Source organism: Pantoea sp. Cr_R13 (genome assembly GCF_029222565.1).
In the GTDB taxonomy this organism is placed as follows: Bacteria; Pseudomonadota; Gammaproteobacteria; order Enterobacterales; family Enterobacteriaceae; genus Pantoea; species Pantoea eucalypti.
Window position 1 is genome coordinate 400,812 of record NZ_JARHXL010000009.1, and the last position, 57,671, is coordinate 458,482.

Sequence of the window (57,671 nt, forward strand, 5' to 3'; positions counted from 1 at the left end):
TCGGCACTGCCTTTAACGCTCGGCATCATGTTTGTGGCGATGATTGTCGGGTTTTTTCTGGCGCTGATCGCGACCTTTTTTCGCGTACGCCGTATTCCCGTGCTCAGCCAGCTGGCCGATCTCTACGTTTCTTATGCCCGCAGCGTGCCCGTTGTATTGCAGCTGTTTGTTGCTTTCTATGGTATGCCACTGATCACCGATAACTTTGGCTTTAACGACTTCTTCACGGCCAACGTGGCGGCAATGATTGGTCTGAGCCTGTATCACGGCGGTTATTTATCGGAAGTGATGCGTCCGGCGTACCTCGCGGTTGAGCGTGGTCAGCATGATGCCACCGACAGCCTTGGTTACAGCTTCCGACAGAAAATGCTGCGTGTCGTTGGCCCGCAGGCGGTGCACTTTGCGCTGCCGGGTTACGGTAATGCAATCATCTATCTGATTCACAACGTGGCACTGGTGATGTACATCGGTGCAGCAGATGTGATGGCGACCGCGCACCTGATTATGGAACGCGATTACAACCAGTATCAGTTCGGCACCTATCTCGTGCTGGCCGTACTTTATTCGCTGCTGTGCGGCGTCGCATGGCTGGTTATCCGCTTCTTTGAACAACGTCATGCGAAATACAGCTCGAAGTCTGCTGCGCGCGTGAAGTTCACCACCAGCGTTTGAGTGAGGAAGAAAAACCATGTTTGATGCTGAGGTTTTGCTGCCGGACTTCTGGAGCATTCTCGATGCGGTGCCAGTAACGCTGTTGATGGCCGTTACGGTTTTTATCTGTTCGACACTGCTGGGCGGGTTGTTTGCCTTTATTGAACATCGCCGCATGCCGGTGCTGCGCCAGCTGGTGATTATCTACAAAATCGCCTTCAAAGGTGTGCCGATGGTGGTGGTCATTTTCCTCGCCTATTACGGTTTGCCTCCGGCGCTGCACTTTGTTGCCACGTTACTGGGCGTGGAGGTCAATGCCCACTCGCTGCCGAACTGGGTGATCATTATCGTGGCTTTAAGCGCCTGCGTCGCGGCATTCCAGGCTGAAGTGTGGAAAGGAGCACTGAACTCGTTTGACAACGGCCAGTCGGATGCCGCCCTGTCACTCGGTTACAGCGGCGGACAGCTGTTTCGCCGGGTGATGTTCCCGCAGATTATCGTGGCGGCAATTCCCGATCTGGCAAATGCTTTTATGGTGATCATGAAAGCGCTGTCGCTGGCATTTGCCATCGAAGTAGTCGATATTTTTGCTCAGGCACAATTGACGGCAGCACTGAACTTCTATTATCTCGAAGCTTTCCTGATTGCGGTGGTGTTCTATATGGTAATTGCCTACTTAGTCACCCGAATTGCTGACAGGATTGAGGCAGCGCTGCGCGTGCGGACTTAATCAGTATCGTGCTTTACCAAACCGGCAAGTCACTGAACGGGTTGATGCCGGTTTGATAATGGGCGATTAAACAATCCAGCAACTGTATAAAAATCCGGAAGCGTTTCGTTTCCGGATTTTTTATGTCGTTAAGTCAGACCATGAACCGAAAACAGATACCTGGCCTTTACAGGCATGCCCTAAAACCTTTGAGCAGGGCAGGCCCCATTGTTGATGACTGAATAACCGATACAGGATGAACTGCACTCACCCTGAATGTGTATCAGCCAGCTATTACGCTATGCATAAGTGAATTACTAACTGCATTTTTAGCGTTGTGATGAAGAGTCATGATAAAACGTTGATGTTGTGATTATTCCCGTTGCGAACTGATTGCCCGCAACGGAAACGTTCTGTTTCAGCGCCTTTAAATCCATCAATATTATAAAAATAGCGGCATTGCCAGATTGATTTTAATAAATATCCGGATCAAAGATGACTGTTACAGCACCACGATACGTATCCGGGCGGGTTTTTAGCATGGTATCAACGTCTTTTTGCCCTACCAGAAATTCGATGCTTCCGGCTCTGTTCTCACCAAAACTTTTTGTTGTAAATACGTTTTTTGTTAAATCTTTTCCTGCGGTCAGTCGCCGTTTTGACACGGTTGAGCCTGTTGAATTATCAATAATATTCTCCGGCAGGGTCAAAAGCGTCCGGACGGGCACAGTCTGCGAAGGCGTGTTGTCGCTTTTAAGGGCGCAGTCTGAACCGCTCTGCTGTTCGCATTGGAGATAAACCGTAAATCCGCCAGAACTTGAAAGATTAAAGTTACTTTTTCCGGTCAGTTCAGGAGTGATACGGTTCACCATCCAGCGCTCCCAGTTTGCAGAACCTTCCTCTTCACTACAGAAGCGGCCGGTGGCACAGGGCTGCAGGGACACTGCCCGATTTTCGGGCGTCGTTGTCAGTTTGAGTTCATGATTCACGGTCAGTGTAAAATTGATATCGAGTTCGCTGTCTGATGCCTGAAAGTTGTCACCGAAATCGATATCGCCTCCAGGTCCGACACGTAGGGCTAGCCTTCCCGTATAAACTCCGGATTCCATTTTCAATGGATCTGGTGTTTTAAGTTCATAGCCAAGACTGGTGTTATTGATTAAATAGGGCTCCCCGGTAAGGTCTTTCGTCGCCGTTTTGTAACATGCTGCATCGCTTAAAGGCCATTTCCACATAAACATGTAAAATCTATTACCATACTTACCCACGCCTGAGTAACTGCAGGGTGAAGGCGCATTAACAAAAGAATCGCCATTCCACTCTTTATGCTTTGTAATTGTCCAGTCACTTTTCGTGTTGTACTGGGCAGAAAAGGCGCTGGTTCTAAAGCTAATCGTCACTTGTTCTCCCGTGTCCTTATTTGTTGCTGTGACATTTCGCCACGCCCCCGGCATTTTGTAATACATCCCCATTCTGGGCGTTGAGTTAGCAGTAATTCCTGACGTTGCCAGAGAAGCGGTTATTTCCCCCATGCTAATACTAAAAACATTATTTTCTTTGCATTCGCTGGGGGCGGTGCTGCAATACCCACTTTGTTTTGTTGTATTTGTGAAAGTGTTATTTTCCGGGTTTTCCATCGAAGGTGAAAACGATGCTGTGATATCCATTGTTGCGGCGTTGGCCGATGCACAGCCGGCAAGCAGCAGGGTGCTCATCATAAACCGTAATATTACGCTCTTCATTTTTTGTCTCCCGTGTCGATAGCCCGGCATTTTATTGCGCTGATGAATTGCACTTTTTTATTTCTGTCGATTCCGGTCGGGAGGTCACATTGCATTGCGGGTAAACCTTCTTCGGCCCTGATCTTAAGTTTTCTGTTATCTGTTCCGGAGTCCAGTGTCAGTACTCCCTCAGCGTTTATCATGCCACTGGCTACATCAGTGTTCACATAGCGGTTTCTCAGGACATTGCCATTTTCGTCCTGCAGCATCCCTACGAGAGTGAAGGTTTTCACTGCCTTTACTTTTATGTATTTCACGCTGCCACGTTGCATCTGCACACTGTCAAAGGCTGGAGAGAGCTGTACAGCATCACCGCCACTGGCGGTAAACTGGACGTTATCTTTTTTCCACAACTCTGCCGGTACAATATTACGTCCCACTTTCAACCGCGTCTCAGCCATCCGGCCTGAAGCCAGGATATTCGTCGTGTCATCATCTGAATCCACGTCGACAATCAGGGCGGACTCCATGCTGCGACTTTTACTTCCGTTGACAGACGCCATTTTGCCTCCGCCAATAACCAGAACCTGGCTCAGATTACCGCCCGCTACGTTGGTATTACCCTGAGTATTATGTTGAACGTAACCATCTCCGCTAACGTACGGCGTATCAACTGAGGCATTGCCGCTGATGACGGTATTTAGCTGACTGTATGAGACGCCGCCTCCGAGAGTGCGGATGCTGCTGTCCTCTCCGGGCTGCCACTGATAGTTCAGACTGGAATACCCATGGTTCTGGTTCATGCCTGTTTCAGTTGACAGGATGTGCCGTGCCGCCGGTGCCAGTGAGAGGCTGACACCAAATGAAATACCATGGTCGCGGCGGTTGTCATTAAAGCCGGGGCGGTCAAATGCACTGACCCGATAATTCATGTCATGTCCGGACAGAGAGCCCAGCGTGGTCAGTGATATATCGGCACCCAATCCGCGGCGCCAGACAGTATCCATATATTGCCCGTTAACGATGACGGATGTTGACCAGGGAAGCCGGAGCGAAAGGGTGCTTCCCCATGTATCGCCCTGCTGGCGTGATGACGTTCTGTGCCCATAGATATCTGACGTTGTTGAGCGCCAGAATATGCTGGCAGAACTGCCACCGGAGATATTGCGATAATAGCGAATGTCGGTATTTTGGTTCGTTTGATATTCTGTGTTTCCCAGTGTGTATTGGGCAAAAAGACTGTCATCAGGGGATAGCGTTATATTCGCCCGTGTTCTGACCTGATTTTCCTTATCTGTTGCCGCTCCGCTGATGCCCAGAACAGCACGGGGGTGTGCCAGCACATCAATCCCACCCCCAACGGCATAAGGGTTATCGTCTCGTACGCGACCCTTTCCAGAAGCCAGGGTTCTGTGCTGGCCACTCCAGAGATTCATACGCCAGCGTCGGTTTGGGTCGCTCCATCCCTGAGGTTTGTAGATCTGCGCCTGCTGAGTATCAACGGTTTGCCCATTTTCAATGATTTTAATGGTTATATCGTAAATGCCACCAGGCAACTGACGGGTGTCCAGCGCCTGCACACCAGCCTGTAATTCCTGGGTATGAATCAGGCGATTATCACGCCAGACTTCTGCGATGGATCGATTACGTCCAGTCACATAAACAGGCCAGGCGCTGACACTGTCCGTACTGACAAGGAGCGCATCTGAAGTTCCCCACATTGCACCGACTACGGTGTCGTAACCGAATCCGGATGTCTGCACATTACCGGTATCACTATCTGGAGTAAAAAAGCCCAGGCGAATAAAACTGCCCTGAAGTTCTTTTTGCGTGTAGAGTTCATAAAGACTAGAACTACTATAATTATATTTACCGTCCGTTCCGGATGACTGAAAGGATGCTTTCTGGCTCCAGTTAGCAAGAGATGAAGTGAGCGATGAATTTATGCCCCAGCTTCGTGATGCCTCCGAGGTTGTAACCGATGCATCGTTATACATAATAATTCCACCGGGTGTTTCTTCCGGCATGGAAATGTATGTGCTTTTGGCTCGGGCTGTCTCATAATTCTGGGTATAAAGTTTCAGCACAGAATTATCAAGTTTGTACTGCACCGCCATCAGGCCGGATGGACAGTTTTTCTCGCATTTACCAATCGATACGCCTTTTGCAAGTAAATCACGCCATAGCGTCTGAATTTCCGGATCAGTATCCTGAGCGTCATCGATTATACGAAGCAGACGAACATTTCCATTTTCTTTTAAGGCAACCGCCGCATCAAATAACCGGCTGTCATTCAGATAGACCTGAACAATAATCTCAGAGTTGTAGAAGTACCGGCGGAAATCTTCAGGTAATTTCCGCATATTTGCGGCCAGCATCATATCATCAGCATGGGATATTAGCGGAAGTAAAATAAGTGCAAAAAGAGTCTTCTTCATAAAAAACCGCCACAATACTGTGGCGGCCCTCATCTGGTGTGCTCAATGAAATATTTAACTCACATTTATCAGGACTCTGGAGTAACGACAGCGGGTTCAAAGACCATTGCAACTGAACCAGTGAACGAACCACTCACATCAAGAGCCTTCTCATCAGCCTGAGAAATTTTTAACATTGTTCGACCACCGGTTTTGGCATTTTCTTTGGTAACAACAGTTGTAGCTGTTTTGCTAAGGGCTACACCATTAAATGTCACAGCCAGAGGAATAACATCTGTTCCATTAGATAGCTGTGGTTTACCATCAGAGTTGAGGTTTCCGGTCAGTGTTGCCTGAATACCACCATTGGTATTTTTATACTGAAACTCTTTCTCAAAGACTTTAAGTTTGCTGGTCGGAATGTCGTAACCCATATCCTGTGTCTGGTTAATCCAGCCAGAATCAACAGGGATCACCTGAAAAGCATCAGAAGGAACAGTTGCAGATAAATTGATAGTATAGCTTTGGCTGTCAGCTGCATGCGCAACTGCGCCGCCTAAAATTGCACATGAAATTAGTGCGGTAGACAAATATTTTTTAAGAATAGAAAGGTTGTGTTTCATGTTTAATAAAATCCTAATGTTTTAAGTGGTCTTTAATTACAGGCAAAATTCCGCCTGGAGATATTTACGGAATTAATAACTCAAATCCCGTTTGTTGCTTCCCTCAATCAGAGTGAAATTCGTTTTATATCCTGCCTTCCGTTTCACATCGTGTGTTCGGCCGGGAAGAATGAATTCTCGTGTTACGGAGCCACAATCCGTATTCGCAAATTTACATTGGCGTATTGCATCCAGTGACACCGTAGCGTTGCCGTTATTTCGCACTGATAAAGAGTCTGGCGCCGCATCGTGTATCACGGTATTAAATAAAGGCTTTTCAGGTTGGACGATTAGAATAGTTCCGTACCCGGTGAGGACATTAAGTCCTGCCTGTAGGTTTTCTTTACGGTATTCACTCACTGCTTTCTTATCAAGCCCAAAGCCATCGTCACTCTCTGGCATAACAGGGATGAATCTGATGCGAAAATATCGCTCACTGTTACGCTCACCAGGCCAGAGCATACGGACACTCTGAAATCCTGACGGGGGAATAATAAGGCGCTGTGGTGTCACAATAAGTCTCTCACGTTCCAGTGTTTTTCCGGACACCTCTTTTTGTGGTAACTCTTTATTTTTATCATCTCGCTCAGGATGTATTTCAAGAATCTCAACCCGAACAAATGCGGTGGAGTCACCTGTGTTATATATTCTTTTAGTCATACTTTGCATTCCTGGCGTCAGGACATCATACATACTGCCGATGCCAATAACGGGTGTAGCGAAAGTTGATGGCGCAAATAACAAAAAAACAAGGGCTGCACTCACGCAGGAAATTATCCGATTAGTATATTTTACTATCATAAAAAACCAACTTTATAGAATTACTCAGCCCTGATCGAAGGCCATGAGTAAATGTCACAATACTGTTTCACCCGTTTTGCCTGTACTGGCTGATAGAATGAAGAAGCCAGCATTCCTGAATGTATTTCATGATTAATGGGTTACTATCCAGCATTGCAATTATGAATGTCAAGCCAGAATTAAGGTTCATTACTTATAGAGTTGTACGATCAACAACTACAGCTGGCCGTATTCATTTTTTAAATTACTTCTCAATAACTTTATCTTTTCTTTTTTGTTCCACGACCTTCTCCCATAATAAATAAAGCTTAGCGTGAATCCTAAAAACAACCTCAGGCAAGCAACGCTATAAAACGTGATGTCATTATCTGAGATGAAAATCACTGTGCTGATGGTGTGAACATTGTACATCGATGAAGGTCTGCGAAAAATTATATGTACAAAGAAGAAATATATAGGTATTTATTCTAATATTTTAATATAATTTAGATGATAGTTCTGATATTTTTTTAATAACTGGAAGGTTACAAAGTATATAAAATTAATGGTCAGTGTCATATAAGGATAATTTTTCATAATTATCATGACCAAAACCTGTAAGGCTACAGTAACTGACATATCTAACTATCAATCAGGAAGCGTTTGTTAAAGCATTCAGGAATAATCATGTGGCCGATGATAACTGTTATCTCGTACAAACATCTTCAAGAGGTCGGAACGCTATGATTAGCTTTTGATTTGCTCTGAACTGTTGCTTAGACATGGTTTTTAATGCGTAATCTTAGTTTGATATCTCATTGGGTAAGAATCTTCGCCTTCGCCTCTGACACCGAACATTTCCAGGATTAGGCATACAATAGTCTGTTGTTCGCAGGATTGAGATGAATTGGACTGCGTTAAGTTATCCTCCTCACTTCTGGAGGAAATCGTGAATAACAACAGAATCGTTTTTTGTCTGGTTATCGTCCTGACAATTTTTTGGGTTGGTGCGTCTCAAGCGAAGACATCAAAGCAAAACGATGATCTCATTCGCCAGCGCATTATCGAGGATTCAATCGCCTCATATCCTGGTGTATGTGCATGCCCATTTAGTGCTGCGCGAAATGGCAGTAGCTGTGGCGGACGAAGCGCATGGAGCAAGCAGGGTGGTTATGCACCGATCTGTTATAAAAAAGAGGTCTCTAAGCAGATGGTCGATGAATGGCGTCAAAATCATGATGCTTAAATAACGGCGGAAGGGGTAGGTGATAATTTATGAGCCAGCGTAAATCATAAGCTGCGAATCCCTGCTGTTCATGCACAGCTACACCTGTAATTACTCAGGGTAGTTAAAAATAAAAATCAACAATAGCCGGATAAAGTGTTATCCGGCTATTGGCGGGTTTAGGTCAACACCAAAGTTCAGCTTATTTCTGAGCCTGCTGTGCCTGCTGATTTTTCTCAGCTTCTTTCTGTTTTTTCTTTGCCATATGGTGACCGACTGCGCAGCCTGCTGCAGCTCCGGCGACACCATGATGAGCAACATGACCTGCCACGCCTCCGACTGCGGCTCCTTTAAGACATCCCTCAGCATTAGCCTGTAAATTTACTGACAAAAACAAGCCGGTAGCAATAACGATAACTGATAATTTTTTCATTACTCAATATCCTGGTTGTCATAGTTGCACGTTGAACTCATCAGAGCTTAGCTCCTCTTTGGCTCTTTTCTCTCGTCAGGATACAGATATCACGAAGATAGTTACCTGTGGTTACGCTTTTTAGCCAGTGAGGCGAACAAATGGCGAGTTTTTATTCAGAATAGTAATCTGCATCTTTTTACAGATAACATTTAGTGCAGGAACTCTTTTCCTTTATAAAGTGAGAGGGCGTGTAGTCACTGTCAACCAGAAGAATAACCGGTTGTCGCAGAGATTGCTCTTTTGGCCAGTTACTTTTAAACCGTGCAATGACGCGCGCTTTCCCATCGGTCTGTTTCGACCCTTTTCACGCCATTCAGGCGCGTAAGAGAGCCTTTGGCTGCCAGGGTTGTCAGGAATTGATCGTATTCATACAGAATACCCATGGCATCCTGTTGAGAACTGATCATGATTTGAGCGGGTGTCGTTCTTGCGTTAAATTTCCTCGCCGGGAAACCGTTTCTGTCTGACGCGGCACTGAAACGTCTCAGAGCGCCTGCGTTTTTTTAAAAAGACTATTATGATTGGCAGTGACAAAACGATGATAATTAAACGCTGTTTAAACGGCTTGCTCAATAAATGATTTAAATTGTTTTTGTTTAACTTGCAGACAATCTTTGAAAAATAATTCAGTCCTAATGAATTCTTAATAAACTTAATTTGTAACTAACCTGTAAAGTTCACAAAATATAAATTTAATATAGCTTGATCCCGGCTGAGGAAAATGGTTCAAATTAAAGCGGCAGCTTAGCCGCAGAGTGGGGCGGTCAGCAGTTATTACTCCTGTGTAGAATATAAATAAATCTTCAATGAACGTGTTTCTTAAAATATCTGCAGTGTTGTTGAGCCTGGCGATAGAAACTGGCTTTATACTGGTCGGGTTTACGAAGTGACAAGTTTGGAAAGCATTGATGTCGGACTCAGCAGTAAACCTGAGCTGACCAGCGCATACATCAGAAATGATTTACCTGAACAATTTATTTTTTTTGAATTGTTTCCTGTTTGGGAAGCGGTTTAGTAATGCTTCCTTTGATCAATCAGATTAAATGGCACTATCATGAAAAAAATCCTTATTACTGGTTCTACAGGTTTTTTAGGCGGGGCTGTTGTAGCAAATTTATTACAGAACAGTGTCAAGGATAGCCTGCTGCTGCTGGTCAGAGGCGAGACGGTTGAAGAAGGGCTAAAAAGGATTAAAGCTAACCTGAAAAACTTTGGCTTAAGTGAGTCAGTTATTCACACGATAACATCTGAAAATATCATTTTAGGTGATCTGGCATTAACGGAAAACTTTATCAATGACTCACGGATTAATGACGTCACCCACGTGATTAACTGTGCTGCTGTTGCCTCTTTTGGTAACAATCCCACTATCTGGAAAGTGAATGTTGAAGGCACATTCCAGTTTGCGGAACGCATGAGCCGTGTCGCGGGACTTGAGAAATTTATCCACGTGGGTACGGCAATGTCTTGTGCACCGGAGCGTGGCTCGCTGGTGACTGAAGGCGGACTCGATTCCAGCCGCGATCAACATGTTGTCGAGTACACCTGGAGTAAGGCCTCTATTGAAAAACTGATGACCGAAAAGCTGCCAAAACTGCCTCTGGTCATTGCCCGGCCATCAATCGTAGTGGGCCATTCCGATCAGGGTTGTCTGCCGTCAGCCAGTATTTTCTGGGTATTCCGTATGGCGCTGGCATTAGGGAAATTCACCTGCGACCTGGACGATCGTATTGATGTCGTTCCGGTTGATTACTGCGCGGATGCCCTGGTGATGCTGCTTGATGCAGAAGACGTCATTAATGAGGTGATTCATATTTCTGCTGGCACACAGAGCAGTGTGACCTTCGCTGAAATTGACGAAGCGATGGCTAAAGCATCAGGGAGCAGGGCACTCGGCGTTGATTACCAGAAGGTGTCCTATAAACAGCTCTCTGACAGCAGAAGAACCTTTAAGGATCTGTTCGGGCCCTGCAACGAACGCATCATGCTGCGCGCCATGAATTTGTATGGTCATTTCTCAAACCTGAATGTGGTATTCGATAATTCCAAACTGCTGCAACTGGGTATGAACAAACCCTCAAGATTTACCGATTACCTGGATCGCTGCGTAGTAACAACCCGCGACTCCACCATCGCCGAGCTGATGCAGGTTGATTTCAAATAGTTGATACGTTGAGTCTGCCAGTAAAGCAATTGCTGTCTTGGTGAAGAGCGGTCTGTGCAAATCATTATCCTGTCAGGCTGGCAGCTGATGACGCACAGCGTTCATTCCGGGCTGGTATCACTTGCTGCCCGAATGACATCGGAGTTTATACGCCATGGATGGCATTGAGGAACCTAAGTGAGTCACAAGATCATTACGTTGATGTTTGACCCCTGAAACGCTTCTGTATCGCATTTTTATCCAGTCAAAAATCCCTTATCTGGTTCAGCAATAACACCCCATCAACGTCTTCAATTTTACTCAAAACGCGTCTTTATGACTCCAGACTTATTAGGTCTGGAGTCATAAGATAATTGTGACTAGAATGGCCCGCTTTGAAGTTAGCTACAGGTAGCGATGTGACAACAAATCTGACTCAGACCATGGACCGTTCAGCGTATGTTGGCCGCCATGTACTGGTCTGGCTGGAGCAGGTAAAAACTGCCACACTCAGTGAGCTGGATAATTTTGGCGATGAAGGCACGGTTGAGCAGGTGATGAAAGTCTGGGTCAAACTGTCATTGCTTAGCAGCCGGCGGCGTCCCGAGATCGCGATCTCATCGCTGCTAAAACATGTTCTGCCCAACATCGGGTTGCTGCCCCTCAAAGCACTGAACCGTTTACGGCTCAACCGGCTCTACAACATTCTGATTGCCGACGGTAAAAAAGAGGAGGCGCGAAGGGTCTTTGCGCTGACTAAACAATTCCTTGCCTGGGCTGAGATGCAGGGTTATCTCGATCATTCACCCATTGCCTCAATGAAGAAACGGGATGTCGCAGGTCGCTCAACGCCGCCGCGCAGTCGCCAACTCACCGATGCGGAAATCTGGGTTTTCTGGCATGGGCTGGACAACTGGGCATTATCAGAACAAGTCCGCTGGGCGCTGCGTTTGTGTCTTGTCAGTGCCCGACGGCCTGATGAAATCGTACAGGCGCAAAAAACGGAGTTCGATCTGCAGTTAGGATTGTGGATGCAGGGCACACGCAATAAATCACAGCGGGAACATGTGTTACCCATTTCACCCCTGATGAAGCAATGCATCGAAGCATTGCTGCACGATGCTGATCCCGATTCACCCTGGCTGGTGCCTGCGCCACGGGATCCGCAACAGCCACTGTCAAAAGGCGCACTGAACCAGGCATTGCGTCGGATGATTCGCGCTCCACGCGGACTCGGGCTGGAGGCCTTTACACCGCGCGATCTGCGCCGAACTGCACGATCTAAACTTTCCGCGCTCGACACGCCTAACGATGTGGCCCGCAAAATTATGAACCATGCGCTGGAGGGTATCGACCGGGTGTATGACACTCATGATTATCTGAGCCAGATGCGCAGCGCGATGAACACCTTCTCGGATGCAGTTGAGCAGATTATTCACTGCGAAAGTTATTATCTGCTGCGACATCGCTATGATGGCGAGACGCTTTCCCTGAACGATCTCTCTATCATGGCGATGTCACGCTGACGCTTTCATTCAGGGTAATCAGAAGTGGTAGCGCAGCCAGGCAAAATAGACGTTCCCGTTGTTATGCGTACCGGGAATATAGGTCATCTGGAAATCGAGATCGCCATAGCCGATTGAGGCCAGTGGCAGGACTGCTGGCACCGGAATATAGTCCCAGTTGTGTCGTGCGGTGACGCCAACAGTGTAACCTGCGCCCCAGTGAAAATTCTGATCAGCAAGCGGGCGCCAGGTTGCCACCCAGCCATAGCCACCGAAGGGTTCCCATTTATTAAAGGAGTCCTTAAACGCCATTAAATAGATGCCGTTCCAGTTGCCTTTTTCGTCGTAACGGGAAATCCCTCCACCTGCGCCCCAGGGTCTTTCATTATATTTATTAATATGTTCCCGATCGTAGGTTGCACGGTTGTGCCAGGTAATAGCGGGAAGGTAAAAGTCGATACCCTCAGGTTGCTGCCAGGTGGTGGCGACGTTATTGCTGAAATTTTCCCAGCCTGAACTTACATTCTGCATAAGTGTGGCGGAGGAGGCTGAAAATACACTGAAAACGGACGTAATGATCAGCGCTTTAAGAGGTAAAATTTTGCGCATAGACGAATTCCTGCAATATCTGGTGTTAAATAAGGAAAAAAATGAATCAAGACGGGGATTGTTGCATGAGAAAGGGAAACTTCAGGTCAATGAACGGGCATTACAGGATTTTATAATTATTTAAAGTGAAGCAGCATTTGCTTACCGAGGTTAAATTCGCTTTTACGCTGATGTAAAAACCCCTTCTTTACTGGCGATCCACTCCCGCAGCCCGAACCCGACAAATACTTTTCTGAAAGAATCAGCATTGTTTGTTAACCAAATCTTGCATTGATAATAGCAATGCGTATATTTCTCATTTGCTTTAAAGTTTTTTCACACTCGCGCGTAAATGCTTACGAGAGGGTTCCTGATTCCTCTGAGCATAAGCAGTCTGGCGATGCCCGCAGGATGCAGGGCCGTGATAATGCCAGCATAAAAACATAAAGATAATTGAGGAATTAATGAACGCCTTCGATCTTCAGCATCCCAGGATTAAGAACGTGATTGCTCTGCAACGTCCATTTCGCCTCTCGTTGCTGGCCGTGATTGTCGCCTCATCACTGACATATAACATGGCGCATGCCGCAGAGACTCAGGCACCTGCTGCCAGCACTGACCAGACTCTGACCGTTACCGCTGCTGCTAATGCTGCTGCGGTCTCTTCGCCCGAAACCGATTACAGCGTTCCGGTTACCCGTGCAGGTACAAAAATGCTGGGCACTGCGCGTGATGTGCCGCAGTCAGTCAGCATTGTCAGCAAGCAGCGAATGGCTGATCAGCAACTTCAGTCGCTGAATGATGTGCTGGCAAATACCACCGGAATCCGCGGCATCAGTGGGGATATGGACCGCACTAACTACTATGCGCGTGGCTTTATGATCGACAACTATATGGTCGATGGCATTCCCACTGCTTTTGCCGAACGCTGGAACCTGGGTGATGCACAGACCGATATGGCCCTGTATGAGCGCGTTGAAGTGGTTCGCGGCGCAACGGGGCTGATGACCGGGCCAGGTAATCCTTCAGCAGCCATCAATATGGTACGCAAACATGCGGACAGCAAAGAGTTCGGCGGCACCGTCTCTGCCAGCTACGGCAGCTGGAACAAACAGCGTTATGTTGCCGATCTTTCGGCGCCGCTCAGTGAGTCAGGTAATGTGCGTGGCCGACTGGTTGCAGGCTGGCAGGATAACAACAGCTTCATCGAACGCTACGGCGCTAAAAAACAGTTCATCTATGGCGTAGTTGACGCAGATCTGACGGATTCTGCCACGCTCTCTGTCGGTTATGAGTTCAGTCAGGTCAATACCGACTCCACCATGTGGGGCGGCGCACCACGCTGGTACACGGACGGCACACAGATTCATACCCGTCGCGGCTACAACACCGCGCCTGACTGGGCCTATAACGACAAAGAGAATCGCAAACTTTTTGTAAACCTGAAGCAGGATTTCGACAACGGCTGGAACATCACCCTGAACGGTGCGCACAACGAGATGCGTCTGGACAGTAAGCAGATCTATCTTGATGGCTATTTTGATCGCAATACCGGCGCGGGAGTCTCTTCCTATGCTGACTATCCGGTGGTGGGCGGAACCGGTTATAACACCGGCAAACGGAAAGTGGATGCAGTGGATGCTTTTGCCAGCGGCCCGTATGAACTGCTGGGGCGTCAGCATGAGCTGATGGTGGGCGTCAACTACACCCGCCAGGATAACAAGTACTTCAGCACCTTTGAGAATATCTCGTCGGCGTCGTTGGGTAACTACAACGACTTCAACGGCCAGTATCCGGAATCCAACTGGACACTGCGTCTGCCTGCCAGCGATACCCAACTGGTTCGCCAGAAATCAACTTACATGGCAACCCGCCTGTCACTTGCTGATCCGCTGCACCTGATTCTCGGCGCCCGTTACACCAACTGGAATCGCGAAACCTTAAGTGTCGAAGCGGAAGAAAACAACATCACGCCGTATGGCGGGCTGATTTATGACTTCGCCGAAAACTGGTCGGCTTACGCCAGCTATACCTCGGTGTTCCAGCCCCAGGATTACCGCGATGCCAGCGGTGCTTACCTGTCGCCGGTTATCGGTAAAAATTACGAGGCTGGCGTGAAATCTGACTGGCTGGATAGTCGCCTGAGCACCTCCGTTTCAGTTTTCCGCACGGAGCTGGATAACGCAGGTGAAGCGACGACGCAGACCGTTCAGGGCTCTGGAGATGTTGCCTACGTTGGCCGCAAAGGTGTTGTGAGTCGTGGTGTGGAGTTCGAAGTCAACGGTGCATTAACCGACAACTGGCAGATGACTTTTGGCGGGTCGCGTTACATCGCGGAAAACCGCGATGGCAGCACGTTTAACCCGCAACTGCCGCAGACCAGTTTTAACCTGTTCAGTAGCTATCGCCTGCCGACACTGCAGCAGCTGACGCTGGGTGGCGGCGTGAACTGGCAGACGCACGTCTGGAACGATGTCGGCGGCCCGGAAGGTAATGGCACTTGGCGCGCGCGGCAGGGCAGCTATGCACTGGTTGATCTATTCGCCCGCTATCAGGTGAACAAAAACCTGTCACTGCAGGGCAATCTCAATAATCTGTTCGACAAAGAGTATGACACCAACGTGGCCAGCTCTGTGGTCTACGGCGAACCGCGTAATTTTTCAGTGACCGCCAGCTACACCTTCTGATTTGTGTCGCTATAAAGCCTGTGAAAAACGCCTCCGTTGAGGCGTTTTTTTATTTAAGTATCCGTCAAAATATTTATATCACCGCTATCAACAGACATCGTCCTGAAGAAGGCTTCACTGGCCTGGCTGGATTATTTTCTGACAACAGAGTGCACCGTTGCCTGTTCATTTCGGTGACAACCATCGCAAGCCTTCTGTAAACGATTGTACTGCTTACGCTTTAGACGGATTTTTTTGCATCAGAAAATGGTGCACCTGGCATTTATAAATAAAAAGATTTAGTGAGTTTCCAACTTGTCAACGCGCAGGCATTTTGAGAGGATGGTTTCCATAATGGAAACAGTCAGGAGCCAATGGAATGCATGTTATTTCCCGAGTGCCGTTTGACGAGGCGGCCAGAAAATATCCTAATGCAGCGGCAGCACTGGATCTACTTTATCGCCATCTCAGGCAAGGTGATTTCAAGGGTCCTGACGATCTTAAAGCACTTTATGCAAGCCTTGACCGTATGAAGTATCGCGATAAATGGTGGGTCGTTGACGTAAGTGGCAACCAGTTACGCGTGATGTTCTTTGCGGATTTTGAGCGGAAAAAAATCTTCATCAAACATATTTGCACTCACGCTGAATATGACAAGCTTGTGAAGGAATATCGGGAGGTTACCGAATGAATACTGAAGCAATCAGGCTGTCAAATGCGCTGGCTAAAGCGGTGCCGCTGCTTGCTGGCAGCAGTCAACGCCAGGATTATGAAGAAGCAATGGAACTGGTCGAATACCTTATTGAACACGAGCCGGATAATCCGCTGGTTGATCTGCTTTGCGCACGCATTGCTCACTATGAAGATAAAGATCCGGAGCTGGCAGAATTTAATGCCCGTCAGAGTGAAATCAAAACAGGCCCCGGCATTCTGCGCGTGCTTATTGAACAACACAATCTTAGCCTGAGCGACTTTGAAAATGAAATTGGCAAAAAATCGCTGGTCAGCCGAATCCTTAGCGGCGAACGCCAGTTAACTGTGTCGCACATCAGGGCATTATGTGCGCGGTTTGGCCTGTCGCAATCGTTGTTCTTTTGATTAAAGAGGGCTTCTATAGACTGGTTAGATTCGACTGGTGTTATATGTTTTATCCGTCCGATCTATAAAAACAACGCCTCAACCGAGGCGTTTTTCACAACATACCAGGTCTGCACTCAGGTAAAACGTAGTGCCAGGTTAAAACCTTCAGTGGACTCCAGCACAATCGCCTCAGGCTGCTCCTGAAATGCGATGTCACCCGTCACCGGCATTCCTTTTTTCGTCATTGCGCCGCCACAATCTGCAACGCGCGCGGTACCAGCTGGGTGAAGTACGCCACCGCCGGGCCAATCAGCGCTTCATCCGGATCGAAGGCGGGATGATGCAGCCCAAACTGGCTGGCACTGCCGATGCTGACAAACGCGCCCGGCACCTGTTGCAGATAGAAAGCAAAATCTTCTCCGCCCATCTGCGGCAACTCCGCATGCTCCGCGAGATAGCCACTCTGTTCTGCAACGTCCAGAGCAACATCCACCCAGCCTGGCGTGTTAATCAGGGCCGGTGGTCCCTCGGTCCACTCCAGTTCTGCGGTCGCACCAAACCCGGCGGCGATACCCTGAATCAGTGACCGCATGCGGTGCGGGATCTGCGCCCGAATCTCGCCATTGTGAGTGCGAACGGTTCCCTCCAGCTCAACGCTTTGCGGCAGCACGTTCCAGGTATTACCGGCGGTAAAACGCGTTACGCTCAGCACCACCGTTTCCAGCGAGCTGAATACCCGGCTCGGCAGGGTCTGCAGTGCCGTCACGATATGACTGGCAATCACAATCGAATCGATCCCCTCCTGCGGTCGTGCGGCATGCGCGCCTTTGCCCTTAATGCGGATCACAAAGCGGTCGACGTTGGCATAAAACGCACCCGCCCGGCTCTGAAGCGTGCCCAGCGGCAGGTCAGGCGCATTGTGCAGGCCGAATATCGCCTGAACGCCTTCCAGCGCACCGGCTTCAATCAGCTGACGCGCGCCATTAAAAGTCTCTTCGGCGGGCTGAAACAGAATCCGCACCCGGCCAGGCAGCGTGTCTTCCTGCTGTTTCAGTTGCAACGCCACACCGAGCATCACAGCGCTGTGAACGTCGTGACCACAGGCGTGCATCACGCCCGGTTGCTGTGATCGCCACGGGCGCTCGGTGGTTTCTTCAATCGGTAGCGCATCAATATCCGCGCGCAGGGCGATCAGCGGTTCGCCATGACCGATTTCTGCCACAACGCCGGTTTTCAGCCCCAGCGGCAGCAGCCGGATTCCGGCCTGTTCAAGCCAGCGGGTAATCCGTTCCGTAGTGGCATATTCATGATTCGAAAGTTCAGGATGCTGGTGCAGTTCGCGACGCCACTGCACCAGTTGTTCAGTTAAAGGCAAAGTCATGGTATCCCTGTGTTTCCGGCATAAAAGATTTATCCATTGCCTCAGCAGGCGCAATCATCATCGAATGACGCAACACGCAGATAAAGTAACGATTTGGTCGAAGCTTATCTGAATAAAATCAATGCGGAAGTGAAGGGGATTTAATCAGTGTTCTGAGCGTGCGGAATGACAAACACTGTTTTGCCATCCCGCAATTTTTTTACAGCAGGGTAATGACTACTCCGCGCATAATTTTCGCTGTCCTGCACGCAGGAATGCGCTGGCCAGACCCAGCCATAGCAGACCGCAGATCAGATTCACTATGCTAAAACCACCGTTGCCGAAGCTGAAATACGCGGTTTTTGCGGCTTCAATGCCGAGTGCAATGATCAGAATGCTCACCATCCCAAGCATCGCTGCCACGCTGCCTTTGCCTGCGCGGCTGGAAAAAAGCGTCATACGATAGAGTCCGGCGTTGACCAGTCCGGTGCCGAAACCGTAGAGACTCATTCCGGCAGTCAGCCACAGATAGCTGTCTGGGTTAATCATGGTGGCGATCGCTGCAATGGCCAGTCCGCAGACCACAGGCCATGCACCGAGTCTTACCGGCTGTTCAATGGGCAGACGGCTGGATAATTGACCCAGAGTCAGATTACCTGCAATCATGGCGGCAAAAACCGGCAGCTGCAAAAGGGCATAGTCGATGCGGCTCAGTTGCGCACCGTGGATCAAAATCACGGGCGACAATGCTACCCAGGCAATGCAGGGCACAGTGACCAGCCCGATCGCCAGCGAGCCGCGCATCACCTGAGGTTCTTTTAACAACAAGGCATAACCGCCAATAATTGAACGCAGCGACAGCGGTTTCTGACGATCGCCCGCCGTTTCAGGCATGGCATACCACAGCCCGGCCAGCGCCAGCGCCGCGACAGCCCCAATCAACCAGAACAGGGTGCGCCATTCTCCCACGGTAAGAAAAGCTGCGCCCGCCAGCGGCCCGGCCAGTGGGGCCAGCAGGGCGACGTTGGCCATCAGCGCCATCATTTTAATGCTGAGCGACTCTGTGAACGCCTCCTGTATCGCCGCGTAACCTACCGCCCCGATAAAGCAGAGGCTCATGCCCTGAAGAAACCGCAGCAGGATGAACTGTTCAATACTCTGTACCCAGTGGGTCGCGATGCAGGAGAGCATAAAAAACGCCACGCCGCTGAGCAGCACCGGACGCCGCCCGATGCGATCCGAGAGCGGTCCAAGCAGCCACTGCAGCAGAATGCCACCCGCCAGATAGGCGGTCAGCGAAGTAGAGACCCATTCAGGCCCGACCTTAAATTCCTGTGTCACCAGCAGCATGCCGGGCTGGATCATGTCATGGGCGATATAGGTAGCAAACTCGAATAAGACCAGCGACAGCGGAAAGATGAGATGTCGGCGGGTCAGTTGCGCCACCGGGAGAAAAGAAGCCATGATGAATACCTGCAATATAACCATTAAAAAGCGGCCACCGAAGTGACCGCATTAAACCAGAGTGACAGTGTAACGCTTAGCGCCAGCAGGCAATCGGGTTGACCAGCGTGCCCGCGAACTTCAGATTCTCGGCGGGATCGGCAAGGTTGATCATCTGCTGATTATTCGCCAGCTGCAGGCGGTTCAGACAGGAGCGGGTAAACTCCGGCGCAAACATGTCAAAACGGGCGAACTTAGTGGCATGCTCGGGGTGCGCCTGCTGATAATCCTTCACGCATTGCGCCACCGCCTGCCAGAATTCTTCCTCGGGTAGCGTTCCTGACTTATGCAGAATCGCGCTGATAAAGCGGAAAATGCAGTCAAATACATCGGTAAAGATCGACAGTAATTTGAGGTTCTCCGGCACATCCACCGCCAGACGCTGCACGCCCTCCGGCAGCACTGCTTCCGGGTTCATCACGGCGATCTCTTCGCCGATATCCTTCATGTAAGCACTGACCGGCACGTTGTTTTCCAGCAGCATGATCAGGTTTTCACCGTGCGGCATAAACACCAGGTCATGCTGATAGAAGCAATGCAGCAGCGGGCTGAGGTAGCAGGTGAGATAGCGATCAATCCACTGCTTCGCCGGCAAACCGGAGTTCGCAATCAGTGCAGGCAGCAGAGCCTGCTGATGGTGGTCGACGTGCAGGAATGAGGCCATGGTCATCAGACGCTGGCCAGGTTGCAGGCTGGCCGCGGGATTATCCCGCCACAGCGCAGCAAACATCTTTTTGTAGGCGGAATCGCCTTTGATCGCCTGCTCGTAGTAGCGGTTGTGATAGCCGACGGAAGCGACTTCGCGCAGGATACGGAAATCACAGCGTTGCAGCCACGCATCGCCAGCCACCAGCTGTTCCAGCCAGCCGTTAATGGCAGGCGTTGTCGCCATATAGTAGGGTGACAGACCGCGCATAAAGCCCATGTTCAGCACCGACAGTGCGGTTTTCACATAACGCTTAGAAGGCTGGCTGCGATTAAAGAAGGTGCGGATAGACTGCTGCGCCTGATAAGCATCGTCGCCGCTGCCAAGATAAACAATATCGTGATTAGCGATGTCCGCCGCAAACACGGTCAGCAGTTTGTTCTGCCACTGCCACGGATGCACAGGCATCAGGATATAGTCCTCAACCGCCAGCCCTTTATTCACCAGCTGCGTATTGAAGTGTTCCACGGTGGTGTCGCCCAGCTCATCACGCATCAGCTGTTCATAGCTCAGCCCGCTAAGGCTGGAGAAATGGGCATTGCGGCGGTGAACAGCGACCCAGATAAGGTGTACAGGCGCCGCGGCTTCCGGCGCATAGGCCAGATAATCCTGCGCATCGAAACCGATACGTCCGTTGTTGGCGACGAAGCAGGGATGGCCTTCGGTCATTGCCGCTTCCACGGTCTGGAAATCGGCTGTGACCAGCGCCTGGCTGTCGGGATTATTCTTCAGAAGTTTATACACGCTGCTGCACAGTGTGCTGCTGATCTCCTCCATATAGGTCGCCAGCAACGCCTGTGGAATGCCAATCTCGCCATTGAATTCCACAATAAACTTCAGCGCATCCAGCGGCAGATCGCGACCGTTCTCCTGCTTGCGTAGTGACTTCGCGTCGATTTCCCAGTGATCCAGCGCCAGCCGCGCCGCCTGGAAATGGTACGTTGCTTCACCGCCCGGCACCGCCAGTTGATAGCTGCCATCCTGCGATGCCTGCGGCGTGATGATTTTTTCATGCGCGAACTCGGCAATCGCTTTGCGGATCAGCATCCGGTTGGCCTGTGTCCAGTTGTCGCCCGTCAGATGTGTGCCGTCGGTCAGTGAAGCGGAGGTATTCATAGTCTGCGACTCCTGCAGTAACGCGTGTTGATAATCGTCCCGCTGGCAAAAGGCCAGCCAGGCGGTTTTATGGCCCATGTCGATGGTGTGCTGATAGCGGAATCCGGCGCGTTTATTCAGCACGTGGATTTTTTCATTGCGCACGTCCGGCTCTACCACGACACGTTTTACCTCAGGGCGGCTGAACATGTAGTCCATCACCAGCGTGAAGACCTGCCAGCTAAAGGCTTTGATTGGCTGGCTGGCCGGGGCAATCAGAATGTGCATGCCGTAATCATCAGGCGCGGCCGGATAAAACGTGCCGACCTCGTCGTCGCGGGCGCGATAACACTCAATCAGGCAGATGGGCTTGTCATTGCAGCAGCCAATCAGCGCGGCATGGGGATCGGATGCGGTCAGCGTCTGATAAAACGCCGCGACCTGTTCCAGACTCTGCTGCTGCATGCCCCAGAAGCGCGCATAATCACGGGAGACCCAGCTGTGGATGAGTGACGCATCGCTCTCAAGCATCGGTCTCAGGGTAAACTGGCCTGCGGGACGATCGGCCCTGAACAGTATGGGTGAACTCATCTCAGTGCTCCGATTTAGCCGGGAAGGTCTGGAAGGCGATCTGACGCTCGATGGGATACACCTCGCGTCCGGTCAGTTCACGCAGCAGGACTGAGTTGCGGTAGCAGGCCATGCCGAGATCCGGCGTGACAAAACCGTGGGTATGCAGTTCGGCGTTCTGCACGAAGATCTGATTGTGATGATCGATGCTGTAGTTTCGCTGAACGTCATAGCGGCCTTTGTCATCCCAGCGCAGGCGGGCGTGGATACCTTCTAAAAACATCGGTGGCTGGTAGTGATAACCGGTCGCCATCACTAGTCCTTCGGTGCGACGGGTAAAGGTGCAATCCTGCTCTTCCTGATGCAGCGTCAGTTCGAATTCCCCCTGCGGCAGCCAGCGCATCGCAGTGAGCGCCGAGTGTGTGAAGAGATTGACGTTGAGATCGCCGTCGAGTTGTTTGACATACATCAGGTCGTAAATGTCATTGATTAAGCTGCTGTTGATTCCCTTGTAGAGATTCTTGTGGCGCGTATTCAGCTCGTCTCGGGTGCTGGCGGGCAGGGCGTGGAAATAGTCCACCCACTCCGGCGAGGTCATCTCCAGCGTCAGCTTGGTGTACTCCAGCGGATAGAAGCGCGGCGCGCGGGTGATCCAGTTGAGCTGATAACCAAAGCGGTCGATATCGGTCAGCAGATCGTAGTAGATTTCCGCTGCGCTCTGGCCGCTACCCAGCACGGTAATCGAACGCTTCTGCTGCAACTCCGCTTTATTGGCCAGATAATGGCTGGAGTGGGTCAGGCGCTGGCGGTGCGGCTGGCTGCACGCCGGCATCCAGGCTTTTGGCCCGGTGCCGAGCACCAGATGACGCGCCTGATAGCGCTGTTTCTCTCCGCTTCGGGTGTCGGTCACCTGAAGGTGATAAATGCCGGCCGCTTCATCGTAGCTGACATACTCCACATGGCTGTTCCAGCGCAGATTAGATAGACGCGAGCTGGCCCACTGACAGTACTGGTTATACTCTTTGCGCATCAGGAAGAAGTCTTCACGGATATAAAAAGAGTATAGTTTTCCTTTTTCCTTCATGTAGTTAAGCAGGCTGTGCGGGCTGGTGGGATCGGCAAGTGTCACCAGGTCGGCCATAAACGGCGTCTGCAGATGGGCGTTTTCCAGCATCATGCCGGTGTGCCAGTCAAAGCCGGGATTCTCATCCAGGAAAATACCATTCAGTCCCTCAACCGGCTCACTCAAACAGGCCAGGCTCAGGTTGAAAGGGCCAATGCCGATGCCAATAAAATCGTAAACAGGATTATTCATTTCAGATCGCTCCCTGATTCGCCGCGCTCAGCGCAGAAGCACGAACCTGTTCGCGGCCATAATGCGCAATCAGGCTCAACACATCTTCGAGGTCGGCAATGGTGGTAGTGGGATTTAACAGGGTGAATTTCAGATACTGACGTCCATCCACTTTGGTTCCGGCAATCACCGCATTACCGGAGCGGAACAGCGCTTTACGGATGGCGGCGTTGATCTCGTCGATCTGCGCGTCACTGGCATGTTTGCCGGGAACGTAGCGGAAAATCTGGGTAGTCAGCTCAGGCGCGTGCAGCACTTCAATGGCCGGATGCGCCGTTAATAGCTGGTGCGCAGCCTGTGTCAGATCGATCAGGGTATCGAAGGCATCACCCAGCGCCGCCGGGCCCATGACGCGCAGTGTCAGCCACATTTTCAGCGCATCAAAACGGCGGGTTGTCTGAATGCTTTTGTTGACCAGATTCGGCGTGCCTTCCTGCTGGGCGCTGAGCGGATTGAGGTAGTCCGCATGGTGCGTGACATGCTTCAGATTCTGGCTGTCCCGCACAAAGAAGGCGCCACAGCTGACGGTCTGGAAGAATGATTTGTGATAATCAACGGTCACGGAGTCCGCGCGCTCAATGCCATTCAGGCGGGAACGATGATTTTCAGAGACCAGCAGGCCACAGCCATACGCGGCGTCAACGTGCATCCATAAACCGTAATCGTCACAGAGACGGGCGATTTCCGGCAGTGGATCGATGCTGCCAAAGTCTGTGGTGCCGCTGGTGGCGACCACTGCAATCGGGATCAGCCCTTCACTGCGGCAACGCGCGATCTCCTGTGCCAGACATCCCGCGTCCATGCGGTAATGGTCATCGTGATCGACGGCGATAACCGCGTCATAGCCCAGTCCCAGAATCGCCATCGACTTCTGGATGCTGAAGTGGCTGAGTTTCGAGGTAAACACCCGCCATTTCGAGGCAGTTTCAGGCAGGCCACGATGCTTAATCAGGTGTCCCGGATGATGCGCGGCACACCAGCTGTCACGCGCCAGCAGCATTGCCATCAGGTTGGATTGGGTACCTCCGCTGGTGAAGATCCCATCCGAACCGGCTGGCAGACCGATACGGCCAAGCGTCCAGTCGATCACCTTCTGCTCAATCAGGGTGCCGCCTGCGCTCTGATCCCAGGTATCGACCGAGCTGTTGACTGCCGCCATAATCTGCTCTGCCATCAGCGAGGGCAGCACCACCGGGCAGTTCAGGTGCGCCAGGTATTTAGGATGGTGAAACCAGACGGCGTCACGAAGATAGAGCTGGCTCAGCTCGGTCAGTGCATCCTCGTTGTTGCCGAGTGGGTGATCGAGATCGACCTTGCTGAACTCCGCCGCCAGTTCGTGGGGCAGAATGCCGCTAAAGGGCTTCTCTACGCCGGTAACAGTGCGTGTCATCAGCGTTAGCACTTCCTGAGTCTGCTGCGACCAGGCCGCCAGTTGCTGATCGTTAAAAATGGCCGTTTCGGCACCGCTGGCATTGGAGGCTGGCGCGAGATCCAGAGCCGCCTGTGTGGATGAGCGTAAAAGCATGTTCAGTTCCTGTGCGTTAATACCAGTGACCCTGCCGGCATTAAGCCAGCAGCGTTGGATGTGCGCTCAACAACTCCAGTAAACATAAATCTGACTAACCAGATAAAAATCCTGACAACCAAAGACGCCAGGGTTTTAACCTTAAAAAAATAAATACCGCATATTATTTGTGGATTTTGCAGCGTTTAACGCTTTGTTATATGCGGATGAGAGTGTAAATGTTAATCATTATCATTCAATTGTTTTATTGTTAAATTTTATCTATTAGCCGGACTAATGTTGTAAATGTGATATACATCACATTTTGCGTTCGGAATAGTCCTTTTTTAGCGTGATTAGTGCCAGAGAATGTCAGTGAATCTGTGTCACGATGAGGCGTTTCAGGTCAGGGATGAGCGTAACGAGCGTAAATAACGGCTATTGTCGGCACAGGTGAGGGGGATTCTGATAAGGACCAGGAGGGGAATCAAGAGCAGATGAAACACACACCCAGAAAGGGCTAATAGCCCTTTCTGGTTTAGTACACTTTCTTTTACCCTGCATTCGTTTCAGCAGGTGCCTTCTTTTTGGCCATGAAGTTATAAATCACTAACAAGCCAAAAATACCGGTGATGATCATTGTGATGGTTCCCTTGTCCATAAAGTGAGCCATATTGCCAAGCAGAATGCCGGTCACGCCGAAGTCGGTATCCGAGAAGGTCGTGTTGGTCAGGCCAATCTGTCCCAGCACCGGTAGCAGGGCGACAGGCAGGAAGGTAATCAGCAGGCCATGGGCAAAGGCACCGCAAATCGCCCCGCGTTTGCCACCGGTGGCATTACCAAATACGCCCGCCGTAGCGCCACAGAAGAAGTGGGGCACAACACCCGGCAGAATTAATACCCAATGCAGCTGACCGAGGACAAACAGCCCAACCAGGCCACCAACAAAGCTGGAGATAAAGCCGACCAGCACCGCATTCGGGGCATAAGGGAAAACAATCGGGCAATCCAGCGCGGGTCTTGCATCCGGTACCAGTTTTTCTGAAAAGCCGGTAAAGGCCGGAACGATCTCAGCCAGGATTAAGCGTACGCCCTGCAGAATAATAAAGACGCCCGCCGCAAAAGTAATGGCCTGAATAAAGGAGTAAACCAGGTAGTTTTGACCATGACTGAAGTTGGCCTCTACATACTCTTTACCTGCTGACACCGACAGGATTAAGTAAATAATCATCATCGTCAGCGAGATGGAGATCGTGCTGTCGCGCAAAAAACTGAGGTTTTTTGGCATGTTCATCTCTTCGGTGGATTTAGAACCTTTACCCACTAAAGAGCCGATCCAGCCAGATAAGACATAGCCAATGGTCCCGGTATGCGCCAGCGCGACATGGTCGCCCCCGATGATCTTACGCATATAAGGCTGTGCAATTGCCGGGAAGGTGGCCATCAGAATACCCAGAAGCAGTGAGCCGGTGTAAATAAGCTGCACACCTTCAAAACCGGCAACTGATAAAATAATTGCAATCATACAGGCCATATAGAAGGTCACATGGCCGGAAAGGTAGATATATTTAAGTCGGGTAAATCGGGCAACAACGATGTTGGCGACCATGCCGAAGGCCATGATCATCGTAGTTGGCGCACCATATTTTGCCAGTGCGATAGAGACCATTGCTTCGTTATTAGGAATGATGCCCTGAACATCAAATGCATGTTTAAAAATGTCGCCAAGTGGTGTCAGGGAACCAACCAGAACGGTCGCTCCGCCTGCCAGCACCAGGAAGCCCAGAATGGTTTTAACCGTGCCCTTAATAACGTCAGGAAACGGCTTCTTCTGCGCAATCAGTCCGAAACATGCCACCAGTCCGACTAATATTGAGGGCACTTTCAGCACGTCGACGACGAACTGCAAAAGATTTTGAGTAAACATATTAACCTCGAGGGTAAGGTGTTTATCTAATTATTAGCGTCAGTTTTTCTCAAAATACTCGCGTATTTTTTGTTCCACTTCTTTCAGGTCAATAATGTTGTTAATGATGATAACCTTCTGTTCAGGAAGGTTGGCGCTGTAGGCAATGTCTTTTGCCATCACAAAAACATCCGCCACATCGGGCGTAACAGAGCCGAGATCAGAATGTTCAACTTCCGCTTCAACACCAATAGCTTTAAGCACCTTCTTAATGTTCATTTCCATCATGAAGCTGCTGCCCAGACCTGAACCACAAACCGCCATAATTTTCATATCTCACCTCATTAACTGTTGATCAAATGTCGTGTTTTAGCAGGCAATTCAGACGCCCGATAAAATCGTTATCAGCGCTTCTTTACTGGTCGCCCTGAAGAGTTGTGCCATGATCGCTTCATCAGACAGAACTTCTGCAAGCTCGGAAATCATTTCGATATGGCTATTGCTGTCCGGCGCGGCAAACATAAAAATGGCCTTTACCGGATCGTTCTCTTCAGAGTCAAATTTCACGGCTGTGCCCAGCAGCACAATCGACAACCCCAGTTTGTGCGCGCCCTGTTCCGGACGGGCGTGAGGCATTGCAATCTGCGGAGCGATGACGAAAAAGGGCCCGATCTCCTCTTTTTGCTGAATGATGGCATCAATGTAATCCTGCGAGATTGCGCCCTCACTGAGCAGAGGACGCCCCGCAATGATGAGTGCTTCCTGCCAGTCAGCAACGCTTTCGACGTACTGGATTTTCTCGTTGTTTAACCACTTAGCCAGGTGTGACATCGCCTTGCTCCTGCTGAAAAATGCCTGAATACGTACAGTCATTTTTTAAAAAAACGCCTTTCATCTCTTTTTGACTGAACCTGCAGGCAACCTGCGTCCACTCACTGTGCGGGAAAATAAAGGCAGTCCGATTCGTAAAAGAACGTTTTATCAAGCCGTTAAGAAATAACGCGTTTCTTAGCGTGCACATAAAATTAAATTTCACTTTAACCGGTACATCTGTACATGTTAAAGATGTCTAGTCATCTCGATAATGTCCTTCGACGTGTACGGACACAACATGTAAAGTTAAAATTTGGCTGAACAGGCTTAACATCAGTGCCAATTTGATAAGTTGATCACATATTCAGCGAGCCGTAGTGGTACTCATCCGGCAATGTCAGGCAGAACTGTACTGACACGGATTAGAGGGAGACCGTCCTTCACGCAAATGGGAAGAAAGCCAATGGCTGATGGCATTACTGAAAAGCAAAAAGAGGTGGTTAATTACATCCTCAATAAAATTAAGGATGATGGCCTTCAACCCGGAGAAAAGCTGGATACCGAAATATCAATTGCCAAAAATATCGGCATTACACGCGCAACGGTGCGTGAGGCGACACGTATTCTGGTGGAACAGCAGAGAATATATCGGGTAAAAGGATCGGGTATTTTTGTGGGTTCCGCGGAGATAAGTAGCCAGGCTCACCGATATCATGTGCTTTCACCTTTTGATTATCAGGCTCAGAGAAATGGCCATAAAGGTGTCAGAAAAATCATCTCTGTCAGTATCGTCAGGGTTCCTTCAGCGGACATGGCCCAGGCACTGCGTATCAAGAGCAGCGATCAGATTTATAAGATTTTACGTCTGATGTGTTTTGACGATATTCCGGTGGCACTAGAACATATCCACCTGCCAGTGAACCTGTTCAACAGCATGGAATTCAGCAAGCTGGAAATCTCCAAATATGCCTATATTGAAGAGGTGACAGGTAAAAAAGTCCAGCTCAGAGACCAGCATTTAACAGCCGTCAATCTTGCGGATAAGCAATCACTTACGTTACTTAATTTAGCGGAAGGCGATGCGGTCATTCAGCTGAATGAAACGGTTTATCTCGACGACGGCATTCCCTGTGAAGTCAATGTGGCGATTATCAATACCCGGTATTTTCCTCTGAAACAAAACTCGCAGCGACCTTAAATAAATAATCTTTTAGTCACTTATCTTTCCCTCAATTGAAAGCTCAGTATGCTTATTTAATTGCCTGACGTTCGGCGCTTTCTTCCTCCAGTACAGAATGGACTTCAGTATGCTGTATTCCAGATATCGGTTATTAAGTCAGCGCCGCGGCAGAACGCCTGACGGCTTTCCATACTTAAGACGATTTTCTGCATAACTTTTCCAGCTCGCTGGTTTTAATCGCCTTTTCTTCAGGTAACAGGTCGTGTTATCCGTGAGATCTTGCTTTCAAACCCTGTTTCAGCGTCGTTATCCTCATTTATCCTTTCAGCCCTCCCCATTATGACGAATTCAATAAAGCATAAAACAATATGATGTTTTACCAACAATCGCCTGCACAGCACACTGGTCAGCAACCGGAATTAACAAGGACCAGGTGAATGGCATATCGATTGAGTCTGTTAGATAAAGCATCCGTGCTGCAGGGCGAGACGCCCACCGCGGCGCTGCAGCGCACCCTGCAGCTGGCCCAGCTGGCAGAGGAGTGGGGATATCACCGTTTCTGGCTGGCAGAACATCACAACACCGCGCAGCTCGCCAGTCCTTCACCGGAAGTGTTAATTGCGTGGATCGTTGCCCAGACCCGTCATATTCGCGTCGGATCGGGCGGAGTGATGTTGCAGCATTACAGCCCCTATAAAGTGGCAGAAAACTTTAATCTGCTCGCCTCTCTGGCTCCCGGACGTATCGACCTCGGTGTAGGCAAAGCGCCAGGTGGATTACCGCTCTCAACCCATGCACTGCAACAGGGTGTCGATGCCGCTAAAAAAGGGAGCTTTGCTAATCAGCTTCAGCTGCTGGATAGCTGGCTCACGCCCGCTCAATCTCATGTCGATGACGAAGGCTTAGCCGCCACGCCACTGCCGCCACGCCCGGCCAATCGTTTTCTGTTGGGTGCCAGTGAAGAGAGCGCCCGGCTCGCCGCCAGTCTGGGCTGGCAGTTTGTGTTTGCGGCCCACCTCAATGGCGATCGTCAGTTACTGGAGCGCGCGTTAAGTACTTTCTCCCGCCTGAGTCACGGTCAGCGCGCACTGGTGGCTGTACAGGTGGTGGTGGCCGATTCACCCGCCGGCGCAGACCTGCTGGTTTCCGGTCTGCGCCATTATCACGTCGCAGTGAAAGAGGGCCCAGGCGTCAATGTCGCCAGTCTTGAGCAGGCCGAACGCTATGTGCGTCAGGGCGGTTACAAGGATTACAAAATAGAGCCGCGCACACCGTCATTGCTAAAAGGCACATCAGCGCAGGTTCATGCTCAACTGGATGCACTGCATCATAACTTTGATATTGATGAGTTCGTGATCGACACGCCAATTACCGAGCCGGTTGCCCGCCTGAAGTCACTTGAACTGCTGGCTACGCATCATCTGGTCGCAGCCTGAATCTCAATGGAGAGTCATCATGAACCATGAGTCACAACTGATCGAATGGCGACGCGAACTGCATACCTGGCCAGAGCTGTCGGGTCAGGAGTTTGCGACCACGGCGCGACTGCGGGGATGGTTAGCCGCAGCGGGCATCAGGATTCTGGATTATCCCCTCGATACGGGCGTGGTGGCGGAGATTGGCAGTGGAGAGACGGTGATTGCGCTGCGCGCGGATATCGATGCACTACCGATCCATGAGGCGAGCGGCGTGCGGTTTCATTCCCGTCATCCTGGCGTCATGCACGCCTGCGGTCACGACCTGCACAGCGCGGTGATGCTGGGCGCAGCGTTGCAGCTCAACACGCTGTCCGATCAATTACCTGGCCGGGTACGTATTCTGTTTCAGCCCGCAGAGGAGATCGCGCGAGGAGCCAGACAGTTTATTGAGGCGGGTGTACTTGATGAGGTGCAGGCCATTTTCGGCATGCACAATGAACCCTCGCTCCCCATTGGCACATTCGCTACCCGCAGCGGCGCGTTCTACGCCAATACGGATAAATTTATTATCCGCGTGACTGGCAAAGGCGCACACGCTGCGTATCCGGAACAGGGCGTCGACAGCATTGTCACCGCCAGCCAGATCATTCAGGCGTTACAGGGACTCACCAGCCGCAGCTTCAGTGCCCTGGACAGTCTGGTGCTGAGCATTACGCGTATCGACGGCGGCAAAAGCTGGAACGTGTTACCAGGCGGCGTTGAGTTTGGCGGCACGGCCCGAACCCATGATTTACGGGTGCGCGCGGAACTGGAGCGGCGGGGGCGTGTGCTGGTTGAACACGTTGCCGAAGCCAATGGCGCGCAGGCAACCCTGAGCTGGCATCCTGGCCCGCCGGTGCTGATCAATGACGCGCACTGGGCGAACTTCAGCAGTGAAGTGGCGCAGCAGGCGGGTTATCGGGTGCAGACGGCCGACCTGCACCTGCTGGGCGAAGATTTTGCCTTTTATCTGCAACAGGTGCCCGGTGCGTTTGTCAGCATTGGCAGCGCCAGTGATTTTGGTCTGCATCACGCCAGTTTTACCCCGGATGAGGCGCTGATTGCCCCCGCCGCCGACTACTTTGCCCGACTGGCCCGCCAGGCGCTGCAACATCTTAATGCGCGATGTCGGGAATCCATTCTGAACTGAATTCATCTGCAGCCCGCTAACGCACGACGGTTCTGAACACCGTCGTCGGGCACTGCTACGACTAAAAAAGAGAGAGCATCATGACCACAAGACAACTTCGGCTGGGCACTATTCTGCATGGCGCATCGGGAAACATGTCCGCCTGGCGCCATCCTGCGGCACAGGCTGATGCCAGCATCAACCTGGATTACGCCAAAAAAATCGCCCGTAAAGCGGAGCAGGGCAAGCTCGACTTCCTGTTTGTCGCCGACGGATTATTTATTAATGAGAAATCGATACCACACTTTCTCAATCGCTTTGAGCCGCTGACACTCCTGTCTGCCCTGGCGGGCGTTACGGAACATCTGGGACTGGTCGGCACCGTTTCCACGTCCTACAGCGAGCCGTTCACCGTGGCGCGTCAGTTTGCCAGCCTCGATCACCTCAGCGGCGGTCGCGCGGGGTGGAATGTGGTGACCTCGCCGCTGGAAGGTTCCGCAAAAAACTTTTCCCGCCAGAAACATCCTGAGCATGCGTTGCGTTACCGCATTGCCGATGAGTATCTGCAGGTGGTGAAAGGCTTATGGGATTCGTGGGAGCAGGATGCTTTTGTGCGCGACAAAGAGAGTGGGCAGTTCTTCGATCCGGCAAAGTTACATACGCTCGATCATCACGGTGACTTCTTCCAGGTGCAGGGGCCGCTGAACATCGCCCGCACGCCGCAGGGCCGTCCGATTATCTTCCAGGCCGGAGCCTCTGAGGACGGTAAAAAGCTGGCGGCGCGCCACGCTGACGCCATCTTTACCCATCAGCCGACCCGCGAAGAGGCGCAGGCGTTTTATCAGGATGTGAAGCAGCAACTGGAGGCGAATGGCCGTCAGCCAGAGGATCTGCACATCTTCCAGGGTGTCAGCGTGATTGTTGGCGATGATGCAGAGGATGTGGAGCGCCAGTATCAGACCACGGCGGCGCTGGTATCGATTACCGATGCGCTCAATTACCTGGGGCGTTTCTTCGACCACCACGACTTTTCACAATACTCGCTGGATCAGCCGTTTCCGGACATTGGCGACATAGGTCAGAACAGCTTCCGCAGCACCACCGACGAGATCAAACGCAAAGCCAGAGAGCACGGTCACACTTTGCGTCAGGCGGCGCTGGAAGCAGCCACGCCGCGCCCGCTGTTCCACGGTACACCGGAGGAGGTCGCCGATGGTCTTCAGCAGTGGTTTGAGACCCAGGCCGCTGACGGCTTCATCATCAATGGCGGCACGCCCGATACCTTTGAACGCTTTGTCGACCGCGTGGTGCCGATTCTGCAGGCTCGCGGGCTGACGCGTCGCGACTATCCGGGCAGCACCCTGCGCGACAGCTTTGCCCTGAAACAACCCGTTAATCAGTTCACCTCACAATAGGGCACAGGCCATGAAAAAAACATCACCTCTTCTCGCCCTGCTTATTCTGGCGGCCAGCAGCCATGCGCTGGCGGAAGATACCCGCGTTTCCTATAACGGCCAGCGGGTCAGTCTTGAAGCGAATAAAGCGCCAGTCAATACCGTGAAGAATCCGGATGCCATCGCTCAGTTGCCTGCCGGTCATCACTTTGTGGTGCCAGGTTCCTTTACGGTGGCGGTTGCGGCACTGAATTCGCCACCGCTCACCGTGTTTTCCGACGACAATAAAACTCTGCTCGGCAGTGAAGTGGACATTGCCCGGCTTGTCGCTGACAGCCTGGGACTGAAACTCAACGTCGTGCCTGCGTCGTGGGAAGACTGGCCGCTGGGTGTGGCCTCGGGCAAGTATGACGCGGCGATCTCCAACATTACCGTGACCAAAGATCGTAAAGAGAAATTCGACTTTGCTACCTACCGTAAAGACTCCCTGGGTTTTTATGTCAAAACCAGCAGCCCGATAAAATCACTGACTAAAGCAGATGATATCGCCGGGCTGCGGATCATCGTGGGATCCGGCACCAATCAGGAGGCGATTCTGCTGGCATGGGATAAAGAGAATCAGGCAAAGGGACTGAAAGCCTTTACGCCGATCTACGCCAAAGATGATGCGGCTCAAACGCTGGCGCTGCAGGCGGGCCGCGCAGATGCATACTTCGGTCCCAACGTGATTGGAGCGTGGAAAGCGGCACTGACGGGTAAAACCCGCCTGGTGGGCAGTGTCGATGGTGGCTGGCCAAAAGCGGCACACATCGCCGTTACCGTGAAGAAAGGCAACGGCCTGGCGGAACCGATCAGTACTGCGCTGAACGGCGTGATCGGCAATGGCGACTATCAGAAGGTGCTGAACCGCTGGGGTGAAGGTGTTGAGAAGATCGACCGTTCAGAAATCAATCCCGCCGGGCTGGGCGACTAAGGAGCTGACCATGAGTGAATCCACTTTTCGCGATGTTTCACCCGATGCACCAGAGCTCCAGCCGATTCTCGGCGGGCTATTTGATGAATATTCCGCGCGCTACGGTGACTACTTTGCCCGGCATAAAGAGCAGGAACTGACCGAATGGTATCTGCCGCCGCAGGGGCTGTTTATTGTGCTGGAGCGTGACGGGGAGATTATCGCGATGGGCGCTTACAAACCCTGTGATCCACAAACCGCCGAGCTGAAACGTATCTGGACACGCAGCGATCTGCGTCGTCAGGGGCTGGCACTGGTGGTGTTGCAGGAGCTGGAGCGGCGTGCGCTGCAGGCAGGTTATCAGCGGCTGTTTCTCACCACCGGCTTTCGCCAGCCGGAAGCGGTGCGGCTCTATACCGGCCACGGCTATCAGCCTCATTTTGATCTCAGCGGCGATCTGGAGCGTTATGGCCAGCCGCCCCATGACGGACGACTGCGTTTTAGTAAAGTCATCGGCGTTTATAACGTCGCCGAAGCGAGTTAAGGAGTGACGATGAGCAAGCATCAACAACTACAGGTGGTGCCAGCGCGCTACCCGGCCCGCACCGCCGGGGCTATCGTGGCGCTGTTTATACTGGCGGGCGTGGTGCAGTCGGTGGCCTTTAACCCACGCTGGGAGTGGAGCGTGTTTGCCCGCTGGTTCTTTGATCCGGTGATCCTGCATGGCCTGGGTCAGACGCTACTGCTGACCCTGCTGGGCACAGTATTCAGCCTGCTTTTGGGCGGTCTGCTGGCGCTGGCGCGACTTTCCTCGTCATGGCTGCTGAGCACGCTGGCGTGGGGTTATATCTGGCTGTTCAGGTCACTGCCGCTGATTGTCGTGCTGATTATTCTTTATAACTTCTCCTATCTCTACGACACCCTGTCGATAGGCATTCCGTTCACCGGTCTGTCGTGGCGCGCGTATCAGACGATTAACGTACTGGGCCAGTTTCAGGCTGCCGTTATTGGTCTGACGCTGGTGCAGGCGGCTTACAGTGCGGAGATTATTCGTGGCGGTATCCTCGGTGTCGATCACGGTCAGGTAGAAGCCGCGTCCGCGTTGGGTCTCTCCGCCACGCGCCGCACCTTCCGCATCATTCTGCCGCAGGCACTGCGCGCCATTATTCCTACTGCCTTTAACGAGATCATCAGCCTGGCGAAGGGCACTTCCGTGGTTTACGTGCTGGCGATGCCGGAGCTGTTTTACACCATCCAGATGATCTACAACCGTAACCAGGAAGTGATCCCGCTACTGATGGTGGGGGCCGCCTGGTATCTGATTATTACCACCGTATTGTCCGTGATTCAGTACAACGCTGAACGCTGGATGGCCCGCAGCGTCACGCGTGAACCGCAACCCTCTCGCTGGCGACAGTGGCGCAACCGCGTCACACCCCTTCATCCAACCGAGGAGATCAGCCATGTCCGAAGCCATTGATTACCGCACTTCTCACACCACCGGTGCCATCAGTATCACCGGGGTCAGTAAACGTTTTGGTAAACATAAAGCGCTGGATGATGTTTCGCTGTCGCTGGAACCCGGTTCAGTAACGGTGATTCTTGGCCCCTCCGGTTCCGGTAAATCCACGCTGCTGCGCACCATTAATCATCTGGAGCGGGTCGATGAGGGATTTATTCAGATTGATGGTGACTACATCGGCTATCAGCAACGCGGCAATAAGCTTTATGAGCTGAAAGAGAAGGCGATTCTGCGCCAGCGCATCAACGTCGGCTATGTGTTCCAGAATTTCAATCTGTTCCCACACCTCAGCGTGCTGGATAACCTCATTGAAGCGCCGATTGCGCATCGGCAGTTAACGAAAACGGAAGCGATACAGCGCGCCGGTGAACTGCTGGATATTGTGGGCCTGCGCCATAAAGCGGATGCCTGGCCACGTCATCTGTCGGGCGGGCAGCAGCAGCGCATCGCTATTGCGCGTGCGCTGATGCTTAATCCGCGTGTCATGCTGTTCGATGAGCCGACCTCGGCGCTGGACCCGGAACTGGTCGGCGAAGTCCTCGACGTGATTAAAAAGCTTGCACGTTCCGGGACTACGCTGGTGATTGTGACGCATGAGATCGGCTTTGCCCGTGAAGTGGCAGACAATGTGGTCTTTATGGTGGATGGCCGGATTGTGGAGCAGGGCAGCACGACGCAGGTGCTCAATCATCCGCGTCATGAACGCACCCGCCGTTTCCTGGCGCGCGTGTTATGAGAGGGCTAACGTTTACCGCGCTGATGCTTCTTCCGGCGCTGACCTGTTCAGCGGCAGAGAAGCTTGATGTGCTTAAAAATGAGGTGCCGATCCATGCCCCGGCTAATCCGCAGGCGATCGCTAAAATTCCCGCTGGTTTTCATTTTATCGAAGCTGGTACGCTGACGGTTGCGACCTCAGCCACCAACTCACCGCCGCTGTCACTGCTGGCGTCAGACAACGTGACACGGATTGGCAGTGACCCGGATATTGCCAGACTGCTGGCGGACAGCCTGGGCTTAAAGCTGAAGCTGGTTCCGGCTTCATGGGAGGACTGGCCGCTGGGCATCAGCGCCGGACGCTATGATGTCGCGATGTTCAATATAGCCGTTACTGAAGAGCGCAAGAAGAAGTTCGATTTTGCGACCTATCGCGCCGACAACCACGCCTTTGCGGTGAAAAGCGACAGTCAAATCAGCCGGATTAATAGCCCGGCTGATATTGCCGGCAAGCGAATTATCGTCTCGTCGGGCACTAATCAGGAGCGCATATTGCTGAGCTGGGATCAGCAGAACCGGACCCAAGGTCTGCCTGCGGTAACGCCGATCTACCTTACTGATGATGCATCGGCGACGCTGACGCTGCTGTCTGGGCGGGCCGATGCGATGTTTGGGCCTCACTCCATGGCGGCCTGGAAAATGGCGTCACGCGGACAGACAAAACTGGTGGGCAGTGGGCCGTTTCGCGCCTGGGTTGCCGTGACCACCAAAAAGGGCAATGGTCTGGCCCTGGCGCTACAGGCTGCGCTCGACGGCACCATTACGGGTGGTCAGTATCAGCAGGTGCTGGCCCGCTGGGGAGAACAGGATGAAGCCATCGCTCACTCCACAGTAAATCCACCGGGCATTGTTTACTGAGTCCACAGAGCCGGCGCTGTCCCGGCTTTTCATTAAAAAAGTGAGCCAGAACAATGTTGGATCCCCTCCCGCGCCTCTCTCGTCTGACCGCCCCCGGCTCGCAGCGCCTCACCGAATTGAGCTACACTCTTCAGCGATAGTGATTTATCCTGCCCGCCTGTTTCCGTTAACATTCAGTGCCTGGTGGAGTAATTAACCTGGAAGCCCCATGAAAATCAGATTCCTTTCTGCCAATGAACCAAAACTGGCTGAGGTGCGCAAGATACTCGAACCCATCGGGGTCGAAGTGCTGCCCATCGCCCGTCGCATCGAAGAAATTCAGACTGAAAACGAGCTCGACCTGGTGCGCGACAAACTCACCAAGGCGTTTTCGCTGATTGGGCGACCGCTGTTTGTGGAGCATACCGGCCTCTATCTGGATGGCCTCAATGGTCTGCCCGCTGGTCTGACCCGCATCTTCTGGAACCGCCTGGACGCTGAGCGCTTTACCGCGCTGGTACAGGGGCTCGACAGCCAGGCCGTGACGGCTAAAACGGTGCTGGGCTATTGTGACGGCCGTAAAATGTATCAGTTTTCTGGCGAACTGCGAGGCACCATCGCCGCGAAACCTGCCGGGACACGTGGCTTTCAGTGGGACTGTGTGTTTATTCCCGAAGGCTATGACCAGACCTTTGCGGAAATGGGTGAACTCAAGAATGAGATTTCGATGCGGCGTATTGCGCTGGATCGTTTCGCTACCTTTTTAAAAACCTCGCGGGGAGTGGCATGAAACCTGAACTCAAGCGCGCCTATGATTCCGGCAAACTGATTCTATTTGCCGGTGCCGGTATTTCGCGCAATTTTGGTCTTCCCGAGTGGCACGAACTGATTGCGCATCTTGCAAACGAGCTGGGTTACGATCCCAAAATTTTTAATACCTATGGCACGCATCTGTCACTGGCAGAGTATTACAAGCAGAAGAAAGGTTCCCTAGGCCCGCTGCGCAGCTGGATGGATCGCGAGTGGCACCGTCCGGATATCGATGTCCGGTCTTCTGAAATTCATACCATGATTACCCAGGGTAACTTCTCCCGCATTTACACCACTAACTATGATCGCTGGCTGGAAGCGGCGCACGACGCGCACGGCGTACCCTATTATAAAGTGGCCAATGCTGCCGATCTGGTCTCTTTGACCGAAGATAAGCGCCACATCATCAAACTGCACGGTGACTTCGATGATGACACCTCAATCGTGCTTGATGAGAGCAGCTATTTCGAACGTCTCTATTTTGACTCGCCGCTCGACATTAAGCTGACCCATGACGTGATGGGCAATTCTGTGCTGTTTGTCGGCTACAGCATCAGTGATTTCAACATTCGCCTGCTGTTTTACCGTCTGACCAAAATGTGGGGCCGCACCGGGCTGGCGACGGCGCGACCAAAATCGTATCTGTTCACTAACCGTAATAACCCGGTGGCCAAAGAGGTGCTGGGGCAGTGGGGGATCGAGGTGATCGTTTCTGAAGAAGACGATCCACGCAAGGCGCTGGCGATGTTCCTTGAAGAGCTGCTGGTCTAGTCAGCGCAGTTTCCGGCAGAGAAGCCTCAGGAAAATAAAAAAAACCTGCGCCCGGTTAAGGTTAGCCGGTGCATAACCGATAAACTCTATTCTATGCTGGCAAAGCATAACCGGCATGATATACTGTATGTATACACAGTACCTGAGGGCGAAAAGATGGCTGTTGAAACAAAATTTGTTGTAGTCAGAAAGGGTGAAGAGAAGATGACGTTTGCCAATAAGAAAGAGGCCGATGCCTACGACAAAATGCTCGATATGGCCGAAGCTTTCACTGACTGGCTGTTACAGCATCAACCTGCACTGGATGAATCTCAGGCTGAAACCCTGGGCCTGCTGATTGCAGAACAGAAAGATGCGGTTCAGCATATTCTGCGCACCAGCAAATTGCCGGAAGCGGCAGTCTCCGTCTCTCAACCGGAAGCCGTGTCAGACGCTGGCGCGGATGAGCAGGCTGAAGAGCCTGCTGCCAAGAAAGTGCGCGCTGTTAAAGCCGCGTAATTGCCACAATGCCGGAAGCGAACCTTCCGGCATTGCTGTTTTTGAATAACGGTTTGATCACCGCCTTCATGCCATTAACCTGTAAGTATCTCGCGGGTTTTAACCTGATAGCGGGTGCTTCTGCCGCCTCCCTCAAGCCGGTACAGACAGCCTTTTTCAACCAGATCCGCCAGATGACGGGTCGCCGTGGCTTTACTTACTTTCGCGACTTTCTGATACTGGCTGGCGCTTATCCCCTGTTCGAAACCCTGCTCGCCACCGTCTAACAGCCGGTTAAGGACTTTTACCTGTTCCGGACTTAATGACATCCCCTGATGTCGTAACCAGAATCGCGCTTTCAACTGTGTGCGATCGATAACATCCAATGCCTGTTTCAGGCTCTCATCCAGGATATCCAGAAACCACACCAGCCAACGGGTGATATCAAGGCCGCCTTTCTGCGTCTGCTCAAGGATCCGGTAATAACCGGCACGCTGCGCCAGTATTGCCGGAGACATGGCGTACAGGCGGATGCTCTGGCTGTCAGCCTGTGCCAGGGCGAGATCGGTCAATGCTCGCGTGATACGGCCATTCCCGTCATCAAAAGGGTGTAGCGTGACAAACCACAGATGGCAGATGGCGGCGCGCAGCAGCGGGTCCAGCATCACATCATGCTGACTGCTGTTAAACCACGCGATGAACTCTGCCAGCTGTGGCTCCAGTCCGTGTCGCGGTGGGGCTTCAAAATGTACCGTGGGACGATCTATGCGTCCTGAAACCACCTGCATGGGTTCACTGCCACGCAGCGTCCCGACGCTCAGGCGCTGTACTGTCCATTCATCTGCCGGGAAGAGCCAGTGATGCCACTGAAATAACCGTTCCAGCGTTAATGGCTGGCTGCGATTGTTGATGGCATCAAGCATCATCGCGGCCAGTCCTTCTGACCGATCGGAGACCGGATAGGGCTGCGTTTCCGTAACGCCTAACCGGCGCGCCAGAGACGAGCGAACTGACTGCACGTTTACCCGCTCCTCTTCGATCGCCGAAGAGGAGAGAATATTACCCAACAGGGTATCCAGCGTCTGTGATTCATTGTCTGATTGCAGGCTGGCGCGGCCGAGCAGCAAACCGCGCTGCTGCTGCAAATGGCGCAGGCGTGGTAGCAGCTCGTTATCCTGCCAATGAAATTGGGGCCATTCCGGCTGTTGCCAGATCCAGTCAACGCTCATCATCCACTCACGGTTAAAGAGAATGAGCCGAATAAGTGTAGTTAATCGGCTCATGATATGAGTCGATAATAGCGGATATTTGGCTCACAGGCCAACCGTGCGGAATGGCAGGCAAAGAAAAGGACCCGAAGGCCCTGTTTATTAGCGGGAGAACTGCATAAAAGTGTCTGAATAGTAATGAACGATCCAGGCGATATACACTAGCCAGACAACCATCCCAACAGCCAATCCTGATTTACCGATCATTGTTCTCTCTCCACTGCGATAAGGGGGCTACAGCAACTGTTGACATAAACTGACAGTAATAGCGGCTGGCGATATTGTTGCAGATCAAAAAAAGCCCGTTCTGCAGGCTTGCCATCTTCCCCTCGCGATCAACTTTCCTCTACCGCGCACGTTGAGACCCCCATCACGGCAGGATAAGCCCCATTAAAGTTCAAAAAAACGCCGCCGATAGATGATCTCAGGAGCACCATGAACACAGGGAGGTATTGAGGCAGGTAAATTCCAGGGGAATCACTATGGCCGGTCAGGTAACGCATAAGAAAAAAATGAGTACCCGTGCGCAGATGTTAATCATGGGTGGTTTAACGATAGTGCTGGGATTTACCGTGACAATTGGGGTCCTCAGCTGGCAATCAGGTAAAGAACAAAAACAACTGGCCGAAAAATATCTGCAGCAGATTGCGCAAAGCCGTGCCTTGCAGGTGCAGCAGGAACTGAGCCATGCCCGCGATGTTGCCAGCCTTCTCGGTCAAAGTCTGATCGCGTTACCCCGCGCCGGTATTACCGATCGCAAAGCGGTTGATAAAGTGATGGAGTATGCGTTACGCGCGAATCCTGACTATCTGTCGATGTCAGTCATCTTTGAACAGAATGCGTTTGATGGCCGTGATGCTGAGTTCGCCTCACAGCCGGGACAGGCGCCACAGGGGCGCTATGCCTTTTTTGTGGATCGTGACACATCAGGTAAATATGCCATGCATCCGCTGCTCTCTTATCTGACGCCGGGTCAGGGCGATTACTATCTGGTCCCGCAAAAATCACAAAAAGACACGCTTACCGAACCCTATAGTTATGCCTATAACGGCGTGCCGACCCTGCTCACCTCCGTAGCGGCCGTCATTATGGATCAGGGCACCTTAAAAGCAGTTGTCACCTCTGATATATCCCTGGCTTCACTGCAACAGAAAGTGAATCAGATTAAACCCTGGCAGGGCAGCGGCTATGCGTTGCTACTCTCCAGTAACGGTAACGTTGTCTCCTCGCCGGTGAAGGATGAGGCTGGGAAACCGTGGAAAGGGGAAAAAAATGGCTTTACGTCGAAAGTCGTAGAGCATTTTGATGCCGTGCTGGGTGAAGATGCCCTGGTTACCTGGCAGCGAGTAGTGATTGGGAACAGCGACAAAGCCTGGTATCTGGGCGTCGTTGCACCGGTCAGTCAGGTGATGGCCGCATCCACCCGCCAGCTGATGTGGGCGGTGATCATGATGGTCGTAAGCGTTCTGCTGGTCGGCGCGGTGCTGGGCATGCTGTTCAGCCGTAAAGTGCTGCGTCCAATTGGGGGCGAGCCGGTTGAAGCGGCGCATATTGCCCTGGCCGTTGCTGATGGCAAGCTGGATAACCGGATCCCGGTGAAGAGCGGTGATAGCAGCAGCCTGTTCTTCGCGCTTAGCACCATGCAAAGCCAGCTCCGACAGATTGTTGAACAGATAAAAGATTCCAGTGAATCAGTACGTCAGGGCGCGGGCGAGATCGCCAGTGGCAACCTCAATCTGGCATCACGCACCGAGGAACAGGCTGCTGCGCTGGAGCAGACCGCAGCCAGTATGGAGCAGATCAGCGCCACGATTCGCCTGAATGCCGACAATGCGCAGCAGGCAACCAGCCTGACTGAAAACGCGACGCATATTGCCAGTCGCGGTGCCTCGCTGGTGGGTGAGGTGGTGCAGACCATGGCGCAGATCGATGACAGTTCGAAAAAGATCGGCGACATTACCACGATGATCAACAGCATTGCCTTTCAGACCAATATTCTGGCGCTGAACGCGGCGGTGGAAGCCGCACGTGCCGGTGAACAGGGCCGCGGTTTTGCGGTAGTCGCCTCTGAAGTGCGCAACCTTGCCCAGCGCAGCGCGAATGCGGTGAAGGAGATTGGTGCACTGATTGAAGAGTCGAGCGTGCGAGTCGAGAGTGGTGTCCGGCTGGTAAACGATGCCGGTAAAACCATGCAGGAGATGATGCACGCGGTCAATTCAGTGCAGGGCATTATTGGTGAGATTGTTACTGCATCCAGCGAACAGGCGCGTGGCATCAGCCAGGTGACGATTGCCGTCAATGAAATGGATGGCGTGACCCAACAGAACGCCGCGCTGGTGCAGCAGATGTCGGCGGCCGCCAGCTCACTGGAAGATCAGGCGCAGCAGCTGTCACAGACGGTGGAGCAGTTCCATCTGGCATAAGGATGCAGCTCAGGTAGCATACGCCTTACGCAAAGACGCAAGAGCGCCATCCATGGCGACTCAACGTGGCGATGACGCACCTCAGCCCTGAGGTGCGCCCGTAGCCGGGCCAGCGCTTTACGTTGTTCAAAAAGCGCCGGGAGTTTTTTGTCCGTAGCCCGCGATGCGTTGCTACAGGCGTATGCTCCCATCGCTTTAAGCGGGTTTACTCCCTGCATTCACTACTGACTTCAGATTAATCATTGCTCCATCAGCCGCTCACCGCTGCTGGCATCAAACAGGTGCATTTTTTCCGGGTTTACGGTGATCGGTAGCGTACCGCCAGGCATGGCGTCACTACGACCGCTCAACTGCATATGCAGCGGGAAACCCTGCCAGTTCAGATGCAACAGCGTTGATTCACCCGTGATCTCCACAATATTTACCGCAGCGGGTTGTCCGCTGGCATCAAAAATCAGATCGTGAGGGCGCACGCCCAGCGTAACCGGCTGGCCAGCCTGCTGCTGCTGCGCGGCACGGTGCCAGCGAGGCGGCAATGGCAGCCACTGCTTACCACAGTAAACACCAGGCAGGCCATCCCGTGACTGGAAGCAGGCATCCATCAGGTTCATTGGCGGCGAACCGATAAACCGCGCCACAAACGTGTTAACCGGCCGATCATAAATCGCCAGCGGCGCGCCCTGTTGCACAATCACGCCCTCTTTCATTACCACAATCTGATCCGCCAGCGTCATCGCCTCGACCTGATCGTGGGTAACGTAAACCATCGTGGTGTTGAAGCGCTGATGGAGAGATTTAATTTCGGCACGAAGCTCCATGCGTAACTGGGCATCCAGGTTTGAGAGCGGCTCATCGAACAGAAATACCTGTGGGTTGCGGACCATGGCCCGTCCCATCGCTACGCGCTGCCGCTGTCCGCCGGACAAGGCCCGTGGATAACGCTGTAAGAGCTGGTCGATGCCGAGAATGCCGGCGATGCGGGCGATTTTGCTTTTCTGCTCCTCGCGCTTCACCTTTTTTACCTGCATGTGAAACGCCAGATTCTCTGCAACGGTGAGGTGCGGATAGAGCGCATAGCTCTGGAATACCATGGCGATATCCCGGTCGGCAGGATCGAGATCGTTAATCCGCTTTTTATCCAGCATGATCGCCCCATCAGAGACGGTATCAAGCCCGGCAAGCAGCCGCAGCAACGTCGATTTTCCGCAGCCGGAGGGGCCGACCAGAACAGTAAAACTGCCATCAGGAATGGTTAAATCCAGCGGGTGCAGCACGCTCTGTTTACCATAACGCTTCGCCACCTGTACAAGTTCAACACTGGCCATATTCAGCGCACCTCATTTGATAGTTGGAGTTGTTGCCAGCTGGGATAGCGGCGCGGAGAGCTGCTTATGGCCTGTGAGGCCACTTCAATGCCCCAGCGCAGCGCGGTATGCGATGACTGGCGGTAAAGCAGTGCAGTCAGAAAACCGGCATTAAAACTGTCACCGGCCCCAATGGTATCGACTACCGTCACCGGCTGACCGGCGGCAAATTGCACCGAGGCCGCAGACCAGAGACGCGCGCCCTCTGCGCCACACTTAATCACGCAACCACCGCGACCACTGAGCTGAGCCGCCAGCCGTTTACCGCTCTGTTCCAGCAGGTCTGCGCCCGCCAGACCCAGCGCTTCCACTTCATTCAGCAACAGCCAGTCACAGTCAGGCAACCAGTTACCCATTTCCAGGCGAAGCTCATCACTCCAGCCCGCAGGCGGCCAGCCGGTATCCACGGCGACACAAAAGCCTCGCTGCTGTAGCGCGGCCAGCAACGTCGGATAGCGGCGATAAAGTTCATGACAGAGAAAGGTGCCACACAGCAGCACAATATCGTCCTGCGTCGCCTGCTGGGGTAACTGCGCCAGCACATCGTCAGCGGTCAGCACGGTAATATGACCGTAATTGCTCAAAAACGAACGTTCGTTATCAGGATGCGTTATGCCCACCGTGAGCGAGGTCTCACAGGCGTAACGCGGCCAGTGTGCGGCGCTGTGGGGAAAATGACTGGCGAGCCAGTGACTGAAGCCATCGTCACCCTGATTGGCAATAGCCCGATGCGGCACCTGCATTGCCTCCAGCGCCAGCGCACAATTACCCGCTGAGCCACCGGGACGTAACGCACTGTGCTGAAGCATCACTTCCGTACCGCGTGCCGGCCAGTCGCCGAGCGTACCCATAATTAAATCGACATTAATGTTGCCCACCACATAAAGTGTGGACGCAATGGTCTTATCCATAATTATCCCTTACTTCCACCGCTGGTGAGACCGCTGACCAGCGTCTTCTGCAACCAGATGGCAATAAACAGTGGCGGCACCGAAGCCAGAATGCCAATCGCCGCGATCAGCCCGTCATCGGTGGCACGTCCGGCGGTGAAACCGGCAATCGCGACTGGCAGTGTCTGTGCTGAAATGTTGCTGGTGAACAACAGCGCGTAGAAAAACTCATCCCAGGCCAGTAGCCAGCCAAACAGTGCTGCGGCACCGAGCACTGGTTTTGCCAGCGGCAGTGTGATGCGTAGCAGAACCTGCCAGAAGCGCAGACCATCCAGACGCGCTGCCTGCTCGATATCACGCGGCAGCGAGTCAAACTGGTTCTTCAGCATCCAGGTCAGAAACGGCAGGATCAGCGAGCAGTAGACCATCACCAGACCGGGGCGTGTGTTGAGCAGCCCCAGCTGTTGCAGCAGAAAGTAGAGTGGCAGCACAAACGCCACCGGCGGCACCATATAGATCGCCAGTGCACCGGAGAGCCAGGCATCACGTCCGCTGTAGCGTGAGAAACTGAATGCCGCCGGTATCGCCAGCAGCAACGAAATCGCCGTTGCCACCGTTGCCACCAGCAAACTGTTGCCGAGTGCATGCAGAAAAATGTTGCCCGGCTGGTTCGGTGCCAGTGAAACCAGTCCCTGATAGCGGCTGAAATCCCACTGACGTGGCAGCCACTCCAGCGGAACGCGTGAAAGATCACTGGCAGAACTGACGCTCATTAAAAACAGCCAGCCCATTGGCGCCACAATGCTGATGGCGACCAGCAGCGCCGCCATATAACGCAGCATACCCCGCAGTTTAGTTTTCATAAGCGGAACTCCGGCGACGCTGATGCCATAACATCAGCAGGTAAAGCGTAATAAGCAGGGCGCACATCAGGGTCATCAATATTGCGTAGGCCGCACCACTGCCAGCACGCAGATAGCTGAACGACTCCTGATAGACGAAAAAGCTTAAGGTTTTGGTGCTGTCCACCGGGCCGCCGCGCGTCATGACATAGATGATGTCGAAAATTTTAAAAGCATCGATAGTGCGTAATACCAGTGCAACGCCAAGCGGGGCAACAATTGCCGGGAAGGTAATCGCCCGGAAACGACGCCAGGCGGATGCGCCATCCAGCCGTGCCGCTTCAAACAGATCCTCAGGGATCGATTGCAGTGCCGCCAGCACCAGCAGCGTGACCAGTGGATAGTTTTTCCAGATATCTGCGAACATTACCGCGTTGAGTGCCGCATCCGGCGAGCCCAGCCAGCTGCGATAGCCATCAATAATACCGAGCTGACTGAGCAGGGCGTTGATGCTGCCGTAATCAGGGTTAAAGTTCAGCCGCCACATCATGGCATTGACGATGGTCGGTAGCGCCCATGGCAGAATTACCAGCACCCGCAGCACGTTGCGCCCGATGAATTTCTGATTCAAAAGCAGCGCGACCAGCACACCGATGATGCCTTCGAAGGTGACGGATACAACGGTGAAGTAGAGCGTGCGCCAGATCGATGCCCGAAAGTCGGGATCGCTAAGCGCATAGAGATAGTTTTCCAGGCCAATCCAGGCGGGGGACTCACCGCTGCCAATCAGCGCAGCATCAGTAAAGCTCAGCCAGATAGTGCGCAGCAGAGGCCAGGCGGTTAACAACAGCATCACCAGCAGCATGGGTGCAAGCAGCACCCATGCCTGACGCTGTTCGCGTTGACGCAAACTCAGCATCATGACTCCTTAACGCAGCCGGGCAGCGCTTTTGTCAACCGTTGCCATCGCGTCCTGCGCCGGGGTTTTTCCCAGCAAGACCTGTTGTAACTGCTGCTGCAGCTGATTGGACAGACGAGAATAATCAGCAGTCTCTGGACGTGACAGCATCACGTTTAAGGATTTATCCGCTGCGGCAATCAGGCTCTCCTGATCCTTTTTCACCGCCTCATCCTGATAAGAAGATTTCCAGATCGGCAAGCTGAGCTTGGCATACTGATTCTGGACAGGCTGTGAGGTCATGTACTGAATGTACTGCCACGCCTCATTGGCATGCGTACTGCTTTTGGTGATGCCCAGTCCCATTGAGCCGTTCACTGCGCCCACTTTTCCAGGCGCATCGCCCGGCGCTGGCATAATGCCAACGTCGCCCGCCACTTTGCTCTGCTTAGGATCGTTCGCCATGTTGTACATGTAGGTCCAGTTCAGCGCGAAAGCCGCATCGCCATTAGAGAACGATTTACGTACATCTTCTTCGAGATATTCACGGGATGCTGGATTACTCAGCCCATCATCGAGCGAGCTTTTCATCAGGTTCAGCGCCTTAAGTGAAGCCGGGCTGGAGAAGTCGAGCTTGCCGTTCTGATAGAACTTTCCACCAAAGCCTGACACCAGCGTGGTGTAGTCACACACCAGCGCTTCAGCCTGAGACCAACTCCAGACCAGCGGATAGTTGACGATCTTCTTATCTTTGATGATCTTCGCGTCATCCAGTACCTGCTGCCAGGTCTGTGGCGGCGTGGTGATGCCCGCTTTAGCCAGCATCGCTTTGTTGTAGTAAAGGTATTTGGTATCCAGAATCCACGGCATACCCAGCGTCTTACCCTTGTAAATCACCGTGTTCATCGCGCCCGGAAAGACCTTCTCTTTTTCCTCTGCCGTAATGCGTGCGCTGACATCCTGCAGGAGGTCAAATCGGGCGAACTCTGCTGGCCAGATGGCATCAAACAGCACCACATCATAGCCATTACCGCCTGCACCGCGCGCCGCTACGATTTTATCGTGCAGCGCTTCGTAAGGAACAAACTCCAGATTGACAGTGACATCCGGATGCTGCTTCTGAAAATTTTGCGTCATGGCGCGGATATCGTTTTCGCTGTAAGCCGCCTGAGTCATAAACAGGGCATTGATCTGGCTGGCCGCCGCCGCGCTGCCTGCGCTTAACATCAGTAAGGCAGCAAAACCGGCTTTCAGTTTGGGGGGATAATGCTGTGACATGGTCTTCTCCACTATGCAGCAACAGGCTGTCGGTTAATTAAATCAATTTGATTGATTTAATCGGGGGCGTAATTTGGTCAGCATATAAACTGACCTGTCAGGAGTTAAGCAAACGGCATGCCACAGTGCTGAAGATCTGTGCAACAAAGCCGTAACAACGCTAAAACTCAGACTGCGCTTTTATGGCAAAATTGCCTATTCTGATGTGCAGAAATTGCGTGCAGCATCAAAGATATTGTTTGCCCGAACGACTCTGGGGACCAATACTGTCAGGCCCCGCTGTAATGGAAAACAACATGAAAACCTCGGGTACCAACCTTGAACATGCGCGGGCACACAACCGACGTGTGGTGATTGAAGCCATTCGACTTCACGGTGAGCTGACCCGCGCAGAACTGGCTCGCATGACAGCGCTGACGCCGCAGACTGTCTCGAATATCGTAGCGGAGCTTGAGCAGGCCGAGCTGCTGACCAGCCGACAGCCGCGCCGCAGCGGCCGTGGTCAGCCTTCGATTCCGGTCACGCTCAATCCCACCAGTGCGTGGTCGATCGGTATTCATCTTGATCATCAGACACTATTACTGGTGCTGGTCGATCTTAGCGGCGAAGTGCATTTCCGCCGCCTCCTTATGGTGCAAAAGCCACAGCCTGCTGCCACTCTGGCGTGCATTGCCAGCGTGCTGGAAGAGATGCGCGCTTTCCTTGGCACACAATGGCACAAAGTGCTGGGTATTGGCGTGGTGATGCCGGGGCCTTTTGGCGTGGAGGGGATTTCATCAACAGGCCCCACGACACTGAACGGCTGGGAGCAGGTCGATATTGAGGCGGAGCTCGCCACTATCAGCGGATTACCGGTCACGCTTGAAAATGACGCCACAGTGGCCGCTATCGGCGAGCGCTTTCACGGCACGGCGCGGCATCTTAATTCCTTTATCTATCTCTATATCGGCACCGGTCTGGGTGCGGGCATCTTCACCGATGGCCATATCTATACCGGCCACGCTCAAAATGCGGGCGAGATTGGACACATCGTGGTGGAACCGGGCGGTCGGGAGTGTTACTGCGGCAATCAGGGCTGTCTGGAGCGGTATGTCTCATTGCAGGCAGCTTATGAATTCTGCGGCCTCGATCCGATGCGAGCGTTACCAGAAGATTTATTGCAGATTGAACCCGTGCGCTTTACTGCCTGGATTGAGAGTGTAATGACGCCGTTGCGTCAGGCGATCAATATTCTGGAGTCGGTGTTTGATGCTGAAGCGGTAATAATTGGTGGGATGATGCCTGCGCCTTTGCTGGAGCAGATGATAAAACGATTGCCACCGCTTTATCAGTCGGTGCGGGGTCGTTATCTGTTTGATATGCGGCTTAAGATTGGTATGACCGGCAGCGATACCGCTGCACTGGGTGCTGCAGCACTGCCGATTTTCGACGAATTTAACCCGCAGTTTCAGGTGCTGATGAAGTAGGCAAGGAAAAAGGCGCTGTTGCAGGCAACAGCGCCTCAGGCATTAACCTGGATAGATACCGCGATCTTTACGCGCCATCAGAATGCGCTCACACGCCACGATATAGGCTGCGGTGCGGAGCGAGCAATCTTTCTCCTTCGACTTCTCCCAGACGTGAACCATCGCTTCCGTCATGATTTTATCTGAGCGACGATTGATCTCATCTTCACTCCAGAAGAAACTCGCCATGTCCTGCACCCATTCGAAGTAGCTGACCGTTACGCCACCCGCGTTACAGACCACATCCGGTACCACGATAATGCCGCGCGTTGCCAGCATGTCATCGGCATCCGGATAAGTTGGTCCGTTTGCCCCTTCCAGCACGATTTTGCAACTCAGGACTTCAGCACGCTCGCGGGTAATCTGTCCTTCCAGTGCGGCCGGAATCAGGATATCCATCCCGGTGGTCCAGAACGCCTCTTTATCAATGTTCTGAGCGCCAGGGAAGCCAGCAATCTGCTTATTGGCGATCTGCCATTCAGTCAGCGCGGCCATATTGATACCGTCGGCGTTAAACAGCGTGGCGGTATGATCCTGAATCACGACCACGCGTGCGCCAGCCTCTTCAAACAGGCGTGCTGCTTCGCTACCCACGTTACCAAAGCCCTGAACCGCAACGCGCGCGCCTTCAATTTCGATACCGGCACGACGCGCCACTTCGCGTCCGGTAATGAATACGCCGCGACCGGTGGCTTTTTCACGTCCCAGTGAACCGCCCAGATGAATAGGTTTACCCGTGACGACGCCGGTGATCGTTGTACCGTGGTTCATGGAGTAGGTATCCATCATCCATGCCATCACTTTGCTGTTGGTGCCTACATCTGGCGCAGGAATATCTTTCTGCGGCCCGATGATAATGCCAATCTCGCTGGTATAACGGCGGGTCAGTCGCTCAAGTTCGCCATCGGACAGTTTGAAAGGATCAACGCGAATACCCCCTTTGGCACCACCATAGGGCAGGTTAACTGCCGCACACTTGATGGTCATCCAGGCGGAAAGGGCCATGACTTCATTAAGGTCGACGTCCGGATGGTAGCGAATACCGCCTTTACCTGGCCCGCGCGACAGGTTGTGCTGAACGCGATAGCCTTCGAAGTGGCGAATTGAGCCATCATCCATCTGGAGAGGAATATCAACAATCAACGCACGTTTTGGATGACGCAAAGTATCTATCCAACGTGAAAGATCGCCCAGATAAGGCGCAACCCGGTCGATTTGTTGCAGATAGGTGGACCAGGCAGATGTGCTACTTTCAGACGCATAAGATAACTTATCCATAAAAAACCTTTCTTAATGAAGTTATTTATTGTGTGGAGCCGTGGACGTTAAACGCAGTGTATTGCGCGGACATAATCTAACACTCCTGAAACAAATAAGATGCGATGCCAGGCATGCTGGCGTGCAGCGACGCCCTGTTTTGGGGCAATCCGAGTGCATAGATTATTTATAGTTACTGGCTAAATGCGAATAATGATGCGGCTTAAGTGCGTATTCTCTGCATAGGGCAGGAAATATCGCTATCTTTCAATTCTTTGAGGGTGTTCAAAAAGTTAAATAATTGATCTCATCTGTGTTGACTTTGTTGCACCAATTAAGTGCATGAGAATAAGTAATCAAAGGATTACATAAAGTAATGAGTCATGCGCCAATAGCGCTGGCTTATCAGTGATTTAGAAAAGAGGGAGGGAGTCGTGCAGAAAAGACAAAAATAGCGGGCCAGTAAAAGGGCTGACCCAAAAGAAGGTTAACGGCTTAGGGCCTGTTCAGCTTCATTCAGTTCCTGACGCGCTTCGGCCAGTTTATCTTCACGCTTCTGGATCTTGCTGGCGCTGCGTCCTTCTGCTTTTGCTTTTGCCAGTTCCTGTTCCCGTTCCTGTACTTCGCGCTTTTTCTCTGTCACTTTTTCGTGGCGTTTCTTTGACAGGCTGCTTTCGCTACAGTGCTGTTCGACTTCGCGCAGCGCCTTTTCAAGGCCAGCAACCTGATGAGTATTATTGTGCTGGCGCGCAATCGAGAGCTGAGTTTCCATCGCCTGCTTTTTGGCGGCACACCCTGTCAGGGCCGTGGCCGCTTGAGCAACAGTCAAACTAAGAGGTAACAGATAGAGGCAGAAGGTCAGTAAGCTCTTTTTCATTATCGTCTCGTCAATGAGTCAGAATCGTGGCACCAGTATACGGAGCCAGCTTATGAGATTCTTAACGAAAAAAAATTTACCGGCGGTGGAAGAAAAAAAGGGAAATGGAGGGCTGCCTGCTTCAGGCAGCTGATGATGCAGAAGAGTGGAAGTAATGCAGGTTACGATCCGGGCCGCTGAGCATTACCGGGTGACCATTCTGATGCTGCTGTTCAAAGTAGTCCCGCATTTCCTGAGAAATCCCGGCACCACACCACATGACATGATGCTGGTAAAGTTCGGTCTTAAGTGCAGGTTCTCCACTTGCATGTGAATCCACCTCGACATTAAAGCCCATCGCAGTAAGACGAATCGCTTCCAGCCAGATTTCAGTCTTATCCAGAACACTCACCGCTTCCAGGAATAAAGGAACTGATGATTTATTTCGCGATGAGAGGCGCATCACTTTATCCGCCTGCTGCTGCACAGATTGCTCAAAACGCGCCAGGCGTCGCGATGCACCCTGACGCTGATCGGCATGAAGCCAGACGCTCAGAGGTCGCAAAAGATTGATGATAAAATCATCACCACTGTAGTTGCTGGACATATTGTGCATCTCACGGGCAAGCGACAAGGGTGTACCAAATTCAAGCTGCCAGAGCATGTCGCCTTTACGCGCTGCCCAGCCATAGGTAGTGACCGTTGATGCGGCCAGCTGTCCCTCTCTGATCTCTTCAGGCGTCGCGCCAGTAGCGGTTAATCCCACTAAGGCATAAATTTCGCTGAGATGATCATCGTTCCAGATGTCGGGATTCTGCTGCGCCGTCAGTAAACCCTGTTTAATCCAGCGCTTAAGGTTAGCCGGATGCGTACCCGTCAATGCGCAAATAGTATCGGTAGTAAAAGAATGCATATCGTGCCCTCTGTTGAGGGAGAGGCCGCCGTATTGAACCGGGGATGAGTTGCTACTATGAACCTTATAACAGCGAATTAACAGGGAAAAGCCCTGTAAAACCGGCGAGAAAGCCGCGTGACGCTTCGCTTATTCGTTATTATTCTGATGGTAAATTCATGATGATCAGAGAGTTAAAAGTGTCCATGACCGGTAAAAAATAACTGTGTATTTATTCAGTAAAGATTCTTTACGCAAATATACCGGGAACGGATCTCCTGTTACCTTTTTAAGAGCATGCTGACTGCTTAACCCCTTACATCCACCCGGCAAATCGCTAAAATAGCGGGATCTGATGATCAGGAGAAAGAGTGTCCCATGCGTTATCGTTTTACTCTCGCCGTGGTAACGGTTGCGGCTGTACTGACTGGTTGTGCGAAACATGCCGCCAGCGATGCGCCAGATGAATTTGCGGCTGGTCCGACGCAGATTGATGTCTCACACATCAAGACCCGTGCAGATGATGGCTCCAGTGTGTTCCTGACCGTAGATGGCAAAGACGCCGGCAGATTACCCAATGGCGAAAGCATGCTGCTGCACGTTCCTGCCGGAAAGCACCAGATTGGCGGCTATGTGCCAACCCTGTTTGGTATGGGTCGAGTGACAATCGCACCTGTAGAAGTGACCACGTCACCTGAAGATGTCAAAAAAGTGGCTTACACGGTTACAAACAGCAAAGCCACCTTTGTCGAAAATAAGGGTGTGCAGGGCTGATTTGATGACGGCGGAGAGCCGCGCTCTCCGCTGGTACGTTCACACTATAAACCGAGTTCACTCAACGAGGGGTGATCGTCCGGGCGCCGCCCCTGTGGCCAGTGAAACAGTCGCTGTTTTTCATCGATTTTAATATCGTTGATGCTGGCAAAGCGCTGCATCATTAATCCCTGCTCGTCAAAGGCCCAGTTCTCGTTGCCATAGGAGCGATACCACTGTCGCTGCTCGTCATGCCATTCATAGGCAAACCGAACCGCAATCCGGTTCTGGTCAAAACTCCACAGCTCCTTAATCAGCCGATACTCCTGCTCCCGCTGCCATTTTTGCTGAAGGAAAGCGACGATTTCTGCCCGGCCGGTCAGGAAGGTATCGCGATTACGCCATTGGCTATCCGCTGAATAGGCCAGAGAGACCCGCTCAGCATCACGGCTGTTCCAGCCATCCTCGGCCAGACGGACTTTTTCAATTGCCTGTTCAGGCCGGGTAAAGGGCGGTAGAGGCGGACGTGAATTTTCCAATGTCGTTTCCTTTTATCGCGCAGGCAGCAGCCCAATCATTATTCGGGATGATCAGAGTTCGAGAGCGTGAATCTGGCAGACAGCACGTGCCGCTTCCTGACCTTTTTTCACGAAGTGCTGTGTATAGAAGTCAATAAACTCTGCAGAAGGCTGGAAATTGTGTGGCGTCAGGGAAACGGAGAAAACCGGCACATTGGTTGCCAGCTGCGCCTGCATCAGACCACTGACCACCGCCTGGGCGACAAAATCATGACGATAGATGCCACCATCTACCACCAGTGCTGCACAGACAATGGCATCAAAATTGCCGGTCTGCGCAAGGCGTTGCGCCAGTAACGGCATTTCAAAAGCCCCTGGCACATCCCAGGTTTTAATTTCGTATGAGGTTCCACGGCTCTCCAGTTCCTGTTCAAATCCTGTCAGAACCTGCGAAACGATTTCGCTGTGCCAGTTGGCTTTAATAAAGGCGACTTTCAACGGCTGCATGACTTTCTCCATTTATAGGTGACATCCAGTGGTAACGAGCCAGCTTGCGCCCCTGCACCCCGAATCAAAATAGTGAGTCTGGCAGGCAACTAACCTGCTGACAATCATCACTATACTGTAATGTAAAGATTCTGTGTCCACCATTGTGATTATATGTAAATAACCAAAGGGAAAATTACCCTCATATGCTGCAGCAAAGGCGGATAACGCGCTGCCAATCTCAACGCCATCGCACTTATCCATTCAAAACCCAACTCTTATTGCCTGATCTGCGTAACCGCTTCCAGTTACGGAATTGCTTAAATAAAATACTGGATATCCGAACAGGTATTTGTATAATAAATGGACTGCCCGCCGGGTATTGGAAGCGATAGTGAGGGGTGAATCCATGATGATATCGACTGAAAGCCTCAGGTCTCTGGAACAATCGGTCACAATGAGCAGTCGTGAGCTGGCTCAGATGACCGGTATCACACATGGAGAAGTGAAGCGTTTAATCAAAAGTCTGGAGACTGCCGCGCGTCTCTCCCAGCCACTTAGCGTGAATGAATATGAGCGGGAAGGGGAAGTACGTCAGGAGTACCGTCTCAACAAGCGAGACTCGCTACTGGCCGTGGCACGCCTGTCGCCAGGCTTCACAGCTGAGGTGCTGGATCGCTGGCAGGATCGCGAAAAAACCTCACATCTGCCTGACTTCACTAACCCGGCTGAAGCTGCTCGCGCCTGGGCCGAGCAATTCGAACAGCGTCAGGCGGCTGAGCAGCAGCTGGCTCTCTCAGCACCCAAGGCGGCGTTCTTCGATAATTTTGTTGAGGTTGATGAGAGTCTTGGCTTTCGTCAGCTCTGCAAAATGTTAAAAGTGAAAGAACCGGCGTTCCGCCAGTTCCTGCTGGAGCGAAACATCATGTATCGTGCCAGGGGAACACTTACCCCGCAGCACTACCATCTTCAGGCGGGCTATTTTACGCTGCACTGCGGCACGGGCGAAAACCAGCACGCGTTCTCTCAGGCTCGCTTTACGTCGAAAGGAGTGAAATGGGTCGCCAGCCTTTGGGCAGGTCATCTTTCTGCTCAACTTAAAGGCGCAGCCGCATAACCGCGCCTTTGGTTTAGCAGGTGGAGCAGAGGGACAAATATATAAAATGTACCGATAACTGAAGCCTGGCTTGAAATACAGAGACAAAAAAGGCCGCGACAGAGTGCGGCCTTTTTCGAAGTTATGGATTGCAGGATGAATTACCAGCCTTTAATCGCATCACCTTTATAAACTTCTTCTGCTTTTGCCGCGACTTCAGGTGACTGCAGCGCAGCCTTTAACTTCTGAATTTTATCGCTGTCTTTATTATCTTCACGAGATACCAGTGCATTCACGTAAGGCGATGAGGCACTCTCCATGAATAAGCCATCGCGGTGTGCTGATAATCCAGCCTGAGCCGAGAAGTTAGTATTGATAATCGACAGGCTTACATTGGGATCATCTAACGTGCGGGTCAGCTGCGGCGTGTCCACCTCAACCAGCTTCAGGTTTTTTGGGTTTTCGACGATATCCAGCGAAGTCGGTAAATATCCCACTCCGTCTTTCAGTTTAATCAGGCCCTGCGCCTGCAGAAGCAGCAGGCTGCGTCCCAGCGTAGTGGCTTCATTAGAAATGGTGATCGTGGCGCCATTCTGTAGTTCACTGATGTTTTTGATTTTGTGCGAATAAGCCGCAATCGGGAAAACGAATGTCTTGCCGACTACAGCAAATTTATAGCCGCGCTCTTTAGACTGAGACTCAAGATACGGCAGGCTCTGGAACGCATTGGCATCGACTTCTTTGTTATTCAGCGCTTCATTTGGCAGCACATAATCATTGAAGTTAAGCACTTCAACATCAAGTTTGTATTTATCTTTAGCAACCTGCTGTACCACCTGCCAGATCGCTTCGTCCGGGCCGGTATTAATCGCGACTTTAACTTTGTTATCGTCATCTTTTGAGCAGGCGGACAATAATAAAACAGAACTGGCAAGTAATGCCGTAAACAGACCTTTCATTATCAGAAATCCCTCAGGTAGTAGATGGAATCAAAGATAATACAGAAATCACAGGTTGCGTACTGACGCCGGAATATATCTTATAACCACAACGCGTAATTCGAACATAAATTAACCAGCTTCTTGCCTTTCAATAATGGGTTGCCAGGATTACTGATTTTGCTGGATGAAATCTTCTGTGTACCCGCGTATTACGCAGCCATGTGATTTTCTTCTACGCTTAGGCATGGGTCGTAACTGGCATTTTATTGATTATTAACAGGGATTAACCATGTCAAAGCAAGATAGCGGGATTAACGCAGTTGAAGTGATGCGCAGCAGTCAGGCGTGGAACGGTGAAGTTATCGAAGCCTATCCTGCTGGCGAACCAGAACTGACCGTCATGCGGCTGTCACTGCCTGCCCACACGTCATTGCCGTGGCACACCCATCCCATGCCAAATGCGGCGTTTATTCTTTCCGGCACTCTGATCGTGGAAGATAAAGAGAGCGGTGAGCAACGGACTTTCCATGCAGGTGAAGCCCTCAATGAGACGGTCAACAGCGCGCATCGGGGATATACCCTGAATGAGCCAGCTGAACTGGTGATTACCTATGCGGGTGTAAAAGGGCAGGAGCTAACCGAGCCATTGCCGGGTGAGCCAGAGGAATTTTAAATCCTGAAGCAGCACGGCAACGTAAAATACTGCCATGCTACCACTCTGCAGACCGAATCCATTTCGCCTTCGCGATTGCTTACACGTCTGAAGTGAAAGTGACAAGGCTCCAGGTTGCGAACAATAGGGGTCTTTAAATCACAACCAAACCCCGCTTCCCGAAGTACTGCTTTTGCCGATTCCGATCTTAAAAACGCAGCCAGTTGTCCTGCCTCGGACGTGATAACAGCACAGGCATAACGCGCAACAGGATTAAAAGCCTCGGGGATATCAATCACCCGCAGGCCGGCAATCTGGCTCAGGGCTTTTCGATAGCTGGCGTAGCCGATAAACAGATCCGCCTGATCACTCTGGATAATCCACTCCGCCGCCAGCTTGCCTGCGGGAATGGCTGCTGAGTCACGTCCGCCCACCACTGTTTGTGTGCGCTGGCGCACGGCCTCTCCGGCCGGTCCCATCCGGGCAAAAAGAACCTGAGCATAATCGCCTGAAGGATCGGCTAATGGCGTGGAAGTTGCGATTCGCAGCGAGTCACGGGTGAGCAGCTGATACCAGTCATCACCCGCCTGAATGCAATCACTGCGCACCGTGAGGCAGAGCTTATTGGTCGCAAACGACATCAGCGCCAGTGCTCGTCCGGCAGCCAGCAGCCTCTGTGGATGCTCCTCACTGGCTGAAGCAAAGAGGTCACAGCGCTCACCCGCCTCGATCCGTTCGCGGAGCAAGCCGGCGGGACCAAAGTGGGTTTCTACAGGATGAGGGAAGTGCGCCATCATTGCAGGCCAGACCGTTTTCAGGCTACCCGCCGCCAGTACGCGCATCACTCTGGTCCCTGATAAGTGGTGCGATAGAAGCGTTGGTACCACCTGTTAGCCAGCTTATTCATGTTTACATCTGTAAACTTCTGCGGATAGAGTTTTTTTGCCATCCACAATTCGCCGAGCCCCATCGCTTCAGGCATTGGATAGCCCCAGGCTTTGGCGTAGTCCGGCATT

52 protein-coding genes and 1 pseudogene (2 of these 53 cut by a window edge) are annotated in these 57,671 nt (G+C 52.1%); 25 read left to right on the forward strand and 28 right to left on the reverse strand.

All coding sequences use genetic code 11. The features are described from left to right. Window positions 1–672 carry the 3' portion of an amino acid ABC transporter permease gene (locus P2R09_RS05835; RefSeq protein WP_197066380.1) on the forward strand. 18 nt of this gene lie to the left of the window's left edge, so 672 of the gene's 690 nt are visible here — the last part of the coding sequence; its start codon lies beyond the left edge, outside the window; it ends in the stop codon at window positions 670–672. 16 nt (window positions 673–688) lie between these two features. Then, the gene (locus P2R09_RS05840) at window positions 689–1,381 is read left to right on the forward strand and encodes an amino acid ABC transporter permease (RefSeq protein ID WP_003855051.1); all 693 of its coding nucleotides are present in this window, start codon (window positions 689–691) and stop codon (window positions 1,379–1,381) included. Between the two features lie 452 nt (window positions 1,382–1,833). Here the strand turns inward: P2R09_RS05840 and P2R09_RS05845 are convergent, their stop codons facing one another. From P2R09_RS05845 to P2R09_RS05860, 4 genes are all read right to left on the reverse strand, one after another. Next, window positions 1,834–3,102, reverse strand: coding sequence for a hypothetical protein (locus P2R09_RS05845; RefSeq protein WP_275767946.1), 1,269 nt, complete (start codon window positions 3,100–3,102; stop codon window positions 1,834–1,836). After that, on the reverse strand, window positions 3,099–5,519 hold the full coding sequence (locus P2R09_RS05850; protein WP_275767948.1) for a TcfC E-set like domain-containing protein: 2,421 nt from the start codon (window positions 5,517–5,519) through the stop codon (window positions 3,099–3,101). Before P2R09_RS05850 ends, P2R09_RS05845 begins: the two co-directional genes overlap by 4 nt. 68 nt (window positions 5,520–5,587) lie before the next feature. Then, a complete protein-coding gene (locus P2R09_RS05855; protein WP_275767950.1) occupies window positions 5,588–6,121 on the reverse strand; it encodes a CS1 type fimbrial major subunit in 534 nt (177 codons plus the stop codon). Window positions 6,122–6,193: 72 nt separating this feature from the next. Further along, the gene (locus P2R09_RS05860; protein WP_275767951.1) at window positions 6,194–6,820 is read right to left on the reverse strand and encodes a hypothetical protein; all 627 of its coding nucleotides are present in this window, start codon (window positions 6,818–6,820) and stop codon (window positions 6,194–6,196) included. 1,096 nt (window positions 6,821–7,916) lie between these two features. On the opposite strand from P2R09_RS05860, the gene P2R09_RS05865 reads away from it, so the two are divergent. After that, window positions 7,917–8,186, forward strand: a complete 270-nt coding sequence (locus tag P2R09_RS05865) for a hypothetical protein (protein WP_275768126.1) — start codon at window positions 7,917–7,919, stop codon at window positions 8,184–8,186. Window positions 8,187–8,367: 181 nt separating this feature from the next. Here the strand turns inward: P2R09_RS05865 and P2R09_RS05870 are convergent, their stop codons facing one another. Beyond that, window positions 8,368–8,598 (reverse strand): hypothetical protein, encoded by a 231-nt coding sequence (locus P2R09_RS05870; protein ID WP_003855058.1) that lies wholly within the window; start codon window positions 8,596–8,598, stop codon window positions 8,368–8,370. A 1,096-nt stretch (window positions 8,599–9,694) separates the two neighbouring features. Here P2R09_RS05870 and P2R09_RS05875 point away from each other — a divergent pair. Next, on the forward strand, window positions 9,695–10,804 hold the full coding sequence (locus P2R09_RS05875) for an SDR family oxidoreductase (RefSeq protein ID WP_275767953.1): 1,110 nt from the start codon (window positions 9,695–9,697) through the stop codon (window positions 10,802–10,804). Window positions 10,805–11,226: 422 nt separating this feature from the next. Further along, window positions 11,227–12,309, forward strand: a complete 1,083-nt coding sequence (locus tag P2R09_RS05880) for a site-specific integrase (RefSeq protein WP_275768128.1) — start codon at window positions 11,227–11,229, stop codon at window positions 12,307–12,309. An 18-nt stretch (window positions 12,310–12,327) separates the two neighbouring features. Here the strand turns inward: P2R09_RS05880 and pagP are convergent, their stop codons facing one another. Then, window positions 12,328–12,897: a lipid IV(A) palmitoyltransferase PagP gene (gene pagP / locus P2R09_RS05885; protein ID WP_275767955.1), complete on the reverse strand. Its 570-nt coding sequence runs from the start codon at window positions 12,895–12,897 to the stop codon at window positions 12,328–12,330. Window positions 12,898–13,340: 443 nt separating this feature from the next. On the opposite strand from pagP, the gene fhuE reads away from it, so the two are divergent. From fhuE to P2R09_RS05900, 3 genes are all read left to right on the forward strand, one after another. Further along, on the forward strand, window positions 13,341–15,563 hold the full coding sequence (fhuE, locus tag P2R09_RS05890) for a ferric-rhodotorulic acid/ferric-coprogen receptor FhuE (RefSeq protein WP_275767957.1): 2,223 nt from the start codon (window positions 13,341–13,343) through the stop codon (window positions 15,561–15,563). Window positions 15,564–15,921: 358 nt separating this feature from the next. After that, complete coding sequence (locus tag P2R09_RS05895) at window positions 15,922–16,233, forward strand: type II toxin-antitoxin system HigB family toxin (RefSeq protein ID WP_275767959.1); 312 nt, start codon at window positions 15,922–15,924, stop codon at window positions 16,231–16,233. Further along, entirely contained in the window at window positions 16,230–16,640 is a 411-nt protein-coding gene (locus P2R09_RS05900; RefSeq protein ID WP_275767961.1) for a helix-turn-helix domain-containing protein, read from the forward strand. Before P2R09_RS05895 ends, P2R09_RS05900 begins: the two co-directional genes overlap by 4 nt. A 223-nt stretch (window positions 16,641–16,863) precedes the next feature. Here the strand turns inward: P2R09_RS05900 and P2R09_RS05905 are convergent, their stop codons facing one another. The 8 genes from P2R09_RS05905 to P2R09_RS05940 all read right to left on the reverse strand — a co-directional run bounded on the left by P2R09_RS05905 (window position 16,864) and on the right by P2R09_RS05940 (window position 27,451). After that, complete coding sequence (locus P2R09_RS05905) at window positions 16,864–18,003, reverse strand: amidohydrolase (RefSeq protein ID WP_275767963.1); 1,140 nt, start codon at window positions 18,001–18,003, stop codon at window positions 16,864–16,866. Window positions 18,004–18,219: 216 nt separating this feature from the next. Further along, a complete protein-coding gene (locus P2R09_RS05910; RefSeq protein ID WP_275767965.1) occupies window positions 18,220–19,446 on the reverse strand; it encodes an MFS transporter in 1,227 nt (408 codons plus the stop codon). A 76-nt stretch (window positions 19,447–19,522) separates the two neighbouring features. Beyond that, window positions 19,523–21,877: a GNAT family N-acetyltransferase gene (locus tag P2R09_RS05915; protein WP_275767967.1), complete on the reverse strand. Its 2,355-nt coding sequence runs from the start codon at window positions 21,875–21,877 to the stop codon at window positions 19,523–19,525. A gap of 1 nt (window position 21,878) precedes the next feature. Then, the gene (locus tag P2R09_RS05920) at window positions 21,879–23,171 is read right to left on the reverse strand and encodes a lysine N(6)-hydroxylase/L-ornithine N(5)-oxygenase family protein (protein ID WP_275767968.1); all 1,293 of its coding nucleotides are present in this window, start codon (window positions 23,169–23,171) and stop codon (window positions 21,879–21,881) included. A 1-nt stretch (window position 23,172) separates the two neighbouring features. Then, complete coding sequence (locus P2R09_RS05925; protein ID WP_275767970.1) at window positions 23,173–24,735, reverse strand: aspartate aminotransferase family protein; 1,563 nt, start codon at window positions 24,733–24,735, stop codon at window positions 23,173–23,175. Window positions 24,736–25,267: 532 nt separating this feature from the next. Further along, on the reverse strand, window positions 25,268–26,641 hold the full coding sequence (locus P2R09_RS05930) for a PTS ascorbate transporter subunit IIC (protein ID WP_008924645.1): 1,374 nt from the start codon (window positions 26,639–26,641) through the stop codon (window positions 25,268–25,270). Window positions 26,642–26,680: 39 nt separating this feature from the next. Continuing rightward, on the reverse strand, window positions 26,681–26,953 hold the full coding sequence (locus P2R09_RS05935; RefSeq protein WP_275767973.1) for a PTS sugar transporter subunit IIB: 273 nt from the start codon (window positions 26,951–26,953) through the stop codon (window positions 26,681–26,683). 48 nt (window positions 26,954–27,001) lie between these two features. Beyond that, a complete protein-coding gene (locus P2R09_RS05940) occupies window positions 27,002–27,451 on the reverse strand; it encodes a PTS sugar transporter subunit IIA (protein WP_275767975.1) in 450 nt (149 codons plus the stop codon). A 445-nt stretch (window positions 27,452–27,896) separates the two neighbouring features. Here P2R09_RS05940 and P2R09_RS05945 point away from each other — a divergent pair, with 445 nt between their 5' ends. The 12 genes from P2R09_RS05945 to P2R09_RS06000 all read left to right on the forward strand — a co-directional run bounded on the left by P2R09_RS05945 (window position 27,897) and on the right by P2R09_RS06000 (window position 38,757). Further along, window positions 27,897–28,631, forward strand: coding sequence for a GntR family transcriptional regulator (locus tag P2R09_RS05945; protein ID WP_275767977.1), 735 nt, complete (start codon window positions 27,897–27,899; stop codon window positions 28,629–28,631). 419 nt (window positions 28,632–29,050) lie between these two features. Next, a complete protein-coding gene (locus P2R09_RS05950) occupies window positions 29,051–30,049 on the forward strand; it encodes an MsnO8 family LLM class oxidoreductase (RefSeq protein WP_275767979.1) in 999 nt (332 codons plus the stop codon). Between the two features lie 19 nt (window positions 30,050–30,068). After that, a complete protein-coding gene (locus P2R09_RS05955) occupies window positions 30,069–31,220 on the forward strand; it encodes an amidohydrolase (protein WP_275767981.1) in 1,152 nt (383 codons plus the stop codon). 80 nt (window positions 31,221–31,300) lie between these two features. Next, a complete protein-coding gene (locus P2R09_RS05960) occupies window positions 31,301–32,614 on the forward strand; it encodes an LLM class flavin-dependent oxidoreductase (protein ID WP_275767983.1) in 1,314 nt (437 codons plus the stop codon). A gap of 10 nt (window positions 32,615–32,624) precedes the next feature. After that, window positions 32,625–33,566, forward strand: coding sequence for an ABC transporter substrate-binding protein (locus P2R09_RS05965; protein WP_275767985.1), 942 nt, complete (start codon window positions 32,625–32,627; stop codon window positions 33,564–33,566). A 10-nt stretch (window positions 33,567–33,576) separates the two neighbouring features. After that, entirely contained in the window at window positions 33,577–34,089 is a 513-nt protein-coding gene (locus P2R09_RS05970; RefSeq protein WP_275767987.1) for a GNAT family N-acetyltransferase, read from the forward strand. A 9-nt stretch (window positions 34,090–34,098) separates the two neighbouring features. Then, window positions 34,099–35,025, forward strand: a complete 927-nt coding sequence (locus P2R09_RS05975; RefSeq protein WP_275767989.1) for an amino acid ABC transporter permease — start codon at window positions 34,099–34,101, stop codon at window positions 35,023–35,025. Beyond that, window positions 35,009–35,803: an amino acid ABC transporter ATP-binding protein gene (locus tag P2R09_RS05980; protein ID WP_008924653.1), complete on the forward strand. Its 795-nt coding sequence runs from the start codon at window positions 35,009–35,011 to the stop codon at window positions 35,801–35,803. The genes P2R09_RS05975 and P2R09_RS05980 overlap by 17 nt, the downstream gene beginning before the upstream one ends. Continuing rightward, a complete protein-coding gene (locus tag P2R09_RS05985) occupies window positions 35,800–36,699 on the forward strand; it encodes a transporter substrate-binding domain-containing protein (protein ID WP_275767992.1) in 900 nt (299 codons plus the stop codon). The genes P2R09_RS05980 and P2R09_RS05985 overlap by 4 nt, the downstream gene beginning before the upstream one ends. Before the next feature lie 208 nt (window positions 36,700–36,907). Then, window positions 36,908–37,468: a non-canonical purine NTP pyrophosphatase gene (locus tag P2R09_RS05990; protein WP_003855100.1), complete on the forward strand. Its 561-nt coding sequence runs from the start codon at window positions 36,908–36,910 to the stop codon at window positions 37,466–37,468. After that, complete coding sequence (locus P2R09_RS05995) at window positions 37,465–38,259, forward strand: SIR2 family protein (RefSeq protein WP_003855101.1); 795 nt, start codon at window positions 37,465–37,467, stop codon at window positions 38,257–38,259. Before P2R09_RS05990 ends, P2R09_RS05995 begins: the two co-directional genes overlap by 4 nt. A gap of 156 nt (window positions 38,260–38,415) precedes the next feature. After that, window positions 38,416–38,757 (forward strand): YebG family protein, encoded by a 342-nt coding sequence (locus P2R09_RS06000; protein ID WP_275767995.1) that lies wholly within the window; start codon window positions 38,416–38,418, stop codon window positions 38,755–38,757. A gap of 74 nt (window positions 38,758–38,831) precedes the next feature. Here P2R09_RS06000 and P2R09_RS06005 read toward each other — a convergent pair whose 3' ends face one another. Further along, entirely contained in the window at window positions 38,832–39,965 is a 1,134-nt protein-coding gene (locus P2R09_RS06005) for a Fic family protein (protein WP_275768130.1), read from the reverse strand. 521 nt (window positions 39,966–40,486) lie between these two features. Here P2R09_RS06005 and P2R09_RS06010 point away from each other — a divergent pair. After that, window positions 40,487–42,427, forward strand: a complete 1,941-nt coding sequence (locus P2R09_RS06010) for a methyl-accepting chemotaxis protein (RefSeq protein ID WP_275767997.1) — start codon at window positions 40,487–40,489, stop codon at window positions 42,425–42,427. 239 nt (window positions 42,428–42,666) lie between these two features. Here P2R09_RS06010 and ugpC read toward each other — a convergent pair whose 3' ends face one another. From ugpC to P2R09_RS06035, 5 genes are read right to left on the reverse strand one after another with little or no spacing between them, the layout of a single operon-like run. Next, a complete protein-coding gene (ugpC, locus tag P2R09_RS06015; protein WP_275767999.1) occupies window positions 42,667–43,752 on the reverse strand; it encodes a sn-glycerol-3-phosphate ABC transporter ATP-binding protein UgpC in 1,086 nt (361 codons plus the stop codon). Between the two features lie 2 nt (window positions 43,753–43,754). Next, window positions 43,755–44,702, reverse strand: coding sequence for a carbohydrate kinase family protein (locus P2R09_RS06020; protein ID WP_275768001.1), 948 nt, complete (start codon window positions 44,700–44,702; stop codon window positions 43,755–43,757). A gap of 2 nt (window positions 44,703–44,704) precedes the next feature. Next, entirely contained in the window at window positions 44,705–45,544 is an 840-nt protein-coding gene (locus P2R09_RS06025; protein ID WP_105099742.1) for a carbohydrate ABC transporter permease, read from the reverse strand. Then, entirely contained in the window at window positions 45,534–46,442 is a 909-nt protein-coding gene (locus P2R09_RS06030; protein WP_105099741.1) for a sugar ABC transporter permease, read from the reverse strand. Before P2R09_RS06030 ends, P2R09_RS06025 begins: the two co-directional genes overlap by 11 nt. A gap of 9 nt (window positions 46,443–46,451) precedes the next feature. After that, window positions 46,452–47,699 (reverse strand): extracellular solute-binding protein, encoded by a 1,248-nt coding sequence (locus P2R09_RS06035; protein ID WP_275768004.1) that lies wholly within the window; start codon window positions 47,697–47,699, stop codon window positions 46,452–46,454. A gap of 296 nt (window positions 47,700–47,995) precedes the next feature. Between P2R09_RS06035 and P2R09_RS06040 the strand changes: the two genes are divergently transcribed. Continuing rightward, window positions 47,996–49,165 (forward strand): ROK family transcriptional regulator, encoded by a 1,170-nt coding sequence (locus tag P2R09_RS06040; protein WP_275768006.1) that lies wholly within the window; start codon window positions 47,996–47,998, stop codon window positions 49,163–49,165. Between the two features lie 42 nt (window positions 49,166–49,207). Here the strand turns inward: P2R09_RS06040 and P2R09_RS06045 are convergent, their stop codons facing one another. The 3 genes from P2R09_RS06045 to P2R09_RS06055 form a co-directional block, all read right to left on the reverse strand. After that, a complete protein-coding gene (locus tag P2R09_RS06045) occupies window positions 49,208–50,482 on the reverse strand; it encodes a Glu/Leu/Phe/Val dehydrogenase (protein ID WP_003855119.1) in 1,275 nt (424 codons plus the stop codon). 466 nt (window positions 50,483–50,948) lie between these two features. Further along, window positions 50,949–51,338, reverse strand: coding sequence for a DUF1090 domain-containing protein (locus P2R09_RS06050; protein ID WP_275768009.1), 390 nt, complete (start codon window positions 51,336–51,338; stop codon window positions 50,949–50,951). Between the two features lie 121 nt (window positions 51,339–51,459). Continuing rightward, window positions 51,460–52,230 (reverse strand): transcriptional regulator, encoded by a 771-nt coding sequence (locus P2R09_RS06055; protein ID WP_275768011.1) that lies wholly within the window; start codon window positions 52,228–52,230, stop codon window positions 51,460–51,462. 357 nt (window positions 52,231–52,587) lie between these two features. Between P2R09_RS06055 and P2R09_RS06060 the strand changes: the two genes are divergently transcribed. Beyond that, window positions 52,588–52,983, forward strand: coding sequence for a hypothetical protein (locus tag P2R09_RS06060; protein ID WP_003855127.1), 396 nt, complete (start codon window positions 52,588–52,590; stop codon window positions 52,981–52,983). 44 nt (window positions 52,984–53,027) lie between these two features. Here P2R09_RS06060 and P2R09_RS06065 read toward each other — a convergent pair whose 3' ends face one another. Then, window positions 53,028–53,501: a nuclear transport factor 2 family protein gene (locus tag P2R09_RS06065; protein ID WP_275768013.1), complete on the reverse strand. Its 474-nt coding sequence runs from the start codon at window positions 53,499–53,501 to the stop codon at window positions 53,028–53,030. A 51-nt stretch (window positions 53,502–53,552) separates the two neighbouring features. After that, entirely contained in the window at window positions 53,553–53,987 is a 435-nt protein-coding gene (locus P2R09_RS06070) for a 6,7-dimethyl-8-ribityllumazine synthase (protein ID WP_009092969.1), read from the reverse strand. 388 nt (window positions 53,988–54,375) lie between these two features. Here P2R09_RS06070 and P2R09_RS06075 point away from each other — a divergent pair, with 388 nt between their 5' ends. After that, window positions 54,376–55,083 (forward strand): phage antirepressor KilAC domain-containing protein, encoded by a 708-nt coding sequence (locus P2R09_RS06075; protein WP_275768018.1) that lies wholly within the window; start codon window positions 54,376–54,378, stop codon window positions 55,081–55,083. 140 nt (window positions 55,084–55,223) lie between these two features. Here the strand turns inward: P2R09_RS06075 and P2R09_RS06080 are convergent, their stop codons facing one another. Next, on the reverse strand, window positions 55,224–56,021 hold the full coding sequence (locus P2R09_RS06080; RefSeq protein ID WP_003855132.1) for a MetQ/NlpA family lipoprotein: 798 nt from the start codon (window positions 56,019–56,021) through the stop codon (window positions 55,224–55,226). A 271-nt stretch (window positions 56,022–56,292) separates the two neighbouring features. Between P2R09_RS06080 and P2R09_RS06085 the strand changes: the two genes are divergently transcribed. After that, entirely contained in the window at window positions 56,293–56,676 is a 384-nt protein-coding gene (locus P2R09_RS06085) for a cupin domain-containing protein (protein ID WP_039661431.1), read from the forward strand. A gap of 137 nt (window positions 56,677–56,813) precedes the next feature. Here the strand turns inward: P2R09_RS06085 and P2R09_RS06090 are convergent. Next, window positions 56,814–57,497: pseudogene (locus P2R09_RS06090) on the reverse strand (molybdate ABC transporter substrate-binding protein); the annotation flags it as partial. Beyond that, window positions 57,497–57,671 carry the end of an ABC transporter substrate-binding protein gene (locus tag P2R09_RS06095; protein ID WP_275768021.1) on the reverse strand. The gene runs 875 nt beyond the window's last position, so 175 of the gene's 1,050 nt are visible here — the last part of the coding sequence; the start codon falls outside the window, past its right edge; the stop codon is at window positions 57,497–57,499. The gene P2R09_RS06095 and the pseudogene P2R09_RS06090, both read right to left, overlap by 1 nt.

Coding starts and splice junctions, on each gene's coding strand:
- P2R09_RS05840 (WP_003855051.1), top strand. CDS start 689: ATGTTTGATGCTGAGGTTTTGCTGCCGGACTTCTGGAGCATTCTCGAT.
- P2R09_RS05845 (WP_275767946.1), bottom strand. CDS start 3,102: ATGAAGAGCGTAATATTACGGTTTATGATGAGCACCCTGCTGCTTGCC.
- P2R09_RS05850 (WP_275767948.1), bottom strand. CDS start 5,519: ATGAAGAAGACTCTTTTTGCACTTATTTTACTTCCGCTAATATCCCAT.
- P2R09_RS05855 (WP_275767950.1), bottom strand. CDS start 6,121: ATGAAACACAACCTTTCTATTCTTAAAAAATATTTGTCTACCGCACTA.
- P2R09_RS05860 (WP_275767951.1), bottom strand. CDS start 6,820: ATGACTAAAAGAATATATAACACAGGTGACTCCACCGCATTTGTTCGG.
- P2R09_RS05870 (WP_003855058.1), bottom strand. CDS start 8,598: ATGAAAAAATTATCAGTTATCGTTATTGCTACCGGCTTGTTTTTGTCA.
- P2R09_RS05875 (WP_275767953.1), top strand. CDS start 9,695: ATGAAAAAAATCCTTATTACTGGTTCTACAGGTTTTTTAGGCGGGGCT.
- P2R09_RS05880 (WP_275768128.1), top strand. CDS start 11,227: ATGGACCGTTCAGCGTATGTTGGCCGCCATGTACTGGTCTGGCTGGAG.
- pagP (WP_275767955.1), bottom strand. CDS start 12,897: ATGCGCAAAATTTTACCTCTTAAAGCGCTGATCATTACGTCCGTTTTC.
- fhuE (WP_275767957.1), top strand. CDS start 13,341: ATGAACGCCTTCGATCTTCAGCATCCCAGGATTAAGAACGTGATTGCT.
- P2R09_RS05895 (WP_275767959.1), top strand. CDS start 15,922: ATGCATGTTATTTCCCGAGTGCCGTTTGACGAGGCGGCCAGAAAATAT.
- P2R09_RS05900 (WP_275767961.1), top strand. CDS start 16,230: ATGAATACTGAAGCAATCAGGCTGTCAAATGCGCTGGCTAAAGCGGTG.
- P2R09_RS05905 (WP_275767963.1), bottom strand. CDS start 18,003: ATGACTTTGCCTTTAACTGAACAACTGGTGCAGTGGCGTCGCGAACTG.
- P2R09_RS05910 (WP_275767965.1), bottom strand. CDS start 19,446: ATGGCTTCTTTTCTCCCGGTGGCGCAACTGACCCGCCGACATCTCATC.
- P2R09_RS05915 (WP_275767967.1), bottom strand. CDS start 21,877: ATGAGTTCACCCATACTGTTCAGGGCCGATCGTCCCGCAGGCCAGTTT.
- P2R09_RS05920 (WP_275767968.1), bottom strand. CDS start 23,171: ATGAATAATCCTGTTTACGATTTTATTGGCATCGGCATTGGCCCTTTC.
- P2R09_RS05925 (WP_275767970.1), bottom strand. CDS start 24,735: ATGCTTTTACGCTCATCCACACAGGCGGCTCTGGATCTCGCGCCAGCC.
- P2R09_RS05930 (WP_008924645.1), bottom strand. CDS start 26,641: ATGTTTACTCAAAATCTTTTGCAGTTCGTCGTCGACGTGCTGAAAGTG.
- P2R09_RS05935 (WP_275767973.1), bottom strand. CDS start 26,953: ATGAAAATTATGGCGGTTTGTGGTTCAGGTCTGGGCAGCAGCTTCATG.
- P2R09_RS05940 (WP_275767975.1), bottom strand. CDS start 27,451: ATGTCACACCTGGCTAAGTGGTTAAACAACGAGAAAATCCAGTACGTC.
- P2R09_RS05945 (WP_275767977.1), top strand. CDS start 27,897: ATGGCTGATGGCATTACTGAAAAGCAAAAAGAGGTGGTTAATTACATC.
- P2R09_RS05950 (WP_275767979.1), top strand. CDS start 29,051: ATGGCATATCGATTGAGTCTGTTAGATAAAGCATCCGTGCTGCAGGGC.
- P2R09_RS05955 (WP_275767981.1), top strand. CDS start 30,069: ATGAACCATGAGTCACAACTGATCGAATGGCGACGCGAACTGCATACC.
- P2R09_RS05960 (WP_275767983.1), top strand. CDS start 31,301: ATGACCACAAGACAACTTCGGCTGGGCACTATTCTGCATGGCGCATCG.
- P2R09_RS05965 (WP_275767985.1), top strand. CDS start 32,625: ATGAAAAAAACATCACCTCTTCTCGCCCTGCTTATTCTGGCGGCCAGC.
- P2R09_RS05970 (WP_275767987.1), top strand. CDS start 33,577: ATGAGTGAATCCACTTTTCGCGATGTTTCACCCGATGCACCAGAGCTC.
- P2R09_RS05975 (WP_275767989.1), top strand. CDS start 34,099: ATGAGCAAGCATCAACAACTACAGGTGGTGCCAGCGCGCTACCCGGCC.
- P2R09_RS05980 (WP_008924653.1), top strand. CDS start 35,009: ATGTCCGAAGCCATTGATTACCGCACTTCTCACACCACCGGTGCCATC.
- P2R09_RS05985 (WP_275767992.1), top strand. CDS start 35,800: ATGAGAGGGCTAACGTTTACCGCGCTGATGCTTCTTCCGGCGCTGACC.
- P2R09_RS05990 (WP_003855100.1), top strand. CDS start 36,908: ATGAAAATCAGATTCCTTTCTGCCAATGAACCAAAACTGGCTGAGGTG.
- P2R09_RS05995 (WP_003855101.1), top strand. CDS start 37,465: ATGAAACCTGAACTCAAGCGCGCCTATGATTCCGGCAAACTGATTCTA.
- P2R09_RS06000 (WP_275767995.1), top strand. CDS start 38,416: ATGGCTGTTGAAACAAAATTTGTTGTAGTCAGAAAGGGTGAAGAGAAG.
- P2R09_RS06005 (WP_275768130.1), bottom strand. CDS start 39,965: ATGAGCGTTGACTGGATCTGGCAACAGCCGGAATGGCCCCAATTTCAT.
- P2R09_RS06010 (WP_275767997.1), top strand. CDS start 40,487: ATGGCCGGTCAGGTAACGCATAAGAAAAAAATGAGTACCCGTGCGCAG.
- ugpC (WP_275767999.1), bottom strand. CDS start 43,752: ATGGCCAGTGTTGAACTTGTACAGGTGGCGAAGCGTTATGGTAAACAG.
- P2R09_RS06020 (WP_275768001.1), bottom strand. CDS start 44,702: ATGGATAAGACCATTGCGTCCACACTTTATGTGGTGGGCAACATTAAT.
- P2R09_RS06025 (WP_105099742.1), bottom strand. CDS start 45,544: ATGAAAACTAAACTGCGGGGTATGCTGCGTTATATGGCGGCGCTGCTG.
- P2R09_RS06030 (WP_105099741.1), bottom strand. CDS start 46,442: ATGCTGAGTTTGCGTCAACGCGAACAGCGTCAGGCATGGGTGCTGCTT.
- P2R09_RS06035 (WP_275768004.1), bottom strand. CDS start 47,699: ATGTCACAGCATTATCCCCCCAAACTGAAAGCCGGTTTTGCTGCCTTA.
- P2R09_RS06040 (WP_275768006.1), top strand. CDS start 47,996: ATGAAAACCTCGGGTACCAACCTTGAACATGCGCGGGCACACAACCGA.
- P2R09_RS06045 (WP_003855119.1), bottom strand. CDS start 50,482: ATGGATAAGTTATCTTATGCGTCTGAAAGTAGCACATCTGCCTGGTCC.
- P2R09_RS06050 (WP_275768009.1), bottom strand. CDS start 51,338: ATGAAAAAGAGCTTACTGACCTTCTGCCTCTATCTGTTACCTCTTAGT.
- P2R09_RS06055 (WP_275768011.1), bottom strand. CDS start 52,230: ATGCATTCTTTTACTACCGATACTATTTGCGCATTGACGGGTACGCAT.
- P2R09_RS06060 (WP_003855127.1), top strand. CDS start 52,588: ATGCGTTATCGTTTTACTCTCGCCGTGGTAACGGTTGCGGCTGTACTG.
- P2R09_RS06070 (WP_009092969.1), bottom strand. CDS start 53,987: ATGCAGCCGTTGAAAGTCGCCTTTATTAAAGCCAACTGGCACAGCGAA.
- P2R09_RS06075 (WP_275768018.1), top strand. CDS start 54,376: ATGATGATATCGACTGAAAGCCTCAGGTCTCTGGAACAATCGGTCACA.
- P2R09_RS06080 (WP_003855132.1), bottom strand. CDS start 56,021: ATGAAAGGTCTGTTTACGGCATTACTTGCCAGTTCTGTTTTATTATTG.
- P2R09_RS06085 (WP_039661431.1), top strand. CDS start 56,293: ATGTCAAAGCAAGATAGCGGGATTAACGCAGTTGAAGTGATGCGCAGC.